Genomic DNA, 55,551 nt, shown 5'->3' on the forward strand with positions numbered 1-55,551 from the left:
TCATCAGACGGCGAAAACCATCGGTTCCGAACGCTCGCAAATCCGGCGCATCTATGAAAAAGGGCGTGCCGAATGTGTGAAGCAGCCGGTCCACAGCGATGGAGCGCCCTGGGGTCAGCGGCACTTTGGCGGCGGCGATGGGACCGAGCGCCGGGTCCTCCACAGGCGCCTCGCGGAAGAAGATATAGGAGTGGTTTTGCCAGAGGATTTCATCGATGCGATACGGATTATCGCGCAGCCAGGCGCGGATCGACTGCATGGTGACTTCGGCTTCCGGGATTTCGCCAAGCCCGATCAGCACCCGGCCGATGCTGGTGAAGGGATGGCCGGATTTCGCCGCATAGGTAATCCGCCGCCATGAACCATCGGGCATGTGCAGCCTTGCCGCGCCCTGGACATGGGCGAAGAAAGCACCGACCCGATCCGCGACATAGGCGATCTCGAGATTGCGGCCTTCCAGTTCGCCCGATTCGATCGCGCGGCGGTCGTGATATTCGGTGAACTCTTCTCCCACCTTGCGCGCGAAGGCGAAGGACGGGTCGATATGCGGGGGGCGGTTCCGGTCGTCGAGTTCGACGAGATCGTCGGGTTTTCGATAAAATGGAACGCGGTATAGGCCGGTTTTCGCCGGGGAAGCCTCAATTTCGGGCTCGTAAAAGCCGGTAATGAAGGCCTTTTCTCGGATTAAACATGGCAAAAAATGGGCTTCGAAGAAGGTGCGGGCTTCGGCGTCGCTCAACGCGGAAAATTCTCTCGCCGCCGCGAAAATCGGCGCCAGCGATTCAAAACTGATACCGAGCCCCCCGCTGCGATAGGGCTTCTCCAATACGCGGAAAGCCGAACGCTGGAACGCGGCGAAGGCAATGGCATGATCGTCATCACCCCAGCCCGGAACGTCGGCAAAGGACATGGGCGTGAAAAGCCGCGACAGCATGGCTGTACCCTCTTTCAACCGCCTATCGCGATTCAGGATCAATCCTCGGCTTCCGTCGCCACCAGCTTCCAGTTGGGATCGCGGGAGCGGGTGTCGCGGGCGAAGGTCCAGACATCCTTGATTTCGACCACGGCGTCCGGATCGCCATCGACGACATTGCCATCCTTGTCCATCGTCGCGGAAATCATCTGGCTGACGATCCGCATCGTGACATTGGCCTCGCCGCCCTTCATCCCCGCGCCCGATATATCGGCCTTGTTGATCCCGACGAAGGAGGATTTGATCGTCTCGCCCTTCTTCTCCCGCTCATCGATGGCCGCAACGAAACCATCATAAACATCCTTGGCGAGAAGCGTCTTCAACGCCTTGCGGTCTCCCTCCGCAAAGGAGGTCACGATCATCTCATAGGCCATCTTTGCGCCCTCGAGGAAGCGCTTCGGTTCGAAGGACGGATCGGCGGCGCGGATGGCGCGCAATCCGTCATTGAGCGGCGTACCGGCGGGTGCGATGGCGTCGATGTCGGTGAAATCCTTTTCCGCCGGCTCCGCCGTCCGGCGGGGCAGGGACACGACATTATCGCCGTTCGCATTGGCCGGCGCGCTCTTTGCCGGGTCATTGGTGCGGGGCGCGTATGGATCATAGGGCGGGCGCTCATTGCCGGTGCGGCGTCCAAGGACATTGCGCAGTTGCAGGAAGATGATCACTGCCGCCACGAAGAAGAAAATCGTCCCGAAATCGAAAAATTCCATACCGCCTGCCGATCCTGGTGATGCCGAGCACGGGAATCAGCGTCTAACGCGATTCACCCATCGGAAATTGCAATGAACTCCCAAAAACATATAGTCTGACACGTTGAATCATTCAAATGCCGATCCCAGTTCTAGAGCATTGAATAAAGAGGTTTCTCCTCGGTATACCAACGAAAGGTCAGCGACCCCGTGCCATTTTCTCTCATCGCGCTCCTCTTCCTGGCGCTGCCCTTCGTGGAAATCGCGGGCTTCGTGATCGTCGGCAGCCATATCGGTGTGCTTCCGACCCTTGCGCTGGTGGTGCTTTCGGGCATGCTGGGCCTTTTCCTTCTGCGCGTCCAGGGCTTCAGCCTGTTGCAGCGGATCCGGACGGAAATCGCGGCGGGCCGTGTTCCCGACCGTGAAGTGGTGCATGGCGCGATGCTGGTCGTGGCGGCGATCCTGCTCATCATACCCGGCTTTTTCACGGACATTCTGGGGCTCCTGCTGTTCATTCCGCCGGTGCGCGATCTCGTCTGGCGTTATTTGATCCGCAGTCGCGTCATCGTGACCATGAGCACGTCAGGCTTCGGTCATGGACCCCAGGCCCCGGGCGAACCGCGCGACAGGGTCATCGATCTCACGCCTGACGATTATGAGCGCAAGCCAGACCGCAACTCGCCATGGCGCGGCGACCGGGAATAGCCACAGCTTGCAAGCCCTGCGCCATTGCCTCAGGGGGACGCGCATGTTAGGGCGAATCTAGAGTTAACAAGGTCATAACGGCCTTACCCCTAAGAAAAAGGTCTTCCGACGATGGCAAAGGCACCGAGCGCTGCGAATTCAAGCGAAGCGAAAAATGGCAACGGTTCCGGCGCCGGCTCCGAGCCGTCGCTGAACATTCTGGCGCAATATGTGAAGGATCTCTCCTTCGAAAGCCCGGGCGCGCCGCTCTCGCTGCGTCCGCGCGAAAAGGCGCCTTCGATCAACATCAATGTCAATGTGAACGCCAATCCGATCGGCGAGAACGAATTCGACGTGGTGCTGACGCTTTCGGCCCGCGCAGGCGAGGGCAAGGACGTGCTCTTCAACGTCGAGCTCGTCTATGGCGGCGCCTTCCATATCGAGGGCTTCCCGCAGGAGCACATGCTGCCGCTGCTCTTCATCGAATGCCCGCGGCTGCTCTTCCCCTTCGCCCGCCAGATCATTGCCGAGGCGACGCGCAATGGCGGCTTCCCGCCGCTGATGATCGACCCGATCGATTTCGCCGGCATGTTCCAGCAGCGCATGGCCGAGGAACAGGCCAAGGCGGCGGTAAAGAGCTGATTGTAGCTTTTTTATTGAGAAACGCCGGCGGAACAGAACCCCCCTCTGTCCTGCCGGACATCTCCCCCTCAAGGGGGGAGATTACGCCTTCATTTGCGCTGGCACCAACCGCAAACGCCGAAGAATAGCGGTGAGCGTTGTGTCAGCCAATCTCCCCCTTGAGGGGAAGATGCCCGGCAGGGTAGAGGGGGGTGCTCTCCGCAATGCCGTTTCCCCGAAAAATTACTCCCCCGCTTCCACCATATATTTCGCCCAGATAGCCTTCGAACCCATCTTGGCCACAAGCGCGACGTGGGCTTCCTCCTCCAGCGAAGAGAGGCGAGAGGGCAGGGGCTGCGGCCGGGCTCCAATGACGATGACGGTTTCGCTCTCGACCGTTCCGGCATTACGGTTCGTATTTTCGATCGTCAGGCCAAGCGCGGCCTGCTTGCCGCCGATCAGCTCGATATAGACTTCCGCCAGAATCTCCGAATCGAGAAGCGCGCCGTGCAGGGTGCGGCGGCTGTTGTCGATGCCATAGCGCCGGCAGAGCGCGTCGAGCGAATTGGGACCCATGGGATGACGGCGGCGCGCGAGCGCCAGCGTGTCGACCACCCGCTCCGTCGGGATGGGTGGCTGGCCGATGCGTTCCAGTTCGGCATTGATGAAGCCCAGATCGAACATCGCATTGTGGGCGACGAGGCGCGCGCCGTCGAAGAATTCGAGAAAATCATTGGCGATTTCCGGAAAGGTCGGCTTGTCGGCAAGCTGCTCGTTGCTGATGCCATGAACCGCCAGCGCTTCCGGATGAACGGCACGGCCTTGCGGGTTGATATAGACGTGAAAGGTGCGGCCCGTTGGAAACCGGTTGACGAGTTCTATGCCGCCGATCTCGATGACCCGGTCTTCAAGCCTTTCAAGGCCCGTGGTTTCCGTGTCGAAGACGATTTCCCGCATTAGATATGTTCCTCTCCGTCATCCTCGGGCTTGTCCCGAGGATCTACTGTCGGCGAAATTTCAAAGTCCTGGCTCATTCGGACTCGACTTTGTAATGGCGATGCCGGCAGATCCTCGGGACAAGCCCGAGGATGACGAATGCGCAGTATCTAAACCTCGCGCAGACTCCAACGCCAGTGCGCCATTTGCAAGACTGACAAGCCCTTATCCAGCATTCTCTTGCCGCAAATGGCGGATGATTTCCGCGACCGCTTCCCGGGCCGTGTCCAGCCCCTGGCCGGTATCGATGATAAAATCCGCACGGGCGCGCTTTTCGGCATCCGATATCTGGCGGGCAAGGATTGCCTCAAATTTTTCCGCCGTCATGCCAGGGCGGGCAAGAACACGCTGGCGCTGGATATCAGGCGCGGCGGAAACGACGAGAATCCTGTCTACGTCCTTTTCGGCGCCGATCTCGAAGAGCAGCGGGATATCCACCAGTGCGATGTCCGCTCCAGAAGCCCGCGCATTTCGCAGGAAAGCTTCTCTTTCCTCGTACACGAGCGGATGGATGATAGCCTCCAGTTTCGCGATTTCCTCCGGTTTTCCGAGGACCGCGGCGGAGAGTTTTTCCCTGTTCACGCCGTTTTCGTCGGTCGTGCCGGGGAAAGCGGCCTCGACCAGCGGCGCGGCGCGGCCTGCGTAGAGGCGATGCACCGCTTCATCGGCGCTATAAATGGGAATGCCGGCATCGGCGAACATTTGCGCCGTGGTGGATTTTCCCATGCCGATGGAACCGGTGAGGCCGAGGATTATCATCTGGATTTTTCCATATCGGCGAGGATGTGGGCGCGCAGGTCCGGCGTCACTTGCGGACGCAGACCGAACCAACGCTCGAAGCCCGGAACCGCCTGATGAAGGAGCATCCCCAAACCATCGACCGTCTTGAGCCCCGCTTCGCGCGCTGCGGAAAGGAAGGGCGTTTCCAGGGGTACATAGACTATGTCGGTGACGATCGTTGCCGGATCGGCCCGGCTCAGGTCCAGTGCCATCTCATGCCCGCCATGGCCTTCCATGCCCGCGGGCGTGGTATTGACGATGAGGCCCGACGCAAAAACCAGATCCTGCGCCTTGTCGAGCGGATGGGCGAAAACACCGGCTCCAAAATGATCCACCAAATCCGCAGCGCGGGATAGCGTGCGGTTGACAACATGGATCTGCCTGAATCCCCGGCTTTTCAGCGCATGGATGATGGCGCGGCTGGCGCCGCCGGCTCCCAGAACCAGCGCGGTGTCCGCATTATCCCAACCCTTGGCATATTCATCGAGATTGGCAGCAAAGCCATAGGCATCCGTATTGCCACCATGGAGCCGGCAATCCTCGAACCAGAGCGTATTGACCGCACCGATGGCTTCCGCCGCCGCATCACGCTTTCCGCACAGCGCAAAGGCGGTTTCCTTATGCGGGATCGTGACATTGCCGCCGGCATAGCCATTCTCCCGCAGCGAGGAGAGAAACGCCGGAAACAGGTCCGGCGGGGTCTCTACGGCCTGATAGGAACCTTCGAGCCCGTGCGCCTCCAACCAAAAACCATGGATGAGGGGGGAGCGGGAATGCTTGATCGGAAAGCCGGTGACGAAGGCTTTGGGCTCAGCCATCGATAGCTCCCAGTTCCCTCAACTGACCGAGGAGCGGCAGCATCGGCAGTCCGACGATGGTGAAATAATCGCCTTCGATCCGCTCAAAAAGCTGCAGGCCTTCGCCTTCGATCTGATAGGCGCCGACGCTCTTCAACGCGATGTCGCCAACCCGGGCCAGATAGCGTCCGATGAAGCCCGGATCGAGCGGGCGCATCGTCATCCGCGCCACACCGACATGCCGCCAGACGATTTCTCCGCCGCGCGCGATGACCACGGCGCTGTTGAGTTCATGGGTCTTTCCCGAGAGATTCAGGAGCTGACGGCGCGCCGCATCCATATCCGCCGGCTTATGGAAAATCTCGTCTTCCAGCGACAGGGTCTGATCGCTGCCGATAACGAGCGCTTCCGGATAACGGCTGCTGGCGTCGAGTGCCTTCGCCTCGGCCAGAACGCCGGCGACATCCTCGGCCGTCGCGCCACTGCCGTCGAGGGTCGCTTCCACGGCGCGCTCGTCGATATTGGCTTCCACGGCCTCGAAGGCGATGCCGGCATTCTTCATAAGCGCGGCGCGAAACGGGCTTTTCGATGCCAGGATGATCCGTTCGGTCATGACATTATCTCCAAGGGTTCTGGTTACCGGCCTCGCGGGCGAAGGGCAAGAATCGCGGCCGCCGTTTCCTCGATGGAGCGGCGCGTGACATCGATCATCGGCCAGCCATGGCGCGCGCAGATGCCGCGGGCATAGGCAAGCTCCTCGGCAATATTGGCGCGATCGGTGTAGATTTCCACATCATATCCGGGTGAAGCGCCCAGCACCCGGTTCTGGCGGATTTGCGAAATACGCTCGGCGGTCGCGACCAGGCCGACAATCAATGGCTTCGTTGCCGATAGCAGCACCTCAGGGATCGGAATGCCCGGGACGATCGGGATATTGGCCGTCTTCACGCCGCGATTGGCGAGGTAAATGCTGGTCGGCGTCTTCGACGTGCGTGAAATGCCGATGAGGATGACATCCGCCTCATTGATATCTGAGGGTAATTGCCCATCATCGTGTTCCATCGTGAAATTGAGCGCGTCGATACGGCGGAAATAATCGGCGTTCAGCACATGCTGCGCGCTGGCGCGGCGATGGGCCGGGGCGCCGAGATAAGACTGGAAAGTGGTGAGCACCGGCTCCAGAACCGAGACCGAGGGCACACCCATGGCGGCACAGCTTTCATCGACGATGCGGGCGAGCTTCTGGTCGACCACCGTATAAAGGACAATGCCCGGCTCCGCGTCGATATCGGCCAAGACCTTGCGCAGCTGCTTCTCCGTGCGGATCAGCGGATAGATGTGCTCGATCGCCCGCGCATTGGCATATTGCGCCGCCGCCGCGCGCCCCGCCGCCAGGAGAGTCTCTCCGGTCGCATCCGAAATCAGATGAAGATGGAAGTAGGAAAGCGGTTTCGTCACCAGTTTTCTGCCACCCCTGTTGAAGACTGTGGGTAAGACGCGGGTTTGCGGACACAGGGATGGCAGCCCTGGGGGAAGTTGGCAAGTCATCCACAGCGAGGAGGCTTGTGGGCAAGTCTCCGGGGCATGTGTGAATCGATCAATGCAAGGCTCGCTTCGCTTTTGTTATCCGCAAGCTGTCCACAGGAAGACGGAAATGAGGGCCTCAGCCAAGCTTCTGACTCCATTCAGGGAATCCCGTTGTCATTGCTTTTTGTGCCGGCATCGGTGATTTAATCCCACGGCTTTCAACTGAATGCGCTTCCTGTGGGGAAAAACCCGGATTCTGCTAATCCACGGAACAAACAGACTCTAAGAATCAGAAGAATCCAAAATTCAGAATTTCTTTTTTGAAAAGGGCTGGGGAAATCAGCCTTGAGGACGGGATGATGGCACGCAAGGTAGTGAAGGTAATCCGCGGAGAGACGATTTTTCCGCCACCGATCTGGATGATGCGGCAGGCGGGCCGTTATCTGCCGGAGTATCGGGAAACGCGGAAACAGACGGGAAGTTTCCTCGACCTCTGTTACTCCCCCGACCTTGCCGTGGAAGTGACCCTGCAGCCCATTCGCCGGTTCGGCTTCGACGCGGCGATCCTGTTCTCCGATATTCTGGTGGTGCCCCATGCGCTCGGCCGCGATTTGCGCTTTGAAGAAGGGCGCGGGCCGTTGATGAGCCCGATAGGGGCAGATGAAATCGCACGGCTTGAAACTGATGGTGTCGCGGAACGGCTGGAGCCGGTCTATGAGACGGTGCGGCGGCTGCGGGCGGAACTCCCACAGGAGACGACCCTGCTCGGCTTCTGCGGCGCGCCCTGGACAGTAGCGACCTATATGATCGCCGGTCATGGCACGCCCGACCAGGCGCCGGCGCGGCTGTTCGCTTACAGGCACCCGGAGGCTTTCCGGAAACTGCTCGACGACCTCGCCGATGTCTCGGCGGATTATCTGATCCGGCAGATCGATGCGGGCGCCGATGCGGTGCAGATTTTCGATTCATGGTCCGGTGTGCTGGACGAGCGCTGCTTCGAGGAATTCTGCGTGAAGCCGGTGGCGCGGATCGTGGGACAAGTCCGCGCCGTGCATCCCGATGCGCTGATCATCGGCTTTCCCAAGGGGGCGGGGGCGCTTTATGCCTCTTATCGCGAAAAGACCGCCGTCAATGCGCTCGGGCTTGACTGGACGGTGCCCCTGTCGTTTGCTGCCGGGCTGCAAGGGCAGGGAGCCGTGCAGGGCAATCTCGATCCCCTACGGCTTGTCGCCGGCGGGGCGGCGCTGGACGAGGGCGTCGACGAGATTCTCGAAAAGCTGGGCAACGGGCCGCTGGTGTTCAATCTCGGGCATGGGATCACGCCGGAAGCGCCGGTCAGCCATGTGGAACGCATGATAGAACGGGTGAGGGCAGGGACATGAGCAAAGCTTCGAGCGGAAATTCGGCAACCTCGGGCGGGCGGGCAGCGGTGCGCGCCATTGTCGCCATCGTCATCGTCGCCCTGGGACTGCTCCTGATGTTTCACGTGAATCCGGGCACGGCCTATCCTTGGATCAAGGCCATTCACGTCATCGCCGTCATCTCGTGGATGGCCGGAATGCTCTATCTGCCGCGCCTGTTCGTCTACCACTCAGCTGCGGAACCGGGCTCGGTGCAGTCGGAAACCTTCAAGATAATGGAGCAGCGGCTCCTGCGCTTCATCATCAATCCCGCCATGATCATCACCTGGATCATGGGGCTATGGATGGCGTGGAAGATTTTCGATTTCACAGGCGGCTGGCTCCACGCCAAGCTGCTGGCGGTGGTGATTCTATCCGGCGTTCACGGTTATTTTTCCAAGGCGGTTCGACTCTTTGCTGCAGACAAAAATACGAAATCGGCCAATTTCTGGCGCCTGATGAACGAAGTACCGACCGTGCTGATGATCATCATCGTGATTCTGGTGATCGTGAAGCCGTTCTGACGTCTTACATCGCAGCGGTTCCCGTCTAACCTACCTTGGGAACCGCTTATTCAAGTTTTGTTTATCTCATTCCATGCAACGAAAAGTGGTTATACTTCGTTGCGAAATCCAATAAGAGCCAAACTTGCCACTTGTCCCCTCTCGCACAAAAGGGTATGGATAGGTCCCTCCCTATGGAAATGCAGACTGTCGATGCCGGCCATGACCTCCATGGCCACTCCTTCCGAACAACTGCCCTTCTCTTTTTTCCCACTTAAATGAGCCTCGCACCTATGCAGGAAATGAAACTACAAGAATTAAAAAGTAAAACGCCGGTCGACCTTCTGGCTTTCGCCGAGACGCTGGAAGTCGAAAATGCCAGTGTCATGCGCAAGCAGGAGTTGATGTTCGCCATCCTGAAGAAGCTGGCTTCGCAGGATGTGGAGATTATAGGCGAAGGTGTCGTCGAAGTGCTGCAGGACGGCTTCGGCTTCCTGCGTTCCGCCAACGCCAATTATTTACCCGGCCCTGACGATATCTATATTTCTCCGTCGCAAATCCGGCGGTTTTCCCTCAAGACCGGCGATACGGTCGAGGGACCGATTCGCGGACCCAAGGAAGGCGAGCGCTATTTCGCGCTTCTCAAGGTCAACACGATCAATTTCGAAGATCCGGAGAAAATCCGTCACAAGATCCATTTTGACAATCTGACGCCGCTTTATCCTGATGAACGGTTCAAGATGGAACTCGAGAACCCGACCGGCAAGGATCTGTCGCCGCGCGTCATCGATCTTGTCGCGCCGCTCGGCAAGGGCCAGCGCGGGCTGATCGTTGCGCCGCCGCGCACCGGTAAGACCGTTCTTCTTCAGAACATAGCGCATTCAATTACCGCCAATCATCCCGAATGCTATCTGATCGTGCTCCTGATCGATGAGCGCCCGGAAGAAGTTACCGACATGCAGCGTTCCGTGAAAGGCGAGGTGGTGTCCTCGACCTTTGATGAGCCGGCCTCGCGCCATGTCCAAGTGGCGGAAATGGTCATCGAAAAGGCGAAGCGTCTGGTCGAGCACGGCCGTGATGTGGTTATCCTGCTCGATTCGATCACGCGTCTTGGCCGCGCCTATAACACGGTGGTTCCGTCCTCGGGCAAGGTGCTGACAGGCGGTGTCGATGCCAACGCGCTGCAGCGACCGAAGCGCTTCTTCGGCGCCGCGCGCAATATCGAAGAAGGCGGCTCGCTCACCATTATCGCGACGGCGCTGATCGATACCGGCAGCCGCATGGACGAAGTGATCTTCGAAGAGTTCAAGGGCACGGGCAATTCGGAAATCGTGCTCGACCGCAAGGTGGCCGACAAGCGCATCTTCCCGGCGATGGACATTCTCAAATCCGGCACGCGTAAGGAAGACCTGCTCGTCCAGCGCCAGGATCTCCAGAAGATTTTCGTGCTGCGCCGCATCCTCGCGCCAATGGGAACGACCGACGCAATCGAGTTCCTCATCGACAAGCTCAAGCAGACGAAGACCAATGGCGAGTTCTTCGACTCGATGAATACCTGAGTCATCAATTGGATTGGATGAAGATGAGGAGCCCGCGGCATGTTCAGCTGCGGGCTTTCTCGTATCTGACAGGAAAATCGAGACCAGCGGCGGATGTCCTAGACCAATTCTTGTTTTGATGGAATCAGCGCCAAGCGCCCTCGCCCTTCGAGGCTTCGTTCCGCCTTCGACAAGCCCAGGGTCCACTACGCACCTCAGGATGAGGGCTCTGCGGCGTTGCAACCTCTTCACCCTCATAGTGAGGTGCGAGCGTGAGCCAAGCCTCGAACCACGGGGGTGAAGGGGCGCACAGTTGGTTCCGTCCAAGTATGAAACGCTCTAAGGTTTCCGTACTCGATTCGCTAACGCAACAAATAATGGCGACAGCTATGCAGCCGATTTTTCGCGATACGATTTTTGCGCTTTCCAGCGGCCGGATGCCATCCGGTGTGGCGGTGATCCGTCTATCGGGTCCGGATGTTCGATTCGTGATCGAAACAATTTCGGGAGCGTTACCGGAAGCAAGGAAAGCCACCTATCGCGCTTTCTATTCGAAACGCGAGTTGCTGGATCGCGGGCTTCTCCTCTTTTTTCCTGGGCCGAATAGCTTTACAGGTGAGGATTGCGTAGAATTCCATCTCCATGGAGGCGCCGCGGTTGTCGATCGCTTCCTGCTGGAACTCTCCAGCTTCAAGAATTGCCGGATGGCCGAGCCGGGCGAATTCACGCGCCGGGCCTTCGCCAATGGCAAAATGGATTTGACTGTCGCCGAAGGACTGGCGGACCTGATTGCGGCGGAAACCGAGGGGCAGCGTCGTCTCGCCCTGCAAGCCGCGTCGGGAGCACAGCGCGACCTCTATATGGAATGGCGACAGGAGCTGCTGCAGGCGAGGGCGCTGATTGAGGCCGAACTCGATTTTGCTGATGAGTCCGACGTTCCCGGCTCGGTATCCCTGCAAGTCTGGCAGGGCATGGAGCTTCTGGCGGACAGGATCGACCGGCACTTCGCCGATGGCAAGAGAGGCGAAATCTTTCGTGACGGTTTGCATGTGGCGATAGTCGGCGCACCGAATGCAGGCAAGTCCAGCCTGCTCAACCAACTCGCCGGCCGCGATGTCGCCATCATATCCGAGGAGGCGGGCACGACACGCGATCTCCTTGAGGTGAAGCTGGACATCGACGGAATTCCGGTGTTCGTAACTGATACTGCAGGAATACGCGAGACCAACGGGGCCGTCGAAAAGATCGGCATCGAACGCGCCCGCGCCCGCGCTGCGTCTGCCGACCTTGTCCTGTTGCTGGAAGATATGAGCCAGCCGGAACCGGTAGCGCTAGCTGAACTAAGTGGCGATCTATGGCGGATCGGCAACAAATTGGATTTGCCGGGTACCAGTAATGAAAGCATCTGGGACTATCGAATTTCGGCCCGGTCTGGTGCGGGGCTGGATTACCTCCTCACCGCGATCAGCCAATTCGCGCAAGCAAAAGCGGGCGATATCGGCGATGTGATTCCATCCAGGCGGAGACATATCGAGTTGCTCAGCATCACCCGCGCCGAGATAGCCGAAGCCGTGCGACGAAACGATCTACCGCTTGAACTGCGCGCTGAGAATCTTAGGCGCGCAACGCAGGCGCTTGGGCGGATTACGGGCGACGTGGATGTAGAGGATATCCTCGACGTGATCTTTTCCCAGTTTTGCATCGGGAAATGATTCACGTGAAACATGGGTAAGCTGTTCTCGCCGAGGATCCATTGGTGATCTAATCCTTGATGGATTCACGTGAAACATATGCGATTGTAGCCCGTTGCCCTGACTTGGCTCCTTTTGCCTTGCTTACCCGCATTCACATGACGACTATCGGGATTATGCGTTGACGACAGAATTGCCTGGATTCGATTTTGGAATCGTTGTTGTCTTGGAAGGGGTGGAGGAATGGATCCCAGTGACAAGCACTGGGATCCATTCCTCCACGGTGAAGTGACCGCAACGATAAAGAATAAGCAAATTGCTTCTATTTAATGGTTGGAAATTGTCTGGAGGCGATTTGATTCCGACCAGCGATCTATGTTTCACGTGAAACATCCTGTGGAATCTTCAAACCAAGCTTGACTCGCAAATATGTCTGTAGGCGAGGAGCCCTTCTCTCTCCCCGATACCCGACGGTTCCACCAGTCAACTCTACGTTCGCCATCAAAAAATCGATTCCGCTTTATGAGGGAATACGGTAGAGATCAGGCATGACACAGATATTCGATGTAATCATTGTCGGAGGCGGGCATGCCGGCTGCGAGGCTGCTGCTGCTTCTGCTCGTCTTGGCGCGCGCACGGCGCTTGTTACCCATCGGTTCGATACGATTGGAGTCATGTCCTGCAATCCTGCTATCGGCGGGTTGGGGAAGGGGCATCTGGTTCGCGAGATCGATGCGCTCGACGGGCTGATGGGCCGGGTCGCCGATGCGTCCGGCATTCAGTTTCGTCTTCTCAATCGCCGGAAGGGACCTGCGGTGCGCGGCCCGCGCACTCAGGCGGACCGCAAGCTTTATCGGCTTGCCATGCAGGAGGCGATTCGGGCGCAGGAGAATCTCACCGTCATCGAAGGCGGTGTAAACGATCTGATCATCGAGGAAGGCGCTGTCGCGGGCGTCAAGCTGATGGACGGTCGGATGCTCCAGGCGGGAGCGGTGGTGCTGACTTCTGGCACGTTCCTGCGTGGATTGATCCATATTGGGGAGAAAAAGATTCCTGCCGGGCGCATGGGTGAAAAGCCGGCACTCGGTCTTTCCGACACGCTGCAGGCATTTGGATTTGCGCTTGGGCGGTTGAAGACAGGCACGCCGCCGCGTCTCGATGGGCGGACCATCGATTGGGCCGGTCTCGATATGCAGAAGCCGGATGACGAGCCGGTACCCTTTTCACTGATGACGGACAGGATCACGACACCGCAGATCGATTGCGGTATTACGCGCACAACCCCCGAGACGCATGCCATTATCCGGGAGAATCTGCATCGCTCGGCGATGTACTCCGGATCGATCGAAGGAGTGGGGCCGCGTTATTGCCCATCGGTCGAAGACAAGATCGTCAAATTCGGCGACCGCGATGGCCACCAGATTTTCCTTGAGCCGGAAGGGCTGGATGAGGATACCGTCTATCCAAACGGCATTTCCACCTCTCTGCCGGAAGAAGTGCAGCTCGCTTTGTTGAAGACCATTCCGGGTCTGGAACGATCGACGATGCTGCAGCCCGGTTATGCCATCGAATATGATTTTATCGATCCGCGGGAGCTTGAACGTAGCCTGGAGACGCGGAAGGTTCGCGGGCTTTTCCTGGCCGGGCAGATCAATGGAACGACGGGCTATGAAGAAGCGGCGGCGCAAGGTTTACTGGCAGGGCTCAATGCGGCACGACGGGCGAGCGGCGCAGAGCCCACGGTTTTGTTGCGCACTGAAGCCTATATTGGCGTGATGGTTGATGATCTCACTTCGAGAGGTGTAAGCGAGCCGTACCGCATGTTTACTTCCCGTGCCGAGTTCCGGCTTTCGCTGCGAGCCGATAATGCGGACCAGCGCTTGACCCTGGTGGCAGATCGGCTAGGCATTCTGGGTGCAGCTCGCCGCGCACGCTTTTCTGAGCGGCAGGCAAAGCTTGATGCGGCGCGCGATCTTACGAAGGCGCTATCGCTTACGCCAAATATGGCGGCAAAGCATGGTTTGAACCTCAATCAGGACGGCATACGTCGCAGTGCTTATGATCTGCTCGCCTATCCCGATATCGGTCTTGGTCGGCTTGGGCATATCTGGCCGGAGCTTCAATCCTTCGACCGAGCGACGACAGAGGCCCTTGAAGTCGAGGCGCAGTATGCGGTCTATCTCGAGCGGCAGCAGGCGGATATTGCCGTCATGGAGCGGGAGGAACAGCTTCTCATTCCGGCGGGGCTCTCGTTCGATGGGGTTCCCGGGCTGTCTAATGAATTGAAGCAGAAGCTTCGTCAGAGGATGCCGAAGTCGATAGCAGAAGCGCAGCGTATCGAGGGTATGACACCAGCCGCCCTTGCGCTGATCATCACGCAAGTACGCCGTCAGGGGAAGCAGTCAGAACTGGCTGCGGAAGAAAGGGGCGTCGCGTGAACGAGGAACGATTCTCAACTCTGCGGAGTCTCGTTCCGGTTGTTTCACGTGAAACAGCGGAATCACTGGAAACATTCGAGGCGCTGTTTCGGAAATGGTCTTCCGCCATCAATCTCGCCGCGCCGTCGACACTGCCGGAACTTTGGGAAAGGCACATTCTCGACAGCGCGCAGCTTTTCTCTTTAGCTCCCAAGGCGAAGAAGTGGCTCGATCTCGGTTCCGGTGGAGGCTTTCCCGGCGTGGTGCTAGCGATCCTGTTGAAGGAGCGGGAAGGGGCCTCTATCGATCTGGTGGAGAGTAATGGCAAGAAGGCGGCGTTTCTGCGCACGGCCATTGCGGAGGCAAAGGCGCCTGGCCGTGTTCATGCCGAGCGCATCGAAGCTGTACCCGGGAAGATTGCCGTTCCAGACATCGTCACGGCGCGAGCGCTCGCTTCGTTGAAGGAACTTCTGGCTTTGGCAGAACCGTGGCTCGTCGCGGGCGCAACCGCACTCTTTCAAAAAGGCCGGGGATACGCCCGGGAAATTGAGGAAAGCCGTGACGCTTGGGATTATGATCTGATAGAACATCCAAGTGCCATCGAAAACGGATCGGTCATTCTTCAGATCAGCAATGTGCGAAGAATTGGCCATACGGACAGCCGGACAGTTAGCCTGTCGGTTCCGAAAGCGTAAGGCAGAAGCCGGGGTGACAGCGATGACGAACGAAACCCGTATCATAACGATTGCCAACCAGAAGGGTGGTGTGGGTAAGACCACGACGGCCATCAATCTGGCGACCGCGCTTGCCGCCATAGGCGAGATGGTGCTGATCGTCGATCTCGATCCGCAGGGCAATGCCAGCACCGGCCTCGGCATCGATCGCCGCAATCGCGATTATTCGTCTTATGACGTACTCACTCAATCCTCGACGGTGGCGGAGGCGGCAATCGCGACGGATGTGCCAAATTTGCACATCGTCCCCTCGACGCTCGATCTGCTCGGCATCGAGATGGAAATAGCGCAGGCGCCGGATCGCACGCGCCGTTTGCGCGACGCGCTGCGTTTCGATTCGCATGTCCGGGAGATGTACAGCTATATCCTCGTGGATTGCCCGCCGTCGCTCAATCTGCTGACGCTCAACGCCATGGCGGCAGCTGACTCCGTGCTGGTGCCGCTGCAATGCGAGTTCTTCGCGCTGGAGGGTTTGAGCCAGCTGCTGGAAACGGTCAACCAGGTGCGCAATTCGCTCAATCCGGAATTGTCGATCCAGGGAATCGTGCTCACCATGTTCGACAGCCGCAATAATCTCGCCGCACAGGTGGTGGATGATGTGCGCTCCTTCATGGGTGAGAAGGTTTATCGCACCGTCATCCCGCGCAATGTGCGTGTCTCCGAAGCGCCCTCGCATGGCAAGCCGGCGATCCTTTACGATCTCAAATGCGCGGGGAGCCAAGCCTATCTCCAGCTCGCATCGGAAGTGATCCAGCGGGAGCGGCAACTGAGGGCTGCCTAGCGTCGGACGCAGCTTGAAACAGATCGATTCGAATACGTAACAAAGTGAGTTGCTTCAGATGAACGAGGATCCTTCAAAGAAACGTCTTGGCCGTGGGCTGGCGGCATTGATCGGCGAAATGGATCGCCCGGTGGAGAGCAAGGTCGTCGCCGCTCCTCAATATGAGCGGCACATTCCGATCGAGTTCATCGTTCGCAATCCGCGCAATCCGCGGCGCACGTTCACCGAAGCGGAACTGGAGGATCTTGCGCAATCGATCCGCGAGCATGGCGTTGTGCAGCCTGTCGTCGTACGACCGTCTCCGACCCAGCCGGACCGTTATTATGAACTGATCGCCGGTGAGCGTCGCTGGCGCGCCGCGCAGAAGGCGGGGCTGACCAAGCTACCGGTTATCCTGCGCGATGTGGATGACCGCACGGCGCTGGAACTTGCCATCATCGAGAACGTGCAGCGCTCCGACCTGAACCCGGTTGAAGAGGCGGCGGGCTACCAGCAGCTGATCGAGAACCATGGTTATACGCAGGCCGATCTGGCGAATGTCATCGGCAAGAGCCGCAGCCATGTGGCAAACACGCTTCGGCTCTTGAAACTGCCGCAGAGCGTGCAGGACATGATCACCGATGGTTCGCTCTCGGCTGGTCATGCCCGTACGCTGATTACCGCTGACAATCCGGCGGAGCTGGCTGAGAAGATTGTCCGCGAGGGGCTCTCGGTTCGTCAGGCGGAAGCCTTGGCGCAGGCGCAAGCCCAGGGGAAAATTGATGGCGTGCAGAAGGTGGAGAGAACGCAGGCCGAAAAGGACGCCGACACCAAGGCCCTCGAAAAGCTTCTCTCCGACGTGATGGGAATGAAGATCGCCATCAATCACAAGGAAAAGGGTGGCGAAGTGCGTATCCGTTATAGCTCGCTGGAACAGCTCGACGAGGTCTGCCGGAGATTGCAGAATTAGTGAGTAGGGAATAGTGAGTAGTGAGGTAGTGGGTGGAGGTTGCCGGCAAGCGCCGGAAATGCTTTTTGCTATCTCACTATCTCACTATCTCACTATCTCACTATCTCACTATCTCACTATCTCACTATCTCACTATCTCACTATCTCACTACGCCCGATCCGATTCGCCCCCGGAACGAACCCTCTTTGCCTTATTGACTACGCCCGGCGCGGGCCGCTTCCACGGCTAGGGCGAGCAGCACCTGGCGGATAATCGGCACGGCGAGCGCTCCATTCTGCCGGCTTTCCAGAACGGTCCTTTGCAGGCGTTCCATCGCTCGTGAAAGCCGGTCGCCAGTCCAGCGGGCAAGCGCGGTTTCGATGAGCTTGCGGCGGTTGAAGAAGACCGGCGGCTTGGCAGATGCAACGGTCGCAGCGGCGTTTTTCCCCTCCGCTTCCATGGCATGGCGTAGCAGCTGGATCTGCTGGAATTGCCGCATGGCGGTGTTGAGGATGAGGAAGGGGGGCGAGCCGGATTTGACGACCCGGTCGAAAGCGGTGCTGAACCGGGAGATATCGCCGATCAGAATGGCGTCGGCGATTTCGTCATTGGATAGGGCGCTGACATCGCCGACCGCCTCGCGTACATCATCGATATTTATCCGCTCCCGGCCGTGGGCATAGAGGCACAGCTTCTCCAGTTCGCCACGCGTGGCTAGGCGGTCGCCGCCGAGGCTGTCGCGCAGCAGCTGGCGGGCCTCGAGCGTGATCTGCATTTTTTCGCGGGAGAGCACGTCATCGATGACGGCATCTACGCCACGCGAATCATCGCTGTAGCAGGGGAGCGCCATGGCTGAGGAGGCGCCTTCGACAATGGTTCGCAGGCCGACGCCTTTCTTGAGGTCGCCGGCTTCGATGAGAATGCGGGTGTCGGTTGGAGGCTCGGTTGCGAGAATCTTGACGGCCTCGGCCAGTCCTTTCTGGCCGGCCGCATTGCGCACCCAGATCAGCCGCTCACCACCGAGCATGGAGATAGTTCGCGCTTCATCCGCCAGCCGGGCAGGATCGGCGTCGATGTCATCGGCCTCAAGCCGAATCACGGCGAATGGGTCGTCGAGAGGCAGGCCTGTCGAACTGGCGAAGACGGCGGCGCGTTCGCTGACGAGCCCTTTGTCTGGGCCGTAAAACAGCAGCACCGCGAACGACGTCCGGCTCGGGCTTTTCAGAAAGCTATCGACTTCATGGGATTTTTTCTGCGCCATGGTTCCGGCTTATACCATCGGCGCTAAAATCGGCATCTCAAAAATCTGCCGATCACCCAATCAGCAATTCGTCGTCGTCCAGATTCTGGCCGCGAACGCGGCGGAACATTTCGATGAGGTCTTCGACGCCCAGGGTTTTGCGGTTGTCGCCGGTGACATCGAGCACGATGTTGCCGCCGTGAAGCATGATGGTGCGGGTGCCGAAGTCGAGCGCCTGGCGCATCGAATGGGTCACCATCAGCGTGGTTAGCTTGTTTTCGTTCACCAGCGACTGGGTGAGTTCCATGACATATTCGGCCATGCCCGGGTCGAGCGCCGCCGTGTGCTCATCGAGAAGCAATACTTCCGAGCCGGAAAGCGTCGCCATGACGAGCGACAGGGCTTGGCGCTGGCCCCCGGAGAGCAGTTCCATGCGGTCCTGCATCCGGTTTTCGAGCCCGAGATTGAGTGCGGCGACCCGCTCGCGAAAATGGTCGCGGCGGTGTTTGCCGAGGGCAGGGGAGAGGCCCCGCGTCTTGCCACGGACAGCGGCGAGCGCGAGGTTTTCCTCAATGGTGAGCGCGCCGCAGCTGCCCGCCAGCGGGTCCTGGAAGACGCGTGCGACGAGGGCGGCACGGTCCGCCGTAGGCTTGCGCGTCACATCCTTGCCGCCAATGAGGACCTTGCCTTCGGTCGGCAGTACGTCGCCGGCCAGCACGCCGAGCAGGGTGGATTTGCCGGCGCCATTCGAGCCGATGACGGTGACGAATGCGCCTTCGTCGATGGTGAGGTTGATGCCTGACAGAGCCTGCTTCTGCAGCGGCGTGCCGCGTGCGAAGGTGACGCCAAGTTTGGAGAGTTCGATCATTTTGCGGCTCCTCCACGGCGCAGGCGCGGCAAGACAAGAGCGATGGTGACGAGGACGGCAGTGACGAGATTGAGGTCGGATGCCTGGAGGCCGAGGGAATCGCTCGACAGCGCGAACTGGATGGCGATGCGGTAGATGATCGAGCCGCCGACGCAGCCGAGGATCGCGATGAGCAGCAGGCGGCTGCGGAACAGCGTCTCGCCGATGATGACGGCGGCAAGGCCGACGACAATGGTGCCGACGCCGGCGGTAACATCGGCGAAGCCGTTGGTCTGGGCGAAGAGCGAGCCGCCGAGTGCGACAAGCGCATTGGAAAGCGCCATGCCGAGATAGATCTGGCGATCAGTCTTCACGCCTTGCGCACGGGCCATACGCGGGTTGGCGCCGGTGGCACGCATGGCGAGGCCAATGTCGCTTTCGAGGAAGCGCCAGACCAGCAGAACCATGATGGCGACAAGCACGGCAAGAAAGAGTGGACGCACGTAATAATCGGGCAGTCCCAGCCCATAGAAGGGCGAAATCATCGTATCCTGATTGATCAGCGCCACATTCGGCCGGCCCATCACGCGAATGTTGACCGAGAACAGCGCGGTCATGGTGAGGATCGAGGCCAGCAGATTGAGAATATGGAAGCGGAGGTTCAAAGCGGCGGTGACAAGCCCGCCAGCAGCACCCGCCAGCATAGCCGCGCCCGCGGCGAGCCAAGGATTGACCCCAGCGATGATGAGAACGGCAGTCACTGCCGCACCGAGCGGGAACGTGCCATCGACGGTCAAATCGGGAAAATCGAGCACGCGAAAGGCGAGGTATACGCCCACCGCGACAAAGGAAAAGACGAGGCCCAGCTCGACCGCACCCCAAAAGGCGATCTGGCTCACTGTGAACGATCCTTCAAAACATGTTCCATCGGAGCGGTTTCTTATGAAAACAGGGAGCCGGACCCGCGCCCGAAGCTACCCTTTATTATCAAGAACCGGCGGCGGAAGGTCCGCCGCCGGTTCATTGGTCAATTATCGTGGAAAAGTCCAGAACTTACTTAATGACCTTGGTCGCGCGGTCGATCACGGCTTGCGGAACCTCCACGCCCATCTTCTTGGCGGCGACGAGGTTGATGACCAGATCCGTGCCCTTGGCAATTGTGACCGGGATATCGCCCGGCTTCTCGCCGTTCAGGACCTTGACCACGATCGCACCGGTCTGTTTGCCGACATCGTGATAGTTGAAGCCCAGCGCGGCGAACGAACCACGATTGACGGAGTCCGTATCGGCAGTGAAGAGCGGGAGCTTGTTTTCCTCGGCGACCGCAACCGCGCTTTCCAGCGCTGAAACGATGGTGTTGTCGGTCGGCACATAGATGATGTCGGCGCGGCCGACGAGCGCGCGCGCCGCGCCCTGCACATCGGCGGACTTGGTGGCGGCGGATTCAACCACGGTGATGCCGGCCTTTTCGGCTGCTTCCTTCAGCGCGGCGAGCAGCGAGACGGAGTTGGTTTCGCCGGGATTGTAGAGGAAACCGATGGTCTTGACCTTGGGCAGGATTTCCTTGATCAGGCCCACATGGTCGGCGACCGGCGACATGTCGGAGAGGCCGGTGACGTTGCCGCCGGGCTTTTCCATGTTCTTGACGAGTTGCGCGCCGAGCGGATCGGAAACGGCGGTGAAGACCACGGGGATGTCGCGCGTCGCGGAAACCACGGCCTGCGCCGAAGGCGTCGAGATCGGCACGATCACATCCGGATTGTCGCCGACGAACTGGCGGGCGATCTGCGCGGCGGTGCCGGCATTTCCCTGCGCGGACTGATAGACGAATTTAAGGTTCTCGCCTTCCTTGAAGCCGGCCTCGGCCAACGCTTCCTTCACGCCGTCGCGCGTGGCGTCGAGCGCCGGATGCTCGACGATAGCCGTGACGGCAACGGTCACGTCCTTGGCCAGGGCTGGGGTTGCAAGAGCGGTGGCGGCGAGAAGCGCCATGATAATCGAACGCATGAAAATCTCCCTGTTTTAGCGTCCTATAAAGTGTTGTTCCGGCAGGCTGAAATCAACGCGTCCCTTGGAAGACGCAGCCGTTCATTGTTCCCCGGTTCTTGAACAATATCCTTACGCGAGGAGGTTTCGTCATGCAAATGATACGAAGGGAGGGAGGCCTCAGAAGACAATAATGCAATGATATTGATATGAATTCATTATCGCAGCAAGGCGACGCCTTTCGGGCCGGCTCTCACTCACCCAGCAGAAAGACAGCGAACTGGGTGCGCTGTGCGGAACTGAAGTTATTGTCCGAGGCGATGAGTATGATTTTGCGGTTTCCAATGACCGGGCCCCACGTAACCGCTTCGATATTGTCGATGTCGAGACCGAAGTCGCCTTCGCCTAGATGAAGAACGGGTTCCTTTTTAACGGGAACAAGCGAAACCGACTTTAGGAAGCCGGTATTCATAATGTTAGTAGCGTTGTCAAAACGCACCCGGTACAAGTTGATCGCATTCCCGACACCGTGCGCATAGGATCGCTCGACCGTCAAAAGGTCATCGCCCCAGGCAGCGAATTCCGACAAGCCGTTATCATTCCAGAAAGGCACCTGCGTCGCCTGGGCAAATACTGGACCGGTATCGTAAGCATATTCTGCCTTTACCTCTCCGGATGAAATGTCAAAGGCAATGATGCGTGCGCGGGAACCTTCGCTCAGCGTCGCCATACCGCCGTCCTGAACCAGCGCATTCTCCGTTCCAACCAGCAAGGTCTTTCCATCCGATGAGATGGTCAGGCTCTCGAATGACAGATTGTTCCGAATGCCGCGCGTCTTATCCTCGTTGGGAAGGTAAGTGTCCGGGAGCTTGAATTCGCGCAACAGAGTTCCGTCGAGGCGCGATTCACGGATTGCGGGAGTGCCCTTCTGGTCGCCTTCGCTGGTCCAGTAGATGGTGTTTGTCGCGGAATTGAAGCGGATCGATTCCGGATCAACATCCTTGGCGGCGAAAGGGTGCCCCGCCGCATTCAGAAGCGTGGTGGCGGTGACAATATCTATGCCATGAATGCCTTCGCTATTCAGCGCGACTTTCAGCGTGTAGAAGCGCGCCGGCGCTTTCTCCGAACGGTCATCGGAAATCGCATAGTAGAGATTATTGGTTCTGTCGTAATCGAGCCCGGAAATCCCGCCGAACTCGACACCGGCTATTTTCAGGCCCGTGGGCAATATAAGTTCACCAAGGAGCTCCGCCTTCGTGAAATCCTGAGCAAGCGCACCTGTCGATACAGACACAAGAGTCAGAACCGCTGCGCAAAGGAACGAGACCTTCATAGGTAATACCCGTTTGAATATCAGATAGGCACCAAGCTTAATCGCGTTCCTTAAACGGGCTATGACGCCGGCGCGTAAAGCTGGCCGAGACTAGCCGGACCCGTTCAGCGGATGGCGGAGCGGTCGGTCGGGCCGGTGAATTGTCACAATAGAGGAGCGAAGTGGTGATCCCGACAGGATTCGAACCTGTGACCCTCAGATTAGGAATCTGATGCTCTATCCTACTGAGCTACGGGACCACTCTTTTCGTTTTTGCATTCATGCGCCGCGAAAACACGGTCGCACAAACGCATAAGCGACACATACTGTTTTTTGCGCCCCAAGCCAAGCCCGGAAGGCACCTGCATTCAGCGCGCCGCTTCCGCCAGCGCTACCCAGTAGCTGATGCCATAGGGGAGGGCGTCGTCGTTGAAATCATAGGCGGGATGATGAAGGCCGGAGGTATCGCCATTGCCGATGAAGATGTACGCGCCGGGGCGGGCTTCCAGCATATAGGCGAAATCCTCCGCCGCCATCATGGGCGCGACCGAGGCGTTGACCTGGGCTTCGCCTGCGACGTTTCGTGCGATATCTGCTGCGATGTCGGTCTCGTCGTCATGGTTGAAGGTGACGGGATAGTTGCGGTGATAGTCCACCGCGATCTCAGCGCCCGTCGCCGAGGCGATGGCGGAAGCGTAGGCTTTGATGCGGCTTTCCGCGAAGTCGCGCGTTTCGGGCTTCAAGGTGCGCACCGTACCGGCGAGTTCCGCCGTCTCGGGAATGACGTTATAGGCCTCGCCGGCGTGAAACTTCGTCACGGTCAATACCAGCGAATCGAGCGGGTCGGCGCCGCGCGAGACGATGCCTTGCAGGAAGGTGACGAGCTGCGATCCCGCGACGATGGGATCTATGGTGCGGTGGGGCTGGGCCGCATGGCCGCCGCGGCCCTTGATGCGGATGGTGAACTCATCGGTCGCCGCCATGATCGGGCCCTTGCGGATCGCGAAGGAGCCGACGGGCAGGCCCGGCATATTGTGCATGCCATAAACCGATTCGATGCCGAAACGGTCCATCATGCCGTCCTTCACCATGGCGAGGCCGCCCGCGCCGCCTTCTTCCGCCGGCTGGAAGATCACCGCGACGGAGCCTTTGAAATTGCGCGTTTCGCAAAGATACTGCGCCGCGCCGAGCAACATCGCCATATGCCCGTCATGGCCGCAGGAATGGGCGCGGCCTTGATTTTTCGAGGTCCAGGGCCTGCCCGAGGTCTCTGTGATCGGCAGGGCATCCATGTCGGATCGCAGGCCGATGGTGGGGCCATCGCCATGCCGTCCGCGGATGAGGCCGACAACGCCGGTGCGACCTATGCCTGACGCCACTTCGTCGCAGCCGAATGCCCCAAGCTTTTCGGCGACGAACCGGGCCGTTTCGTACACATCGTAGAGCAGTTCGGGGTTCTGGTGCAGATGGCGACGCCAGCCCGACACTTCCTCCTGCATTTCGACGGCGCGGTTCAACAATGGCATTTACTGGCACTCCGGCTGGAACAAGATCATGAGGTTTCGGTGAAGAGGAACAATGGTTCTTTGCCTTTTCTCCGCCACATGGAATAAATAGGCCCATTGTTTCCTGACGTGAAGCCCTCAATGGCTCATGACATCCCCCACCCGCAGGCGAGGAGCAGGCTTGAATGGTTCGGACTTTTAAAGGCGCGCGCGAAATATCGAGATTTCTGGCCGTCTCCGTGATGGCCGTCACGCTTGCAGCGGGAACTTCGGCTGCTTCCGCGCAGCCCGCCACTCCGGCCAGCCCTGTCGCGCCCGTGATTGCCACGCCATCCATCCTCGTCGATATCAACAACGGCAAGGTGCTGGCGCATGAAAACGCTTTTGCGCGCTGGTATCCGGCCTCGCTGACGAAGCTGATGACCGCCTATGTGACCTTCCGGGCGCTGGCTCAAGGGCAGGTGACGCTGAATTCCCCCGTCCGCATGACGGTCAACGCCTCCAAGGAGCCGCCGAGCAAGATGGGGTATAAGCCCGGCTCGGTGATGACGCTCGATACGGCGCTGACGATCATGCTGGTCAAATCGGCCAATGACGTGGCCGTCGCGGTGGGCGAGGCCATCGGCGGTACGGAGGCTGGATTTGTACAGAGGATGAATGCCGAAGCGCAGCGGCTTGGCATGTTCGGCACGCATTTCACCAATCCGAACGGGTTGCAGGACCCCAACAATTATTCGACGGCGCGCGATCTAGCGGTGCTCGTGGCCCATATCCGGCATGAATTTCCGCAATATGCCCATTATTTCGCTACCGAAGCGATCGATCCGGGTGCGGGCAAGAAGGTGCAGGCGAACTACAACATCCTGCTTGGCCGGTTCGATGGTGCGGATGGCATGAAGACGGGCTTCGTCTGCGCCTCGGGCTTCAACCTCGCCGCTACCGCCACCCGCAATGGACGCACGTTGCTGGCCGTGGTGCTCGGCTCGCCCAGCCAGGAGGCGCGGGCGATCAAGGCGGCGCAGCTTCTGGCGCAGGGCTTCCAGTCGGACGAGGGGGGCGCGGAAACGCTGGCGACGCTGCGGCCTTATGGCGCTGACGTGGCGCAGGCGACCGACATGCGCGCGGCGCTTTGCAACCAACAGGCCCTTGCCGATCGCTGGGACGGACGCGATATCGAGGGCAAGCTCAAGCTGGACTCACCCTATCTTCATGCCATGGCCGGCGAGCCCAAGGCGGTTTCGGTCGGTCTCGTCTCGTCTCCGCCCAAGGCCAAGCCCGGCGTGATCGACATTTCGCAGGTTCCGGTGCCGCAGCCGAGGCCGAATTATATTCCGCGCGCGGCGCAGGCCGCGACGAACCAGGGCGGCTGATTGATGAACCATCCCATTAACCCCATTCCCGTGTCGGTGCTCACAGGCTTTCTCGGCTCGGGCAAGACGACGCTGCTGAACCGGCTCCTGAAGGATTCGGCCTTGAGCGATACGGCTGTCATCATCAATGAATTCGGCGATGTCGGCATCGACCATCTGCTGGTGGAACAGGCGAGCGAAGGCATTATCGAACTTTCCGATGGCTGCCTGTGCTGCACCGTGCGCGGCGAACTGGTCGATACGCTTGCGGGCCTGATCGACAGGCTTCAAACCGGGCGAATCAAGCGGCTGAAGCGCGTGATCATCGAAACGACCGGTCTCGCCGATCCGGCCCCTGTGCTCCATGCGGTGATGGGGCACCCGGTGCTGATGCAGGCTTTCCGGGTGGATGGCGTCATCACGACAGTCGATGCGGTCAACGGCATGGCGACACTCGATGCGCATGAGGAGGCGGTGAAGCAGGCCGCGGTCGCGGACCGGATCGTCGTCACCAAGACCGATCTTGCCGAGGCGAGGGCAGGGCTGGGCGACCTGCGGCTCCGCCTCTCCTGTCTCAACCCAGCGGCGGACGTAATCGAGGCGAGCGACCAGCGCGCCGGTTACGCGGCGCTGTTCGAATGCGGGCTCTATAATCCGGAGACGAAAAGCGCGGATGTGCAACGCTGGCTGCGGCCCGAAGCCTTCGAACATGTGCATCACCATCACCATGATGGGCACGATCATCACGACCACCACGAGCACGATCATCATCACCATCATCACGACGTGAACCGGCATGATGCGTCGATCCGCTCCTTCTCGCTGAAGCATGACAAGCCGGTGCCGTTCTCAGCGTTCGAGATGTTTATCGATCTTCTGCGCTCCGCCCATGGCGAAAAGCTGCTGCGGGTCAAGGGCATCATCGAGATTGCGGAAGATCCGGAGCGTCCGCTCGTTATCCACGGCGTGCAGCAGATATTCCATCCGCCAGCGCGGCTTGCCGCATGGCCGGACGGAAAGCATGAGACGCGGCTGGTGATGATCACCAAGGATTTGCCGGAAACTTATGTCCGGCAATTGTTCGATGCGTTCTTGAGTCGCCCGCAGGTCGATATGCCTGACCGTGCCGCGCTGACAGACAATCCGCTGGCAATTCCGGGCTATTCGGCGAAGGGCTGATCGGCTCGCTTGCGAATAAGGAAGCGGTGGCCGTTTTCGAGGGAAACGGTCTCGATCAGTTCGTGGCCGTTTTCAGCGCAGAAATGCGGTATATCGATTGCCGCCAGGGGATCACTGGTTTCGACCCAGAGTCTTGCCCCTGACGGGATATCGCGTAATTTGCGTTGCGTTTTCAGGACGGGGAGGGGACAGTTCAGCCCCCTCAGATCGTAAATCTCGACGAAATCGTCTTCTCCGGCCATCAGGATATCAACGGCCGAATTTCCACCAGGACTTCTTCTCCGGCGCAGCTTCAGCCGATTGCACGGCCTCCGGTGCCGGAGCGGTGGCGGTGCCGGCAGGGAGGCCAGCGGGCGTAACGACATTCACCGTGCGCTCCGCCGGAACGGGCTGAGGAACCGGAGGCGTTGCGACGGGAGCAGCCTCAGCCGTGACCGTCGCCGCCGGCGAAGGGGTGGCGGGCTGCGGTGTCGTGGCGGCGATTGCAGTCGCCGGCGCGGCGGCAGGGACCGGCGTCTTGGCGAGCATTACCGGTTGCGCGGCGGTATCGGGCGCACCCGGCTTTTCCTTGGAGGCTGGGGTCAGCGAAGGCGGCTCGCGGGAGACCTTTTCGCCCCGCGCCCGAGCGGCGCTCCAGGCGGAAACGAGCTTCGCTTCTTCCGGCCCGGCAATCGACGGGGCCGGATCCTTCTTGTTGGAACTGCTCTGCGCCGCCGAAAAGGCGGTCTCGAAAGTCTTCTGGTAGCTTATATAGGACATGCGCGCCGCGTCGGGCTGACCGACCGGGGGGCAGGCCGCATCTGGCGCGATGCCTTCGGGGCCGATGGCGGTGTTGTTGAAGACATAGCGCTTCTCGCAGACATCGACCTTCGGCGGCACCTTGTTGACCTCAAACAGATCGTAGCCTTCCTTCAGCATCTTCCAGAAGGGATAGTTCGGGTCATTGCGGTAGCGCGCCATATTGGCCGCCGTCATGCGGAAGGGAAAAGCCTGGATCTGGAACGCTGTCTGGCCGCCCCGGAAAGCGTCGCGCGCGAAGGCGTAAATCTCGGACACCTGCTCGTCCGTCATGGAATAGCAGCCCGACGAGGAGCATGCGCCATGCACCATCAAATGCTGGCCGGTGCGACCATTAACGCGGTCATAGGTGTTGGGAAAGCCGATATTGAAGGCGAGATAATAGCTTGATCTCGGGTTCATCTGCGCCGGGCGCACATAATAGAACCCCTCGGGCGCCTGACGGTCGCCCTCGATGAACTTGGGCCCGAGCTTGCCCGACCATTTGCAGATGTCGTAGGAGGCAATGAGATCGTAGCGCCCGTTGTCCTTGCGCTTCCAGACCTCGAGCTGGCCTTCTTCCTTGAAGATTCGCAGCATGATCGGCGAGGTGGTGGTCATCCCCTTCGCCTTCATCTTCATTACGATCTTCTGCGGCAGAGGCTTTTCCGCTTTGGGCGAGATATCTTCAAGGGATTTTCCCTGGCAGCCGACAAGCACCACCGACGCCATGAGTGAAGCAATAATCGTATATTTGAGCTTCATGTCCCTCTTTTCGCCCCTCAAGCGGTCTTTCTGCCCCTTGTTCAGCCGCACTCAGCAAGCCAAGCGTCCGCCTGGCTGCCGAAATGCTTTAGGACGTACTAACAGGAAAACCTTTCGGTACCGTTGACGAATCCTTACCAAGCAAGGGCAACCCACCGATCACAGTGATGTCATCGGTCGCAGGATTTTGTCAACTCAGCGAAACGGCGCTTTTATGGCGAACGCAGCCCGGCCTTAAATATTGCGCCCCATGGCCAGATATTTCGCGCGCCGCTCCTTCTTCAGCGTTTCGCCATCCACATCAGCCATGGATGTCAGCGCTGCCGCGATTGTATCGCCGGTGGCGTCGATGGCCGCTTCCTTGCCGCGATGGGCGCCGCCCACCGGCTCGGGGATGATGCCGTCGATGATTTTCAGTTCATAAAGATCCTGCGCGGTGATCCGCATGGAGGTCGCAGCATCCTTGGCGCGCGTCGAGTCGTGCCACAGGATCGAGGCCGCGCCTTCCGGAGAAATCACCGAATAGATAGAGTGCTCGAGCATGTAGACCTTGTTCGCGGCGGCAATGGCGATGGCGCCGCCGGAGCCGCCTTCGCCGATGATGACGGAAACCATGGGAACGGTGAGGTTGAGGCAAGCGGCGGTGGAGCGGGCAATCGCCTCCGCCTGGCCGCGCTCCTCGGCGCTGACGCCGGGGTAGGCGCCCGCCGTATCCACCAGCGTCACCACGGGCAGGCCAAAGCGGTCGGCCAGTTCCATGATGCGGACGGCCTTGCGATAACCTTCCGGGCGGGCCGAGCCGAAATTGTGTTTTAGGCGCGATTTGGTGTCAGCGCCTTTTTCGAGGCCGATAATGGCCACCGCTTCGCCCCGAAAGCGGGCAAAGCCGGCCTGAATCGCCTCATCCTCGGCGAATTTGCGGTCGCCGGCGAGGGGCGTGAATTCGGTGAACAGCCTTTTGACATAGTCGAGGCAGTGTGGACGGTCCGGGTGGCGTGCGATCTGCGCCTTCTGCCAGGGCGTCAGCTTGCGATAGAGATCCCTCAGCGCGTCGGCGGAGCGCTTTTCCAGGCGGGCGATTTCGTCGCCCATCTCGACGCTGCCGCTTTCCTGCGAAAGCTTCTTCAGCTCGAGGATCTGACCTTCGAGGTCGGCGACGGGTTTTTCGAAATCGAGGTAATTGTGCATATGGCCTGACTATTTGTACGCGCAAACATGCTGGGTCTATGAGGATATTTCCTCGACGGCTATCCTTTTTATGCGTGCAATAACGCCTCGGAAGGCGATCGGAGCCCGCAAACCGCGTTTCTCATAGCGGCACGAGGCTCAATCGGCAAGCGGGTGATGCGAACTCACCAGCTGATGCAGCCTTTCCTCCAGTACATGAGTATAGATTTGCGTGGTGGAAATATCGGAATGGCCGAGCAATTGCTGGACAGCGCGCAAATCCGCTCCGTTCTGTAGAAGATGGCTGGCAAAAGCATGGCGCAGCACATGGGGCGAAATTGCGGCGGCCGAGATACCGGCGCGCGCGGCGAGCGATTTCAGTTCCCGCGCAAAGACCTGTCGCGCCAGATGGCCGCTCTCGGAGAAGGCCGGAAATAGCCATGGGTTCTCATCGCTGCCAGGCATCGCGTCGCGCAGGGTAAGGTAGCGCGTCATCGCTTCACGCGCTTTCAGGGATAGCGGCACCATGCGCTCCTTGGCACCTTTTCCGCGCACCAGCAGAAAACGATGATCCGAGCGGGCGACGCTGACAGGCAGACCGACGAGTTCGGAAACACGCATTCCCGTGGCATAGAGCGTCTCGATCAGAGCATGGAGTCGGGTGGCGCGCAGGATATCCCCGCCCGGGGCGGCTACTGGATCGTCCGCCTCCAGCTTCGCCCGGTCGAGCAGGCGGCCCACGGCATCCTCGCTCATGATCTTCGGCAACGGACGCTCTTTCTTCGGCGCGTCGAGCACGCCGGTCGGGTCGTCCTGCCGCAAGCCTTCCGAATAGAGGAAGCGGAAGAATTGCTTCAACGCGGAAAGCCGCCGCGCCTGCGACGACGCGGCAAAGCCTAGCGTCGCCATTTCATTCAGATAGGCGCGGATGTCATCAGGCGTGGCGTGAGGTAGCTGCACGCCCCGCGCGGCCGTGAATTCGGCGACGGTTTCGAGATCGCGGGCATAGGAAAGAAGCGTGTTTTCCGCCGCTCCGCGCTCCGCACTCATCATTTCCAGAAAATTTTCGATTGCCGCGGCTGATTTCATGACGATCCAGCCGGTTTTTCCAGCGTACCGGTTTTTGGAGCGAGTTTTTCAGGCGGAATGCGGATGGACATCTCGCCGGTGGCGGGTTCGACGAAAGTGACGAGCGCCAGCATCCCGCCATAGATGAGCAGGGCGACGAGAGCCAGCGAGAGAAGAAGACGCGTCAGGGTCGGCATGGCCAGTCTTTATGCTGCGCTAAGGACATGAATGCAAGAAGCGCGGTTTCTAGCTGCTCATGATCTTGTCCGAAAAGTCTGCAACTTTTCGAGACCATGCGGATATTGACACCATATGCTTTACAAACCGCGCATTTTCATGTGGAAACGCTCCCCATGAGCATGAATGACGATCACGAGCCGAACCAGATCGAGGCCGCCGCTATCCGGGAGCGGCTCGGCACGCGTCCGGTCGTGCTCGTCGGGCTGATGGGCGCGGGGAAATCCACCGTCGGCAAGAAGCTGGCGAGCCTGCTGGCGCTGCCCTTTCACGATGCGGACAATGAGATCGAAGCCGTGTCGCGGATGACGGTTCCGGAGCTGTTCGAAGCCTATGGCGAGCCGGAGTTCCGCAATCTGGAGCGGCGGGTAATCCAGCGCCTGCTCGAAGCCGGACCGATGGTGTTGGCGACGGGCGGCGGCGCCTATATGAATGCGCTGACGCGCGAGGCCATTGCCGCCTATGGCATTTCCGTCTGGCTCAAAGCCGATCTTGATATCCTGATGGAGCGCGTGTCGCGGCGGCAGAACCGGCCATTGCTTAAAAACGCGAATCCGCGCGGCGTCATGGAAAGGCTGATGGCCGAGCGCTATCCGGTCTATGCCCTGGCCGATCTTACGGTCATCTCCCGCGAGGAAAAAAAGGAAGTGATTGCGCAGGAAGTGATCGACGCGCTGTCACGTTATCTGGGCCTCTCCGGAGAGGCCGCAACCGAAAGTACCGCGTCATGAACGCTGAAATCACCACCGTGCCGGTTTCCCTTGGCGACCGTTCCTATGACATCCTGATCGGGTCAGGTCTCATTGCGCGGGCGGCCGAGGAAATTTCCCGGCGCATGAAGGGTGTGCGGGCGGCTATCGTTACCGATGAAAATGTCGCAGGTCATTATCTCGACGCGCTTACGAAGAGCCTCGAGGGCGCGGGCATTACGGCAACGCCGGTGGTTGTCGCGCCGGGCGAAAAATCGAAGGGCTTCGCCACTTTAGAGGCGGTGACGAATGCGGTTCTGGCGGCAAGGCTGGAGCGCGGCGACGTGGTGATCGCGCTCGGCGGCGGGGTCATCGGCGATCTCGCGGGATTCGTCGCCGGTATCGTGCGGCGCGGCATGGGTTTCATCCAGATGCCGACATCGCTGCTGGCGCAGGTGGATTCTTCGGTCGGCGGCAAGACCGGCATCAATACCGTCCATGGCAAGAATCTCGTCGGCGTCTTCTATCAGCCGCAATTGGTGCTCGCCGATACGGACACGCTCGACACGCTGAGCCCGCGCGAATTCCGCGCCGGTTATGCGGAGGTCGTCAAATACGGGCTGATCGACCGGCCGGATTTCTTCGCCTGGCTGGAGAAAAACCGGGAAAAAATATTCGCGGGCGGCCCCGAGCGCGCCGAGGCCATCGCCATCTCCTGCCGCGCCAAGGCGGATGTGGTCGCACGCGACGAGCGGGAAACCGGCGACCGGGCACTGCTCAATCTTGGCCACACCTTCGGCCACGCGCTCGAGACCGCCACGGGCTATGATTCCAGCCGCCTAGTCCATGGCGAGGCCGTGTCTATCGGCATGGTGCTGGCGCATCGCTTCTCGGCGCATATGAATCTGGCAAGCCCAGATAACGCTGTCCGTGTAGAAGCGCATCTGAGGGAAGCCGGCTTGCCGGTGGCGATTTCGCAAATACCCGGCGCGCTGCCGCCTGCCGAAAAGCTGATGGAATATATCGTCCAGGACAAGAAAGTCTCGCGCGGCGCGCTGACCTTCATCCTGACCCGGGGCATCGGGCAGTCCTTTATCGCCAGGGATGTGCCGTATTCGGCGGTGCTAGGCTTTCTGCAGGGAAACTGACAGCTTAACGCCGCGTCTTCTCGCCCGGCGCCGATGGCTCCAATGCCAGCGCGTGGACGCCGCTTTCGAGTTCTTCCTTCAAAGCCAGGTTGATGGCGCGGTGGCGGGCGACGCGGTCCATGCCGGTGAAGGCGTCCGCGACGATGCGCACGCGGAAATGGGTTTCCCCTTGGCCGTCGAACGCGCCGTGGTGATCGCTGCCGTGATGGTGGTGGCCGGCGTGGAGGTGGCTTTCATTGATCACTTCGAGGAACTCAGGGGCGAAAGCGCTTCTCAGTTTTGCCTCAATGATCGTTTGTCTGGTTTCGTGAATGGACATTTCGTTCTCCTCGTCCCATATAGCGGGCTCACTTCCCCTTTTGTGAGGCCAAGGCGTTCAAGTCAAATTCGCGCGACAAACGCGATTATTTTGCGACTCAGGCGCTATGGTGAGCATGAGTGGAATGTCAATTCTTGTATAGCAAACCGATCTTCTCATAATCCTGATTCGATGAAACCGAACTCGAAATATTTCGACCGCATCCGTATCCGCCCCCAGAAGGAGGCGGAGAAGAAGCCGAGCGCGCCGAAGTGCCAGTGGGATGGCTGCGATGCCGCCGGCACTCACCGTGCGCCGGTCGGGCGCATGCGCGAAGGCGAATATTTTCACTTCTGCATCGATCATGTTCGCCAATACAACAAGAGCTTCAATTATTTCTCCGGCCTTTCGGACAGCGATATCTCCCGTTTCCAGAAGGACGCCGTCACGGGCCATCGGCCGACATGGTCGGCGGGGGTGAATGCCTCGGCGCGCGCAACGCCGGAATTTGCCCAGATGCGCTCCGGCCGCGCTGCCTATCACAATAAGATGGGCGACCCCTTCAACCTGTTCGGCGATGCCAAGGCGCGCGCCGAAGCCCCGAAGGTGCGCAAGCCCAAGGCGCTGGAGGCGAAGGCGCTTCAAACCCTCGGACTTGACGCAAATTCGACTGGCGATCAGATCAAGTCGCGCTATAAGGAACTGGTAAAGCTCCATCATCCGGATGCGAATGGTGGGGACCGGGGTTCCGAAGACCGGTTCCGCGATGTGATCCAGGCTTATCAATTGCTTAGACAAGCCGGGTTTTGCTGAAGCGCCGATCTTGGCCAATAGAAGGGCTCGCCTCGCGAGTGTCCCCGGATTGCATTTGGGCATGATCCCGGAAGGCGGCAAACCTTTCGGACAAGATCATGCGGCTGGGATAAGCGTAATGCGGCGGATATTTCCGCTCTGGAGGCATGATGAACAAGGTTGAACGGGATATCGCCAATCTGCCGGACAAGACGGTTAGGGTAGCGGAAGTCTTTGGAATCGACACTGAAATGACCGCTCCGGCCTATAGCGCCGGCGATGCCTATGTGCCGGAAACCGATCCGGACTATCTGTTCGACCGACAGACGACGCTCGCCATCCTGGCGGGCTTCGCCTTCAACCGGCGGGTCATGGTGTCCGGCTATCACGGCACCGGTAAATCGACGCATATCGAGCAGGTCGCCGCGCGGCTCAACTGGCCCTGCGTGCGCGTCAATCTCGACAGCCATGTCAGCCGTATCGATCTCGTCGGCAAGGATGCCATCGTCGTCAAGGACGGGATGCAGATCACCGAGTTCAAGGACGGCATCCTGCCCTGGGCCTATCAGCACAATGTGGCGCTGGTTTTCGACGAATATGACGCCGGACGGCCCGATGTGATGTTCGTTATTCAGCGTGTGCTGGAATCCGCCGGCCGCCTGACGCTTCTCGACCAGAGCCGCGTCATCCGCCCGCACCCCGCCTTCCGCCTGTTCTCCACCGCCAATACGGTGGGCCTCGGCGACACGACGGGCCTCTACCACGGCACGCAGCAAATCAACCAGGCGCAGATGGACCGCTGGTCGATCGTCACCACGCTCAACTATCTGCCGCATGACAATGAAGTGGCGATCATTCTCGCCAAGGCCAAGCATTATCAGAATGCCGAAGGCCGCGACATCGTCGGCAAGATGGTGCGGATCGCCGATATGACGCGCGCCGCTTTCATCAATGGCGATCTTTCCACTGTCATGAGTCCGCGCACGGTCATCACCTGGGCCGAGAATGCCGATATTTTCAAGGATGTCGGCCTCGCCTTCCGCCTGACCTTCCTCAACAAATGCGACGAACTGGAGCGCCCGACCGTGGCGGAGTTCTACCAGCGCGTTTTTGGCAAGGAACTGCCGGAGTCGGCGGCGAACGTTGTCCTCGGGTAATTAGCCATTTTCCATAAGGGAAAGACGATGCAATATCACGGCAGCTGCCATTGCGGCGAAGTGCGCTACAAGGTCGATATCGATCTGTCGCAACCGATCGTCTGCAACTGTTCCTATTGCTCGCGCCGGGGCAGCATCCTCGCCTTCACACCAGCCGAAAATTTCGAGATGGAAAAGGGCGAGAAGAAGCTGACCGAGTACCGCTTCAACACGAAGAAAATAGAGCATCTGTTCTGCGAGGATTGCGGCGTGGAGTCGTTTTCGCGCGGGACGATGCCTGACGGCACGAAGATGGTGGCGATCAATCTGCGCTGCCTCGAAGGCGTCGATGTGGCTGATCTGAAACCCACCCCCTTCAACGGGCGTTCGCATTAAGGACTAGAAGGCGCAAACATGGCGAGCCAGTCGAACCGCAAGCCCGGACAAATCCAGGAAGCCTCGCTCGATTCTTTCAAGCGGGCGCTCACGGGCTGTGTGCGGGCGCTGGCAGGCACGAACGAAATGGAAGTCGCCTTCAGCAATGATCGCCCGGCTTTGATGGGCAACCGCGCGCGACTGCCCGATCTGCCGAAGCGTGCGACAGCCCATGATGTGGCGGTGACGCGGGGCCTCGGCGATTCCATGGCGCTGCGGCGCGCTTGTCACAATGCGCGCATCCACGCGACGCTTGCGCCCGATGGCAAGCAGGCGCGCGCCATCTTCGACGCGGTGGAACAAGCGCGCGTCGAGGCCATCGGCGCGCGGACGATGGAAGGCGTCGGACAGAACCTTGCCTCGATGCTTGCCGACAAATATGCCCGCGCCAATTTTCCCGCTATAACGGACCGCTCCGAAGCGCCGCTGGAAGAAGCGGTGGCGCTGATGGTGCGCGAAAAGCTCACCGGCCGCGCCGCGCCGGCGGAGGCGGGAAACGTGCTGGAGCTATGGCGCGACTGGATCGAGCAGAAGGCCGGCGCCAAACTGGCATATTTGGGCGACAAGCTGGAGGATCAGCAGGCCTTCGCCCGCGCGGTGCGCGACATGCTCGCCGCCATGGATATGGCGGAGGACCTTGGCAAGCCCGAGGACGCGTCCGACGAGGACAATGAAAACGAGGAAACGCCCAAGCCCGAGGACAATGAGGAAGGCGGGTCCGAGGAGCAGGACGGTTCCGACGCCGCAGACAGTGAGGACGCCGAGAGTTCGACAGAAGAGGGCGAGCAGGGCGAAGCTGAAGCGGCGGATAGTTTTGCTGACGAAATGGATGGCGACGACGATGTGGACGCCGAGACGCCCGGCGAGGCGCGCCGCCCGAGCCAGCCTTTCGCCAATTTCGCCGCCGAGATCGACTATCAGGTCTTCACACAGGAATTCGACGAGACGGTCGAGGCAAGCGAGCTTTGCGACGAGGCAGAGCTGGACCGGCTGCGCGCCTTCCTCGACAAGCAGCTTTCCAATCTGCAGGGCGTCGTAGGGCGGCTCGCCAACCGGCTGCAGCGGCGGCTGATGGCACAGCAGAACCGCTCGTGGGATTTCGACCTGGAAGAAGGCTATCTCGATCCGGGTCGTCTGGTGCGCGTTGTCATCGATCCGACGCAGCCGCTTTCCTACAAGCAGGAGCGCGACACGGATTTCCGCGACACGGTGGTGACGCTGCTCATCGACAATTCCGGCTCGATGCGCGGCCGGCCGATAACGGTCGCCGCGACCTGCGCCGATATCCTCGCCCGTACGTTGGAGCGTTGCGGGGTGAAGGTTGAGATTCTCGGCTTCACCACACGGGCATGGAAGGGCGGTCAGGCGCGTGAGGCCTGGCTCAGCCGCGGCAAGCCCGCCAATCCAGGCCGGCTCAACGATCTGCGCCACATCATCTACAAAGGGGCCGACGCGCCTTGGCGCCGTGCCCGCCGGAATCTCGGTCTGATGATGCGCGAAGGGCTGCTAAAGGAGAATATCGACGGCGAGGCATTGATCTGGGCGCATCAGCGGCTGATCGGCAGGCCCGAGCAGCGCAAGATCCTGATGATGATTTCCGACGGCGCGCCGGTCGATGATTCGACGCTTTCGGTCAATCCGGGCAATTATCTGGAGCGCCATTTGCGCGCGGTGATCGAGGAAATCGAAACGCGCTCACCTGTAGAACTCATCGCCATCGGCATCGGCCATGACGTGACGCGCTATTATCGCCGGGCGGTCACCATCGTCGATGCGGAGGAACTGGCCGGCGCTATGACCGAGCAGCTTGCCTCGCTGTTCGATGAGTCAGGGCGGCGGGTTACGCGGGGGCGGTAGAGCGGTTCTTGCCTTGATGGATTTAGCGCCAAGCGCTATTTCTTATTCTGCGGCAGCCTTAACCGCTCGTCCCGACGAATAGAGCGTCGGGTGGAAGATCGCGAGGATCGTGCCGTAAGGCACCAGCATCACGGTGCCCATCACCAGCTTGACCACGAAGTCACCGCAGGCGAGCGAGAGCCACAGCGGAAGCTCAAACCCGAAGAACGACACCGGATTGGCCAGCGATGAATCGGGCATGCCGGTGAGTCGGTCGATCCAGGCGAAATGCGCGGCGAAGGCGATAGAGAAGAAAAGAAGCGTATCGAACACGGAGCCGAAAATGGCACCAGCCCAAGGCGCTTTCCACCATTGCTGCTGGCGCAACTGGTTGAAGACCGTGATATCCATCAATTGCGCGAACAGGAATGCGCTGGCTGAGGCGATGGCGATGCGGGGCGTCGCCAGCCAAGCCGATATGACAAGCCCGATCACGAACCCGGCATAGACCACCTTGCGCGCGGCTTCAGGACCGTAGCGGCGGTTCGTGAGGTCATTGACCAGAAAGGCAATGGGATAAATGAACGCGCCCCAGGTCAGTATCTCGTGCAGCCCGAAATGATTGAACGGATATTGCACGAGAATATTCGATGCGACGACGACGGCGCACATCGACAGGACGGGCGGAACAAGCGAGCGGAGATTTGGCATTTTTTTATCCTGGGTGATGGAACCAGCGAACAAAACAAAGAGCCGGCAAAAGCCGGCCCTCAATGGTCAGGAATGCGATAGATCAGGCAGCAGCGACAGCAGCTTCGGCCAGCTTCTTGGCGATCTGGCGCTTCAGCAGGCGGGCGCGCTGCGAGAGTTCCTTGTCGTCCGCCTTCGTCAGGAAGGCGTCGAGGCCGCCGCGATGCTCGACCGAGCGCAGCGCATGGGCCGAAACGCGCAGACGGTAGCTATGGCCGAGGGCTTCAGACATCAACGTGACATCGCAGAGATTCGGCAGGAAGCGGCGACGCGTCTTGTTGTTGGCGTGGCTGACATTGTTGCCGTACTGGACCGCTTTACCGGTCAATTCGCAAGCGCGGGACATGGGTCTCACCTTCAAATTCTGTTTTCAGGCTCCCATGTCCAAAAAATCTCTCGCATGAACGCATATGGTGATGCGTGGCTTGCGGGCGCGCATTTCGGACAGGCGGCCTTCTGGGAAAGTCGCGTTTCTATAGTGTGAGGTGCCGTCCGCGTCAAGCTCAATCGAAAGGTAAGCATTGCAAGCCGCGCAGCGGTGCTTATTTTACTGAAACAACGATGCGAGTTGAGGAAAAATGGCGGCTTTTAACAGGATTTTGCGCCGATTGAGCGCGGGGGCGGCGGTTTGCGGCCTTTGTTTCGGGTTTGTCGCAGGGCCGGCCTTCGCGGCGGAGACCTACCGGACGGACTATGAAATCTCGATTTTCGGCCTGAACATCGCGCGTTCCGGCTTTGAAACGAAGGTCAATAACGGCGCCTATGATCTTTCGGGGACGCTTGCGAGTTCGGGGATCGCGCGCGTTTTCGATCAGGTCGATGGGACGATCCATGTCACGGGTAGCGCTTCGGCGGGGGGTATCGTGCCTTCCTCCTATGAAGTGAAATACCGGATGTCCAAGAAGAACAAGCGCACGGCGATTGTTTTTTCGGGCGGTTCGGTCACTTCGGTCGAGAACACGCCGCCGGTGAAGAAGCGCAAGCCTTGGGTCGAGACCGGGCCGAACGATTTGAAATCGGTGGACGACCCCTTGAGCGGGTTGATGATACAGGCGGCAAGCCCGCAGCAGGTTTGCGGGCGCACATTGCATATTTTCGACGGGCAGACCCGGGCCGATCTGCAATTGACCCATAGCGGGACGAAGCCCTTTTCCACCAAAGGGTTCAAGGGCGAGGCGGTGACCTGCTCGGTCCGATTCATCCCCATCTCGGGCTATCAGAAGGGCAAGAAGGCCATCGATTATCTCAAGGACAAAAGCCGGATCAGCATCGCCTTTGCTTCGCTCGGCAATTCCGGTATTTATGCGCCGGTCGCGGCAAGCGTGGGGACGCAGATCGGGACGGTTTCGGTTTATGCAACGCGGTTTGAGAAAATAAACTAGGGTGTGTTGAGTTTCAGGTGAGGACGGTCTGCAAATGGCGGTTTTCTGCGCTTCCGGTGCTCATGTACGAAAAGTGCACTCCGCTCCGGTTCTCGAAAACCACCATTTTCGCTGCGCCCTGACCTGAATCTCAACACACCCTAAGCCGGGGCTTTCGTTGGGAGGGGACAAATGGTCAGGCTGGCAACGCTTATCGGTTTTTCGGCCGTCGTCATGTGGGCGCTTCTTGCGCTGCTTACCGCCGCCTCCGGCACGGTGCCGCCATTCCAGTTGACGGCGATGACTTTTGCCATCGGAGCGAGCCTGGGCCTTGTTTCCTGGATCTGGCGACCCGGCGCGATGCAGCATCTGAGACAGCCGGTAGCGGTCTGGCTTCTCGGGATTGTCGGCCTTTTCGGCTACCATTTCCTTTATTTCACGGCGCTGCGCCATGCTCCGGCGGTTGAGGCAAGCCTGATTGCCTATCTCTGGCCGCTGCTGATCGTGGTCGGCTCGGCGCTGATGCCGGGCGAGAAGCTGAGATGGTATCATGTGGCGGGGACGCTGCTCGGCCTTGCCGGAACGGCGCTGATCGTCACGAAGGGCGGTGGTGTCGGCTTCGAGGCGAAATATCTGTTCGGCTATGCCATGGCCGGCCTATGCGCGCTCACCTGGTCCGCCTATTCGCTGCTGTCGCGCCGCTTCGCCGCCGTGCCGACCGATGCGGTGACAGGATTCTGCATCGTCACGGCCATCCTTTCGCTGCTCTGCCATCTCGCATTGGAACAGACCGTCTGGCCGGAAACGGCGGGGCAATGGCTCGCCATTCTCGGGCTGGGGCTTCTGCCGGTCGGTGCGGCCTTCTATGCCTGGGATTTCGGCGTCAAGCGCGGCAATATCCAGGTACTGGGCGCGGCGAGCTACGCGGCGCCGCTGCTTTCGACGCTGGTGCTGATCCTCGCCGGTTCGGCAGAGCCGAGCTTGCGCATCTTCGCCGCCTGCCTGCTGATCACCTGCGGCGCGGCATTGGCGGCAAAGGATATGATCCTGTCGCGCCGCAAGGAGCCGGTTCCGGCGGAGTAAACTACCTGCTTAGTGAGTCGCGTGCAGGCACTCGTCGTGATGGCCGAGCACTTCGATCACCCGGCATTGATCGATCCGGCCATGGGCGGTGCATTCCAGCATTCGCAGCAACTCAGTCTTTAGCGACAGGAGCTTGCCGATGCGCATTTCCACATCCTCGAGCCGGGCGCGCGCGATAGCGTCGGCGGTCTCGCAGGATTGATCGGGACTGTCCTGCAGGTCGAGCAGGGTGCGGATGGCGTCGATCTCGAAGCCCAGATCCCGCGCGTGGCGGATGAAAACCAGTCGCTCAATCTCACGCTTGCCGTAAAGGCGGCGGTTGCCTTCGGTGCGCGGCGGGGCGGGCAGGAGGCCGATCTGCTCATAATAGCGAATGGTTGGCACCTTCACGCCGCTTGCTTTCGACGCCTCGCCAATAGGAACTTCAGCCAGCATTTTTCCTCTTGCTCCTCTAGTTGCTAGAGGATGTAGGCATTGTTGCAGACGATGCCAAGAGGGCCAAAATGATGAACCAGATTCGCATTCAGCCGCATGATCATAGAGAAAGTGGCACCTGTTGCGGGCCGGACGGTCATGGCCGTGCCAAACCGCAGCATCAGCATGTGAGCGAAAGCGCCTGCGGTAGTCCGAAGGAAAATGACTCGTGCTGCAGCGGTTCCCACGATCATAATGACGACGACCATGGCCACGACGATCACAACAGGGAAATCGCCGCGACGGCCCACAGCTTCCGTTTCACGGTCGAGGGAATGGATTGTGCCTCCTGTGCTGCGAAGATCGACACAGCGGTGCGCCGGCTGCCCGGTGTGCGCGATGTCTCGGTTTCAGTCACCAAAGGCAGGATGACGGTCAATCACGATGGCACTGCGACGGCCGAAGAAATCGCCGCCAAGGTCACCGGGCTGGGCTACAAGACATCCCTCTTCGCCCATGAAAGGGGGGAAAAGCCGGCGGAAAGGGGGGGAACATCTCCGTGGTGGGGGACCCCAAAAGCGGCAATGCTGTTCGTTTCGGGTGGTTCTCTCCTTGCCGCCTATGGTCTCAGCCATTTTTATCCTTCCCTCGAACCTTGGGCCTTCACGGCCGCAATGCTGGTCAGCCTCGTGCCGATTGCCCGCCGCGCCCTCATGGCGGTGGTCAACGGCACGCCCTTTTCCATTGAGATGCTGATGACCATCGCGGCTCTCGGCGCGCTCGTCATCGGTGCGACCGAGGAAGCGGCGATGGTGGTTTTCCTGTTCCTCATGGGCGAATTGCTGGAAGGCGTGGCGGCAGGACGAGCGCGGGCGAGCATCCAATCGCTGACCGCGCTGGTACCGAAGACGGCTTTTCTCGAGCGCGATGGATCGACGAGGGAAGTCCCGGCGGAGGATTTGCAGGTCGGTGACGTGATCGCCGTGCGCCCCGGAGACCGTGTGCCCGCCGATGGCGATATCCTCTCCGGGAGAAGCGCCGTCGATGAAGCCCCTGTGACGGGTGAAAGCACGCCTGTTGCCAAGGAAGTGGGTGACAAGGTCTTCGCCGGCACGATCAATGGCGATGGCGTGCTGCGCGTAAAAGTGACGGCAGCGGCGAGCGACAACACCATCGCCCGCGTTGTGCGTCTGGTGGAGGAGGCGCAGGAGGCCAAGGCTCCGACCGAGCGCTTCATCAACCGCTTCTCCACTTATTATACGCCGCTCGTCGTGGTGGTGGCGGCGCTGGTCGCGGTTCTGCCACCGCTCGTCATGGGCGCGAGCTGGAACGAATGGATTTACAAGGGCCTTGCGATCCTGCTGATCGGCTGCCCCTGCGCGCTTGTTATCTCCACCCCGGCAGCCATTGCGGCGGCGCTTTCCTCTGGGGCGCGGCGCGGCCTCTTGATGAAGGGCGGCGCAGTGCTGGAAACTATCGGCAAGATCAATGCCGCCTGCTTCGACAAGACCGGTACGCTCAGCGAGGGCAAGCCGCGGGTGACGGATGTATTCCCCGCCGCCAATAACGAGAAGGAGCTGCTGCGCTATGCAGCCTCGCTCGGCGCGGGTTCCAGCCATCCGCTCTCTGTGGCGATCGTCACGGCGGCGGCGGCGCGTGGATTGGAACGCTTGCCTATCACGGAAAGCAGGGCGCATGGCGGCAAGGGCGTCTCGGGCCGGGCTGGTGCGGTGGAGCTGTTCCTTGGCTCGCCGCAGGCGGCGGCGGAGTTGGCGGCGCTGCCTGACGATCTGGCTGCCCGGATTGCGACCTGCAACGATGAGGGCAAGACCGTGTCGGTGCTCGTTGCCGACAAGAAAATCGCCGGAGCTATCGCCATGCGGGACGAGCCGCGCGCCGATGCGGTGGCGGGCTTGAAGCGGCTGAAAGAGGCAGGCATCCGCACGGTAATGCTGACCGGCGACAACCGGCGCACGGCGGCGGCCATCGGGCGTGAGCTAGACATCGAGGCACGGGCCGAGCTTTTGCCCGAGGACAAGCAGAGGATCGTCGGCGAGTTGCGCCGCGAGGGTCTTGTTGTCGCCAAGGTTGGCGACGGCATCAACGATGCGCCAGCGCTCGCCGCCGCAGATGTCGGCATCGCCATGGGAGGCGGCACGGATGTGGCGCTTGAGACGGCGGACGCGGCTGTCTTGCACGGACGGGTGAGCGACGTGGCGGAGATGATCGACCTCTCCAAGCGCACCATGCGCAATATTCGCCAGAACATCACCATCGCGCTCGGGCTAAAGGTCGTCTTCTTCGGCACGACGATCATCGGCATCACCGGGCTTTGGCCAGCGATCCTTGCCGATACCGGGGCGACGGTGCTGGTGACGATGAATGCGCTTCGGCTACTGCGTAAGTAAATGAATCGAAAATAGGAGCGCTCGGTCCCCTCTTCACGATTCGCTATTTCCCGATAAGCTGCTGTATCCGCGCCTTATATTGCTTTGCAAAGGCGAGGTGCTGGGGGTTGACGTCGCGCAGTTCGTCGACCAGTTGCGGCTCGTTTTCCGCTTCGGCGGCGGCGAGGCTACCCATCAGGGCGAAATAGCCGACGATGTAGTCGCGCGCCTTTATCCCATGCTTCGAGAGGACCGCCATCACATCGGGCCGTTTTTCGACTCCGGCGGTGAGCGAGTCGAGCGTTACCGGTCCGGTGGGCGCTTCCTCGTCCTGCGCCGCCAGATTGAGCGTTTGCAGTTCCGTCTGCACCGCTTCCATCCGGGTAAGGAAATCATCGGTGAGATGAAAGGCGTTGACTTCCTTCTGCGTCGCCAGCGAGGCTTGCGCGGCGGAGGCGGGTGCCATCAGGGGAGCGAGGATGAAGCTTAGGAGCAGCAGGCGCAGCACGCTCATCGATTGCTTCCGATCTTTGCCAGGTCATATTCGGTGGTCTGGTAGACCCGGTTGATCCAATTGCCGAAGAGCAGATGCGCATGGGAGCGCCAGCGGTTGAGCGGCGGATGCAGGGGATTGTCGCCGGGAAAATACTCATGCGGCAACTCGACCGGCACACCTGCGGAGACATCGCGATCATACTCCTCCTTGAGCGAGGTGGAATCATATTCGATGTGGTTGAACATATAGAGCCGGTTGCCGGTGGGCTCCGTCATCAGGCACGGGCCGGTCTCGTCCGATTCGATCAGTACATCGAGGCCCGATCCGGGCGGGATGTCGCCGGCGCGCACCTCGGTCCAGCGCGAGACGGGGATGGAGAAATCGTCGGAGAACCCGGCAAGATAGGGCGAAGCGGGCGCGTTGTTGCTGTGCCGGAACACGCCGAAAGCCTTCTTTTCCAGCGTGTATTTCGGCAGGCGATGGAAATGCCAGGCCGCGGCCATCGCGCCCCAGCAGATGAAGAAGGAGGAATGGACATTGGTAGTCGTCCATTCGAAAATGCGCGTGAGCTCGTCCCAATAGGTGACGTCCTCGAAGGGCAGCAGCTCAACCGGCGCGCCGGTGACGATGAAGCCGTCGAATTTGCGGTCCGCGATCTCCTCCCAGGTCTGGTAGAAGGTGATGAGATGCTCTTCGGGCGTGTTCTTGGCCTTGTGGTTGCCGATGCGCACCAGCGTCAGTTCCACCTGCAGCGGCGAAGCTCCAATCAGCCGGGCGAACTGTGTTTCCGTGCGGATCTTGTTCGGCATGAGGTTCAAGAGCCCGATCTGCAGGGGGCGGATGTCCTGGCGCAGCGCGGTGCGCTCGTCCATCACGGAGACGCCCTCACGCACCAGCACTTCGCGGGCGGGAAGCTCATCGGGTATCTTGATCGGCATCACATTACTCCAAACAAAAAGACCGGCGGGCGATATGCGCCGGCCGGTCCCCAATGGATTCATGTATCCATCGGCCACTTTAGCAAGTTGTTTAACGTGGCTGCAAGCCGGCCGGCCAAATCACCACACATTCCAGAAACCTTTTAGGCCTCCTGCCCCTTTGCGTCAATGGAAGCGATGGGCTAAAGCATGATCCCGAAAAGTTGCAGACTTTTCGGATAAGATTATACGCCGAACAAATTGTGGCGCTCTATTTTTCAGGATCGTTCCCATGACTTCGCTCGACCGTCCCACTCCGAAAGCCGGTGTCCTCGATATCGCGGCTTATGTTCCCGGCAAGGCAGGCGCACCCGGCGCGGCGAAGGTCTATAAGCTCTCGGCGAATGAGTCGCCGCTGGGACCGAGCCCCCATGCCGTAGAGGCCTACCGGTCGGTTGAGCCGGGCCTCGGCATCTATCCGGACGGGCAATCGAAAGTCCTGAAGACGGCAATCGCCGAAGCGAACGGACTTAACCCAGCCAATATTCTTTGCGGCAACGGATCGGGCGAGCTTCTGAGCTATCTCGCGGAAGCCTATCTCGCGCCCGGCGATGAGGCTGTTATCACCGAACACGGCTTCCTGCTCTATAAGGTGCAGACGCTGGCTGCGGGCGCAACGCCTGTCACGGTGAAGGAGAAGGACGCGCGGGTCGATGTCGATGCGGTTCTTGCTGCCGTCACACCCCGGACCAAGGCCGTCTTCATCGCCAATCCGAACAATCCGACCGGAACATATCTGCCGTTCGAGGAGGTGCGGCGACTCCATGCCGGGCTGCCGACACATGTGCTGCTCGTCCTCGACGCGGCTTACTGCGAATATGTCCGCCGCAACGATTATGAAGCGGGGGTGGAACTGGTGTCGTCCAGCGAGAATGTCGTGATGATCCGCACCTTCTCGAAGGTCTATGGCCTGCCGGGCCTGCGCATCGGCTGGATGTATGCGCCTGTTCATATCATCGATGCAATCGACCGGCTGCGCGCGCCGTTCAATCTGAACAGCGCCGCCATCGCGGCTGGCGTCGCCGCGATCAGGGACAAGGCGCATGTGGAGAAATCGGTCGCCTATAATGAGAAATGGCTCACCTGGCTTCACGAGGAATTGACCGCGCTGGGCCTCAAGGTCACGCCCTCGGTCGCCAATTTCCTGCTCATCCATTTTCCTGACGAGAATCCGGAGAAATCGGCGGAGAAGGCAGACGCTTATCTGACTGAGCGGGGCTATATCCTGCGCCGGGTCACCTCCTATGGGTTCCCCAACGCGCTGCGCTTGACCGTCGGCCCGGAAGAGGCCAATCGCGGCGTCGTTGCCGCTCTCGCCGAATTTTTGAAGTAAAGCCATGCTGGACATTCATTTTGAGAAGATCGCGCTTGTTGGTATCGGCCTCATCGGTTCCTCGCTGGCGCGGGTGATCCGCCGCGAGGGGCTGGCAGGCCACATCGCTATCGCCACCCGCAGCGCGGAAACGCTTGACCGGGCGGAGGAGCTGGGTCTTGGCGACAGCTACACGACGGATAATGCAGAAGCCGTGAAAAACGCCGATCTGGTGGTCGTGTCGGTTCCGGTAGGATCTTCAGGGCTGGTGGCTAAGCAGATTGCCGGTAGCCTCAAAGAGGGCGCCATCGTCAGTGATGTCGGCTCCACCAAGGGGTCGGTCATCGCGCAGATGCAGCCGGAACTGCCTGACAATGTCCACTTCATTCCCGGCCATCCGATTGCCGGCACCGAATATTCCGGACCGGACGCGGGCTTTGCCGAGCTTTTCACCGGGCGCTGGTGCATCCTCACCCCTCTGCCGGACGCCGACGAAGAGGCCATCGCCAGGCTCTCCGCCTTCTGGGAGGCGTGTGGCTCGCGAGTGGACCGGATGGACCCGCAGCATCACGACCAGGTGCTCGCCATCGTCTCGCATCTGCCGCATCTCATCGCCTACAACATTGTCGGCACGGCAAGCGATGTGGAGAAAGTCACGAAGTCGGAAGTGATTAAGTATTCCGCTTCCGGTTTTCGCGATTTCACCCGCCTTGCCTCGTCCGATCCGACGATGTGGCGCGATATCTGCCTTCACAACAAGGATGCGATCCTCGAAATGCTGGGTCGCTTCTCGGAAGATCTCGCCTCATTGCAGCGCATGATCCGCTGGGGCGATGCGGATGGCCTGTTCGATCTTTTCACGCGCACGCGTGCCGTGCGCCGCGGCATTATCGAGGCGGGGCAGGAAGTGGACGCACCGGATTTCGGCCGTCAGGCCGCTGCGTCAAAGGGCCGGGATCGTACCTAGTGGGATGAAGCCTGCCGTCGCCTTGCCGTCCTTGACATTGACGGTGAGGGTCGGCGCGCCGTTTTCGTCCTTGGGCATGGCCGAGAGCGCGAAAAGCAGAGTCGAGATGTTGCGCCGCTGATCGGGGAAAAGGGCCTGCGCCGTCTCACCCAGCGCCTGCGGATTGACGAGGCTGAGGCGGAACGTGCCGTTGATGAGGCCTTCATCGTCAACCGAGAACGGGCCGGAAAGAGTCAGCGATCCACCCGAGGGAAGCGAAATCACGGCTTTCCTGATTTCGCCGGATTGCCCGCGCAGCCGTTCCTCGACCGGCCCCGGCCGTGAGGCGAGGATGCTTGCTGCATCGGCAAAGACCACATCTGCGGAGCCTGAAAGCGGCGGCAGGGCCGTGTCGCCGATGGCAGCCTCGGAAAGCGTCAGCCCATTGAAGGTAGCATTCGTCTGCAGCGGGCCTTTAAAGCCGCTTGCCTCGAAATGCATGTTGGCGACTCGCGCGAGCGGTGTCGTACTCGTGGTCTCGTTGCGAATGCTGATGCTCAAATCCTTGGCATCGGTGGCCACGCGCGACGGGATGGGGCGGATGAGCTCGGCGCTCGACGTCAGCTTGTTCCAGCGAAGTTCCAGCGGCATCAGGCCGGGGACGCTTACAAAAGCGGGGCTGGTGATTTCGCTCGTCAGGCTGCGGGGCGCATAGATCGGCGAGCCGGATTGGATGCGCCCGGCGAGGAAGGAAATGCCGGCTGTGGGGCGCTGCCAGGAAATGCTGTCGCAGACGACATCGAGGCGCAGCGGATAGCCTGACGTGTGGAGATTCTCACAATTGGCGGAAATGCCCCTGGCGGAAAGCCTGGCGAGATCGGCCTCGGCGCGGGCCTCGATCTGTCCGGCGGCATAGAACCAGCCTGCCGTATAGCCGGCGGCGCCGATGAACAGCGCGCCCGCCAGCAACAGCCAGCCTTTGCTTTTTCTTGTCTGCGAAACGCTTGACGGCATAAAGAAAGCCTCATTATTCACTTAGCGTTGTCTTCAGCACTCGCCGGATGCCGAGCATAAGAATGGATATGAGCGATTTTTGGGTGTTTGGCTATGGCTCCCTGATGTGGAGGCCGGGTTTTGCCCATGTTGAGACGGCGCGCGCCCATCTTCGGGGCTATCGAAGGGCGCTCTGCATTCGTTCCCATACCCATCGCGGTACGCCGGAGCGTCCGGGCCTCGTGCTGGGGCTTGACCGGGGCGGCTCCTGCCTTGGCCTTGCCTTCCGTGTGCCCGGCGAACTTGCCGATGAGGTGCTTCCTTATTTGCGCGCCCGCGAGCTTATCAGCCATGTCTACTTTGAAAAGCGCCTTCCCGTGCGCCTAAATGACGGGCGTTTGGTGGAGGCGCTGACCTATGTGGCCGACCGGCGCCACCGGCAATATGCCGGTGCGCTTCTCGCGGCGGAGGCGGCGGAGATCGTCGCGGGGGCCTGGGGCCAGTCAGGGGCCAATGTCGATTATGTGGTGAGCACGGTCGATCATTTGCGCAAGATGGGCATCCGAGATCACGGGCTGGAAAACGTGGCGGCGCTGCTTCCCAGCCCGGTTTCCTAGTGATTTTCCGGCAGCTCGACGCCTAATTCCTTTAACCGCTGGATGGTCGTCGGCGGCATGGGCGGCGGGTTCTCATCCTTCGCCGCCTCGATCAGAAGTTCGTCGCAGGCGGCTTCCGTCACTTCAATCAGGCGCTTCAGGAAGGTTTCCTTGTCGAGTCCGGGCTCGATGGGAGGCAGCACGCGGCAGCGAATTGTGCCGGGATAACGCAGGAACTTGCGGCGCGGCCAGTAGAGGCCGGCATTGTGTGCGATGGGCACCACGGGCAGGCCGAGATCGGCATAAAGATGGGTGATGCCGCTCTTATATTGGGGCGGCGCGCCGGGGGCGCGGCGGGTGCCTTCGGGGTAAATCAGGATCTGCCGGCCGTCGGCAACGGCCTTGCGCGTGCCAAGCGTGATCGAACGCAGCGCGGCGGCGCGGCTGCCTCTGTCGATGGGGATCATCCGCATCTTGGCGACATACCAGCCGAAAAGCGGAATCCACATCAGCTCCCGCTTGAGGATCAGCACCGGGTCGTCAAGCTTGGGCAGGAAGGCATAGGTGTCCCAAAAGGACTGGTGCTTGGGCGCGCAGATATAGGCGCCCTCGGGAATGTTCTCCAATCCATCTATGACATAATCGGTTCCGGCAATCGTTTTCTGGAGCCAGAGATTGGATCGGGCCCAGTTTTTCGGGACGATCCATGCCTTCTTGCGCGGCATGAAAAAATAAACCGGTGCCAGCACGATCATCTGGATGATGGTGTTGAGATAAAGCGCTGCATTGAACAGCAATGAACGGATAATGATAATCACGAGCGCCCGCCCCGACAAAGAAATACGCGGCGCAATCGATATCGCAGGACACCTCAGCCGTAAAGCGCGCGATCAACCGGCGGTGTGGGGTTCGACGAATATCCCCCGGACCATGGAGCGCAGATATTTCACATATTCGATCAAGAGCAAGCGGAGCGCATCGCCCTGCTTTATCCAGCTATCCTCATTAAGATCGTTCTTGATGACCGGATAAGGGATGAAATCGACGTGGGGCATGGCGCGCGTCAGTTCGGCCAGGCTGCGCGGCATATGGTAATTGCTGGTGACGACGATGACGTGGCGATAGTCATGGGCCTTGATCCATTTGGCGCTTTCGGTCGCGTTGCCTACCGTATCGAGCGCCGAACGGTCGAGATCGATGCAGCAATTGAACAGGCTGTCATCGGCATGGGTAACACGCTTCAGCGCATCCTTCTTCGTTGCCGGATGAACGCCGCTGATCAGAAGCCGCTTGCCCTTGCCGTTTTTCAGAAGATCGACCGCCGTTTCGATGCGCGCCTGCCCGCCGGTAAGCACGATAATGCCTTCCGCGGCCGCCAGCGTCTCCGGCTCGCGCATATTGGTGACCATTTCGCTGAAGGCAAAGAATCCTACCGCGAAGGCGAGCACGATCAGCGACAGCAGGATCGTCACGGGCTGGAAGAATTTGCGCAAGCGGGTGAAAAGGCGGTTCATGAGACGGATCAGCAGGCGGCGTTCGCCATCGGAAGCCCGCGTTGTGGTGGCGCGGCCTTCAGCTTGATGCGCGCGGTGGGTTTCTTCCACCGGAGCGACCGAGGCGAATTGCGTTTCCATTGCCACAGCATACAAGGCAAATGAGTCCGGGAACAGCGGTGTGTGGCCATGCGGGGCAAATTTTCTCCTTATCCATGGAAAAACGCGCGATTCAGGGCATCAAACAGCTTCCGAGCCGCGGTTGTCCATTTCCTTCAACTGCGTGATAACGGTGAGGCGCGTGGTGATCATGGTGAGGAAGCTCACGAGCAGGATGATGACGCCGACGCCCAGATAGCCGCCGGTCCCGATGGCGAAGTTGCCGAACAGCGCCGCTGCCTGGTCCGCTTCCGGCGTCGCCAGATTGCGCGACGACCACCATGAAATGACGAGAAACACCAATATCGCCACGCCGCCGCCGCAGAGCGCGCCCTTGAGCGCGGTGCGGAAGAAATGACGCTCGAACTCGCGGGCGACAAATTTTCCCTCTGCCCCGATGAAATGCAGCACTTCGATGATGTGATCATTGCCGGCCATGGCGCCCCGCGTGGCGAAGATGACGGTCAGCACCGTTGCGGCGATGACGAGGGCGAGCACGCTCATGCCGATCAGCACCGTGGTTCGCGCCATGGCGACGAGGCGGTCCACCCAGGTGCGGTGATCATCGAAGCTCGCGCCCGGCACGCTACGCACCAACTCGGCGCGCAAGGTGGGGAAGTCGGGCGGCGATTCTTCATCGATGGAGACTACGACCAGCCGAGGGACGGGCAATTCGTCGATGTTGAGACCGGTGCCTAGCCATGGCTCCAGCAGGCGGGCGGTGGCGGCGCGGTCGACAATGCGGGCCGATGTCACGCCGGCGAAGCCCTCGGCAATTTTGGCCGCCTGCACCAGCAGCGCCTCCATATCCTCGCCTTCAATCGGCTTGATCTGGATGGTCGCTTCCTTGGAAATCTGGCTCTGCCAGGCTGCCGCCGAATCACGCACGAGGCTGACGCCGCCCAGCGTCAGGCAGGCGAGGAAGGTCATGATGGCGATGACGATGATGAGCGCGGTGCCCGCGACATTGCCCTGCGGCACGATGGGCGTCTGGGCCGGCCCTGCGCCCAGTCGGCCGATCAGACGGAAAACAGCCTCACGGGCGAGGTCGAGGCGCTCGAGCACTTCATGCATAGATATCGAGCCTCCCCTGATCGAGAATCATGCGACGGGCATTGACCTGATCCATCAGTGTCAGATCGTGGGTGGCGATGATGACGGCAGTGCCGGAACGGTTGAGTTCGGCAAAAAGCCGGAGAAGGCGACGGGCGAGCGGCGGGTCGACATTGCCGGTCGGCTCGTCGGCGAGCAACACTTCCGGCTGGTCGATCAGCGCCCGGGCAATCGCTGCACGCTGCTTCTCGCCGCCCGAGAGCACCGGCGGCAGCACATGCATGCGGTCGCCAAGCCCGACCCAATGCAGGAGTTCCTGGACCTCGGCGCGGTAGGTCGCCTCCTCCTTGCCGCGCACGCGCAGAGGGAGGGCGACATTCTCATAGGTCGTCATATGGTCAAGCAGGCGGAAATCCTGAAACACCACGCCGATGCGGCGGCGCAGCAGCGGCAATTCGCTGCGGTCGAGCGTGGCGATGTCCTTGCCGAAGACATTGATGAGGCCGCGCGTCGGCTTCAGCGCCATGAAAAGCAGGCGCAGGAGAGACGTCTTGCCCGCGCCGGAAGGGCCGGTCAGGAACTGGAAGGAGCGCGCGGGGATATGAAAGCTGACGTCGCGCAGCACTTCGGGCCCCATGCCATAGCGCAGTCCGACATTCTCGAAGCGAATCACGTTAGCCTTGTCCCGGACTTCATTTGAATTCCCCATCTGCTCATAAGCCGGAATGACCATTGAATGCCATGGTTAATGGACGGTTAAAATGCCATAACGAAAGGCTCAGATTGTAGTGATCATCTTGTTTTCCGTGCGGCAGTCCGCATAAAGACGGGACGAAAAACGGAAAAGCGAGATCATCCGATGCCAGAGGTTGGCGGCAAATCGATAGAAGTCCTGTTCAGCGTCGAGGAAATCGCGGCGCGCAACCGCGAACTGGCGCGCCAGATTGCAGAGCGGAATTTTTCCGACCTGCTGGTGATCTCGATCCTGAAGGGCTCCTTCATCTTCGCGGCGGACCTGATCCGCGCCATGCATGACGAGGGCGTCGAGCCGCATGTGGAGTTCATCACCGTGTCGAGCTACGGCACGGGAACGACCGGCGGCGAGGTTCGGCTGCTGCGCGATATCGAGAGCGATGTGACGGGGCGCGACGTGCTCTTGATCGACGACATTCTCGAATCGGGCCGGACGCTGGAATTCGTGCGCGACCTGATGCTGAAGCGCGGCGCGCGTAGCGTCTCGATCGCGGTGCTGCTGGACAAGTCGATGCGGCGCAAGACCGCCATCGAGGCGGATTTCACGGGGTTCGATTGCCCTGACCATTTCGTGGTGGGATACGGCATGGACGCCGCCCACGCCTTCCGGCAATTGCCGTTCGTGGGATGGGTGAAGGAATAAACCTGCCGCTGAGAGGCATTTTCTTTGTTTTACTCCTATGCCCTTGCGGGGCGGGTTCGCTCCTTCCCTCCCCCTTGCGGGGAAGGTGGCCGAAGGGTCGGGTGGGGGTGGTGACGTTTGCGTCTCTGCTGAAGACCACAGCTTAAACGTCGCCAGCCCCATCCGCCCGCTATGCGGGCACCTTCCCCGCAAGGGGGGAAGGTGGGCGCCTCGCGGAGGCGCACCTAATAGCTCAATCGAACTTCAGCAGCCGCTCCAGATATTCCTTCTCCATCTGCGGGCTCAGCGAATCGCCGAGGCGGCGGCGAATCTCTTCCAGAATCTGGCGCGCGCGCTGGATGTCGCTTTCCTCGGGGATTTTAACATTGCTGTCGTCGATCGGGCTGGGGCCGGTCGGGCGTCCAAGCGGATCGCGGCCACCGGGCGATTGCTGACCGCCGGGGCCGCCTTCGCCCATCGCTTGCTGCATCTGCTGCATCATGTCGCGCGCGCCGCGACGCAGGGCGTCGAGCGCGTTGGCCTGCTCGTCGGTGGCCGTTTCGCCTTGCGCGCGGCCAAGCGCCTCACCCGCGCGGCCCATCGATTCGCCCGCCTCGCCCATTTCCTTGCCCGGCTCGAGGCCCATGCCCTTCAGGCCCTTCATCATCTCATTGAGCTCGGATTGCAGCTGCGCCTGGCCCTGCTGCAATTTGCGCATGGCTTCCTCCAACTCCTGAGATTTCCCGGCATCGGGAACCTCGGCATTATCCTGCTCCTGCATCTGCCGGTTCAGGCGGGAGGTCTCGTCCATCATCTGCTGCTGGCGGCGCATCAGTTCGCCTAGCTTGTTCATTTGCTGTCGCATCGGATCCTGCTGGGCCTGCCCGCGCTGCGGTTGCCTGCCCATTTGCAGATTGTTCATCATGTTTTCGAGCTGCGACAGAAGTTGCTGCGCGGAATCGCGCGAGCCCTGCTTCGCCAGATTCTCGATCTGGTTCATCATCCGGTCGAGGTCTTTCTGCGTCAGCACCCGTGCGTTCGGGTTCATCTCGCCGGAATAGGGACTCTGCTGCTGGCGCTCGGCATATTCCCTAAGGAATTGCTGCATGGCTTGGCGCAGTTCGGCCATCAGTTTTTCGATTTCCTGAGGGCTTGCGCCGTTCTCGATCGCCCGTTTCAACGCTTCCTGCGCCTGCCGCAGACGCTTTTCCGCGTCGGATAGCTGTCCATCCTCGATGCCGCGCGCCACCTGCCACATATAGGCGACGACATCGCGCAACTGATCGTCATTACGGGCAAGGCGCAGCCGTGACTGGACGCTACGCAGCGCCAGATAATGGGTCGTGTTCTTGATGGTATCTTCCGGGCGCAGCGTGACGGCGCTCAACATGTCGAGCACACGGTCGCGCTTGTTGGCGTCGAGAGCGAGGATGCGGCGCTGTTCGGCCATGGCGCGGGCGAGCGGATTGGCGAAGGGGCGCTCCGGCAGAGTGAGAACCTTCGTTTCGCTGCGTCCCAGATGTCCGGCATCGTCCTCCGCCACCAGCGTCAGGCGCACCTGCGACCCGGCCCAGGGATGCTCGGTAATGTCCTTGGACGTAGTCGCGTCCTTGCTGCCACGGCGCGGCAGGACGAGCGGCACGTCGGGCGCCGGGAAAAGCGGGCGCGCATTGGCGGACGGCTTTTCAGCCTCGACGATCTCCGCATGGCCCTTGGTCGCGCCATAGTCGTCATCGATGGAATAGGAAAGCTCGAGCGTGCCGTTCATTGCATGGTCCGGCTCCTTGGTGAAGCGGATGAGCGGCGCGCGGTCAGGGATGATATTGAACGTCCACTCGGTATTCGCGCCACCGGAAAGGCTGACTTCGGTTTCCCCCTGCAAGGGAAGCTGGAAATTCCTGCTGTCATCGGGAGCCGAATCATCCTTGGCTGCGGGGGCGACCTCCTGGGGTTTCCCATCCGGGCCGGTCGCAGTCAGGCTTTCCTGCCCGCTGCCGCCTGTAACGCGGATAGCGAGGATGCTGCCTTGCGGGACGGTGAAGCCGGCTTCACCGTTATCGTCCTGCGCGGTAAGGAAGATCGGCGCGCGGCCGGTATAGCGGGGCGGCGTCACCCAGGCGTCGATTCGCGCTGCAGGACCGCTTGCGCCAAACCGCACGCGGAAGGCGTCGGAAAGCGCGCCGCCATCCGGACCGCTGGCATAGGCGAAGGCCGTGACGAACAGAAGCGCGACGGCGGCGCGGACGCCTAGCGGGTCCCATTCGGGAACGCGCGGACGCGGCGTGCCGCCTTGCAGGTTTTTGAGCTTTTCCGCCATGCGGCGGCGATGCTCCTCCCAGAGCGCGCGGGCGAAGGGGTCCTCCGTTCCCGAAGCAATCGCATCGGACTGGATGGAAATCGGCCCATGTTCCAGCAGATTGGCCGCTTCCAGCCGACGGTCCACCTCCGTTTGATAAGGCAGGCGCAGGCGCGTGGGGAGGTAGAGGGCGACCGCTCCCGCCAAGGCGAAAAGAGCAAGCAGCACCATATGCAGCCAGCCGGGAAACCATTGGAACAGGCCAAACCAGGCAATGGCGACGAAAAGCGCGGCGAGGGTGATGAGCGGCAGGATGAGCGGCCAAAGGCGCTCGAAAGTGATTGTGGCAAAGGCAAAACGGCGCGCGGCGGCAAGGTTTGCCACCGTGGTTTTCTTCATCACCGGGCTGTCATCGAGCCGATCTGCCATGCGCGCCTCTCCAAAGTAAGCCCCAAGAATAGATGCTTATCGTGGCAAAGACGAGACTTTGTGTGAAAATAAGCGCCAAGCGCTCGTGCTTCGCTGCGGAGAGGGGAATTGCTGAGGCACTACATCCTCCACCCTCATCCTGAGGTGCTCCCCTGAGCCTGTCGAAAGGGGAGTTTCGAAGGGCGTAGGGATCAGAGCCAATCCGGCACCGAATCGAGGCCGATCAGCGCCTCATAGCTGTCGCGCGGCCGCACCACATGATAACGGTCGCCATCGACAAGCACTTCGGGCACGAGGAGGCGCGTGTTGTAGGTACCGGCCTGCACCGCGCCGTAGGCCCCGGCGGTCATTATGGCGAGGAGATCACCGGGCGCGGGGTAGGGGAGATCGCGGTCCTGGCCGAGATAATCGCCGGTTTCGCAGACCGGACCGACGATATCTGCGCGGATGCGGCGCTGGCCGTCCTTCGGCGCGAGCACCGGACGGATATCGTGGAAAGCGTCGTAGAGCGTCGGGCGGATCAAATCGTTCATCGCGGCATCGACGATGATGAAATTCCGCGCATTGCCCTCCTTCACGAAGATGACCTCGGTGACAAGAATGCC

56 protein-coding genes, 1 tRNA gene and 1 riboswitch (2 of these 58 cut by a window edge) are annotated in these 55,551 nt (G+C 60.4%); of the genes, 25 read left to right on the forward strand and 32 right to left on the reverse strand.

What is annotated here, in order from left to right; genetic code table 11:
- Both mltA and IEX53_RS09080 read right to left on the reverse strand, forming a co-directional pair.
- Nucleotides 1-934: the 5' portion of a murein transglycosylase A gene (gene mltA, locus IEX53_RS09075; protein ID WP_188823637.1), read on the reverse strand. The gene continues 143 nt to the left of window position 1, outside the view; the window shows 934 of its 1,077 coding nt (coding positions 1-934); it begins with the start codon at nt 932-934; its stop codon lies off the left edge, out of view.
- 38 nt (nt 935-972) lie between these two features.
- Nucleotides 973-1,683, reverse strand: a complete 711-nt coding sequence (locus tag IEX53_RS09080) for a Tim44/TimA family putative adaptor protein (RefSeq protein WP_188823639.1) — start codon at nt 1,681-1,683, stop codon at nt 973-975.
- Between the two features lie 189 nt (nt 1,684-1,872).
- Here IEX53_RS09080 and IEX53_RS09085 point away from each other — a divergent pair, with 189 nt between their 5' ends.
- On the forward strand, nt 1,873-2,367 hold the full coding sequence (locus tag IEX53_RS09085) for an FxsA family protein (RefSeq protein WP_188823641.1): 495 nt from the start codon (nt 1,873-1,875) through the stop codon (nt 2,365-2,367).
- A gap of 111 nt (nt 2,368-2,478) precedes the next feature.
- The gene (gene secB / locus IEX53_RS09090; protein ID WP_188823642.1) at nt 2,479-2,988 is read left to right on the forward strand and encodes a protein-export chaperone SecB; all 510 of its coding nucleotides are present in this window, start codon (nt 2,479-2,481) and stop codon (nt 2,986-2,988) included.
- Nucleotides 2,989-3,210: 222 nt separating this feature from the next.
- Here secB and dnaQ read toward each other — a convergent pair whose 3' ends face one another.
- The 5 genes from dnaQ to IEX53_RS09115 form a co-directional block, all read right to left on the reverse strand.
- A complete protein-coding gene (gene dnaQ, locus IEX53_RS09095; protein ID WP_188823644.1) occupies nt 3,211-3,924 on the reverse strand; it encodes a DNA polymerase III subunit epsilon in 714 nt (237 codons plus the stop codon).
- Between the two features lie 204 nt (nt 3,925-4,128).
- Nucleotides 4,129-4,722 (reverse strand): dephospho-CoA kinase, encoded by a 594-nt coding sequence (gene coaE, locus IEX53_RS09100; protein ID WP_188823646.1) that lies wholly within the window; start codon nt 4,720-4,722, stop codon nt 4,129-4,131.
- Nucleotides 4,719-5,561 (reverse strand): shikimate dehydrogenase, encoded by an 843-nt coding sequence (locus IEX53_RS09105; protein WP_188823648.1) that lies wholly within the window; start codon nt 5,559-5,561, stop codon nt 4,719-4,721. Before IEX53_RS09105 ends, coaE begins: the two co-directional genes overlap by 4 nt.
- Nucleotides 5,554-6,153 (reverse strand): Maf-like protein, encoded by a 600-nt coding sequence (locus IEX53_RS09110; protein WP_188823650.1) that lies wholly within the window; start codon nt 6,151-6,153, stop codon nt 5,554-5,556. Before IEX53_RS09110 ends, IEX53_RS09105 begins: the two co-directional genes overlap by 8 nt.
- Nucleotides 6,154-6,176: 23 nt before the next feature.
- Entirely contained in the window at nt 6,177-6,998 is an 822-nt protein-coding gene (locus IEX53_RS09115) for a pyruvate, water dikinase regulatory protein (RefSeq protein WP_188823652.1), read from the reverse strand.
- Between the two features lie 428 nt (nt 6,999-7,426).
- On the opposite strand from IEX53_RS09115, the gene hemE reads away from it, so the two are divergent.
- The 8 genes from hemE to IEX53_RS09155 all read left to right on the forward strand — a co-directional run bounded on the left by hemE (nt 7,427) and on the right by IEX53_RS09155 (nt 17,080).
- Nucleotides 7,427-8,449 (forward strand): uroporphyrinogen decarboxylase, encoded by a 1,023-nt coding sequence (hemE, locus tag IEX53_RS09120; protein WP_188823993.1) that lies wholly within the window; start codon nt 7,427-7,429, stop codon nt 8,447-8,449.
- A gap of 95 nt (nt 8,450-8,544) precedes the next feature.
- Nucleotides 8,545-8,991 (forward strand): protoporphyrinogen oxidase HemJ, encoded by a 447-nt coding sequence (gene hemJ, locus IEX53_RS09125; RefSeq protein ID WP_373288617.1) that lies wholly within the window; start codon nt 8,545-8,547, stop codon nt 8,989-8,991.
- Nucleotides 8,992-9,263: 272 nt separating this feature from the next.
- A complete protein-coding gene (gene rho / locus IEX53_RS09130; RefSeq protein ID WP_188823656.1) occupies nt 9,264-10,529 on the forward strand; it encodes a transcription termination factor Rho in 1,266 nt (421 codons plus the stop codon).
- A gap of 368 nt (nt 10,530-10,897) precedes the next feature.
- Entirely contained in the window at nt 10,898-12,220 is a 1,323-nt protein-coding gene (gene mnmE / locus IEX53_RS09135) for a tRNA uridine-5-carboxymethylaminomethyl(34) synthesis GTPase MnmE (RefSeq protein WP_188823658.1), read from the forward strand.
- A gap of 527 nt (nt 12,221-12,747) precedes the next feature.
- Nucleotides 12,748-14,637, forward strand: coding sequence for a tRNA uridine-5-carboxymethylaminomethyl(34) synthesis enzyme MnmG (gene mnmG, locus IEX53_RS09140; RefSeq protein WP_188823660.1), 1,890 nt, complete (start codon nt 12,748-12,750; stop codon nt 14,635-14,637).
- Entirely contained in the window at nt 14,634-15,311 is a 678-nt protein-coding gene (gene rsmG, locus IEX53_RS09145; protein WP_188823662.1) for a 16S rRNA (guanine(527)-N(7))-methyltransferase RsmG, read from the forward strand. Before mnmG ends, rsmG begins: the two co-directional genes overlap by 4 nt.
- Before the next feature lie 22 nt (nt 15,312-15,333).
- Nucleotides 15,334-16,131, forward strand: coding sequence for a ParA family protein (locus tag IEX53_RS09150; RefSeq protein ID WP_188823664.1), 798 nt, complete (start codon nt 15,334-15,336; stop codon nt 16,129-16,131).
- Nucleotides 16,132-16,189: 58 nt separating this feature from the next.
- Nucleotides 16,190-17,080, forward strand: coding sequence for a ParB/RepB/Spo0J family partition protein (locus IEX53_RS09155; protein WP_188823666.1), 891 nt, complete (start codon nt 16,190-16,192; stop codon nt 17,078-17,080).
- Nucleotides 17,081-17,271: 191 nt separating this feature from the next.
- Here the strand turns inward: IEX53_RS09155 and holA are convergent, their stop codons facing one another.
- From holA to IEX53_RS09190, 7 genes are all read right to left on the reverse strand, one after another.
- Nucleotides 17,272-18,321, reverse strand: coding sequence for a DNA polymerase III subunit delta (gene holA / locus IEX53_RS09160; protein WP_188823668.1), 1,050 nt, complete (start codon nt 18,319-18,321; stop codon nt 17,272-17,274).
- 52 nt (nt 18,322-18,373) lie between these two features.
- Complete coding sequence (locus IEX53_RS09165) at nt 18,374-19,168, reverse strand: ABC transporter ATP-binding protein (protein ID WP_188823670.1); 795 nt, start codon at nt 19,166-19,168, stop codon at nt 18,374-18,376.
- The gene (locus tag IEX53_RS09170; protein WP_188823672.1) at nt 19,165-20,046 is read right to left on the reverse strand and encodes an ABC transporter permease; all 882 of its coding nucleotides are present in this window, start codon (nt 20,044-20,046) and stop codon (nt 19,165-19,167) included. The genes IEX53_RS09165 and IEX53_RS09170 overlap by 4 nt, the downstream gene beginning before the upstream one ends.
- A gap of 154 nt (nt 20,047-20,200) precedes the next feature.
- Nucleotides 20,201-21,154, reverse strand: coding sequence for an ABC transporter substrate-binding protein (locus tag IEX53_RS09175; RefSeq protein ID WP_188823674.1), 954 nt, complete (start codon nt 21,152-21,154; stop codon nt 20,201-20,203).
- Between the two features lie 232 nt (nt 21,155-21,386).
- A complete protein-coding gene (locus IEX53_RS09180) occupies nt 21,387-22,466 on the reverse strand; it encodes an esterase-like activity of phytase family protein (protein WP_188823676.1) in 1,080 nt (359 codons plus the stop codon).
- Between the two features lie 162 nt (nt 22,467-22,628).
- Nucleotides 22,629-22,705 (reverse strand) — tRNA-Arg (locus IEX53_RS09185).
- A gap of 108 nt (nt 22,706-22,813) precedes the next feature.
- A complete protein-coding gene (locus IEX53_RS09190) occupies nt 22,814-23,971 on the reverse strand; it encodes a M20 aminoacylase family protein (protein WP_188823678.1) in 1,158 nt (385 codons plus the stop codon).
- A gap of 221 nt (nt 23,972-24,192) precedes the next feature.
- Between IEX53_RS09190 and IEX53_RS09195 the strand changes: the two genes are divergently transcribed.
- Complete coding sequence (locus tag IEX53_RS09195) at nt 24,193-25,320, forward strand: D-alanyl-D-alanine carboxypeptidase family protein (protein ID WP_373288618.1); 1,128 nt, start codon at nt 24,193-24,195, stop codon at nt 25,318-25,320.
- 3 nt (nt 25,321-25,323) lie between these two features.
- Complete coding sequence (locus IEX53_RS09200; RefSeq protein WP_188823682.1) at nt 25,324-26,478, forward strand: CobW family GTP-binding protein; 1,155 nt, start codon at nt 25,324-25,326, stop codon at nt 26,476-26,478.
- Here IEX53_RS09200 and IEX53_RS09205 read toward each other — a convergent pair.
- From IEX53_RS09205 to IEX53_RS09225, 5 genes are all read right to left on the reverse strand, one after another.
- The gene (locus IEX53_RS09205) at nt 26,460-26,720 is read right to left on the reverse strand and encodes a sulfurtransferase TusA family protein (RefSeq protein WP_188823684.1); all 261 of its coding nucleotides are present in this window, start codon (nt 26,718-26,720) and stop codon (nt 26,460-26,462) included. The genes IEX53_RS09200 and IEX53_RS09205 overlap by 19 nt on opposite strands.
- A gap of 7 nt (nt 26,721-26,727) precedes the next feature.
- Complete coding sequence (locus tag IEX53_RS09210; RefSeq protein ID WP_188823686.1) at nt 26,728-28,020, reverse strand: L,D-transpeptidase family protein; 1,293 nt, start codon at nt 28,018-28,020, stop codon at nt 26,728-26,730.
- Nucleotides 28,021-28,254: 234 nt separating this feature from the next.
- Nucleotides 28,255-29,208 carry an acetyl-CoA carboxylase carboxyltransferase subunit alpha gene (locus tag IEX53_RS09215; protein WP_188823688.1) on the reverse strand — a complete coding sequence of 318 codons (954 nt, stop codon included), beginning with the start codon at nt 29,206-29,208 and terminating at the stop codon, nt 28,255-28,257.
- A 138-nt stretch (nt 29,209-29,346) separates the two neighbouring features.
- Complete coding sequence (gene xerD, locus IEX53_RS09220) at nt 29,347-30,276, reverse strand: site-specific tyrosine recombinase XerD (protein WP_188823690.1); 930 nt, start codon at nt 30,274-30,276, stop codon at nt 29,347-29,349.
- Complete coding sequence (locus tag IEX53_RS09225; RefSeq protein WP_188823692.1) at nt 30,273-30,452, reverse strand: histidine kinase; 180 nt, start codon at nt 30,450-30,452, stop codon at nt 30,273-30,275. Before IEX53_RS09225 ends, xerD begins: the two co-directional genes overlap by 4 nt.
- A gap of 162 nt (nt 30,453-30,614) precedes the next feature.
- Between IEX53_RS09225 and IEX53_RS09230 the strand changes: the two genes are divergently transcribed.
- Both IEX53_RS09230 and aroB read left to right on the forward strand, forming a co-directional pair.
- On the forward strand, nt 30,615-31,223 hold the full coding sequence (locus IEX53_RS09230; RefSeq protein WP_373288619.1) for a shikimate kinase: 609 nt from the start codon (nt 30,615-30,617) through the stop codon (nt 31,221-31,223).
- On the forward strand, nt 31,220-32,329 hold the full coding sequence (gene aroB, locus IEX53_RS09235; RefSeq protein WP_188823696.1) for a 3-dehydroquinate synthase: 1,110 nt from the start codon (nt 31,220-31,222) through the stop codon (nt 32,327-32,329). The genes IEX53_RS09230 and aroB overlap by 4 nt, the downstream gene beginning before the upstream one ends.
- A gap of 4 nt (nt 32,330-32,333) precedes the next feature.
- Here the strand turns inward: aroB and IEX53_RS09240 are convergent, their stop codons facing one another.
- Complete coding sequence (locus IEX53_RS09240) at nt 32,334-32,648, reverse strand: BolA family protein (RefSeq protein WP_188823698.1); 315 nt, start codon at nt 32,646-32,648, stop codon at nt 32,334-32,336.
- Nucleotides 32,649-32,819: 171 nt separating this feature from the next.
- Here IEX53_RS09240 and IEX53_RS09245 point away from each other — a divergent pair, with 171 nt between their 5' ends.
- From IEX53_RS09245 to cobT, 4 genes are all read left to right on the forward strand, one after another.
- A complete protein-coding gene (locus tag IEX53_RS09245; protein ID WP_188823701.1) occupies nt 32,820-33,440 on the forward strand; it encodes a J domain-containing protein in 621 nt (206 codons plus the stop codon).
- Nucleotides 33,441-33,589: 149 nt separating this feature from the next.
- Nucleotides 33,590-34,576 (forward strand): cobaltochelatase subunit CobS, encoded by a 987-nt coding sequence (gene cobS / locus IEX53_RS09250; protein ID WP_188823995.1) that lies wholly within the window; start codon nt 33,590-33,592, stop codon nt 34,574-34,576.
- A gap of 27 nt (nt 34,577-34,603) precedes the next feature.
- Nucleotides 34,604-34,951, forward strand: coding sequence for a GFA family protein (locus IEX53_RS09255; RefSeq protein WP_188823703.1), 348 nt, complete (start codon nt 34,604-34,606; stop codon nt 34,949-34,951).
- Nucleotides 34,952-34,969: 18 nt separating this feature from the next.
- Nucleotides 34,970-36,847 carry a cobaltochelatase subunit CobT gene (cobT, locus tag IEX53_RS09260; RefSeq protein ID WP_188823705.1) on the forward strand — a complete coding sequence of 626 codons (1,878 nt, stop codon included), beginning with the start codon at nt 34,970-34,972 and terminating at the stop codon, nt 36,845-36,847.
- A gap of 42 nt (nt 36,848-36,889) precedes the next feature.
- Here cobT and IEX53_RS09265 read toward each other — a convergent pair whose 3' ends face one another.
- Together IEX53_RS09265 and rpmB are read right to left on the reverse strand one after the other, a co-directional pair.
- Complete coding sequence (locus IEX53_RS09265) at nt 36,890-37,537, reverse strand: queuosine precursor transporter (protein WP_236016112.1); 648 nt, start codon at nt 37,535-37,537, stop codon at nt 36,890-36,892.
- 82 nt (nt 37,538-37,619) lie between these two features.
- The gene (gene rpmB, locus IEX53_RS09270) at nt 37,620-37,922 is read right to left on the reverse strand and encodes a 50S ribosomal protein L28 (RefSeq protein WP_188823707.1); all 303 of its coding nucleotides are present in this window, start codon (nt 37,920-37,922) and stop codon (nt 37,620-37,622) included.
- 232 nt (nt 37,923-38,154) lie between these two features.
- On the opposite strand from rpmB, the gene IEX53_RS09275 reads away from it, so the two are divergent.
- Complete coding sequence (locus IEX53_RS09275) at nt 38,155-38,958, forward strand: DUF3108 domain-containing protein (protein ID WP_188823709.1); 804 nt, start codon at nt 38,155-38,157, stop codon at nt 38,956-38,958.
- Nucleotides 38,959-39,129: 171 nt separating this feature from the next.
- Nucleotides 39,130-40,020, forward strand: coding sequence for an aromatic amino acid exporter YddG (yddG, locus tag IEX53_RS09280; protein ID WP_188823711.1), 891 nt, complete (start codon nt 39,130-39,132; stop codon nt 40,018-40,020).
- A gap of 9 nt (nt 40,021-40,029) precedes the next feature.
- Here the strand turns inward: yddG and IEX53_RS09285 are convergent, their stop codons facing one another.
- Nucleotides 40,030-40,452, reverse strand: coding sequence for a MerR family transcriptional regulator (locus IEX53_RS09285; protein WP_188823999.1), 423 nt, complete (start codon nt 40,450-40,452; stop codon nt 40,030-40,032).
- A gap of 71 nt (nt 40,453-40,523) precedes the next feature.
- Here IEX53_RS09285 and IEX53_RS09290 point away from each other — a divergent pair, with 71 nt between their 5' ends.
- Entirely contained in the window at nt 40,524-42,842 is a 2,319-nt protein-coding gene (locus tag IEX53_RS09290) for a heavy metal translocating P-type ATPase (RefSeq protein ID WP_188823713.1), read from the forward strand.
- A gap of 43 nt (nt 42,843-42,885) precedes the next feature.
- Here IEX53_RS09290 and IEX53_RS23855 read toward each other — a convergent pair whose 3' ends face one another.
- Entirely contained in the window at nt 42,886-43,335 is a 450-nt protein-coding gene (locus tag IEX53_RS23855; RefSeq protein ID WP_236016113.1) for a hypothetical protein, read from the reverse strand.
- Complete coding sequence (locus IEX53_RS09300) at nt 43,332-44,255, reverse strand: homoserine O-succinyltransferase (RefSeq protein ID WP_188823714.1); 924 nt, start codon at nt 44,253-44,255, stop codon at nt 43,332-43,334. The genes IEX53_RS23855 and IEX53_RS09300 overlap by 4 nt, the downstream gene beginning before the upstream one ends.
- Nucleotides 44,256-44,313: 58 nt before the next feature.
- A riboswitch (SAM riboswitch) is annotated at nt 44,314-44,392 on the reverse strand.
- Nucleotides 44,393-44,526: 134 nt separating this feature from the next.
- Here IEX53_RS09300 and hisC point away from each other — a divergent pair.
- Both hisC and IEX53_RS09310 read left to right on the forward strand, forming a co-directional pair.
- Entirely contained in the window at nt 44,527-45,627 is a 1,101-nt protein-coding gene (hisC, locus tag IEX53_RS09305; protein WP_188823716.1) for a histidinol-phosphate transaminase, read from the forward strand.
- Nucleotides 45,628-45,631: 4 nt separating this feature from the next.
- The gene (locus IEX53_RS09310; RefSeq protein ID WP_188823718.1) at nt 45,632-46,573 is read left to right on the forward strand and encodes a prephenate/arogenate dehydrogenase family protein; all 942 of its coding nucleotides are present in this window, start codon (nt 45,632-45,634) and stop codon (nt 46,571-46,573) included.
- On the opposite strand, the gene IEX53_RS09315 is transcribed toward IEX53_RS09310, so the two are convergent.
- Nucleotides 46,550-47,566 (reverse strand): DUF2125 domain-containing protein, encoded by a 1,017-nt coding sequence (locus tag IEX53_RS09315; RefSeq protein ID WP_188823720.1) that lies wholly within the window; start codon nt 47,564-47,566, stop codon nt 46,550-46,552. The two genes, IEX53_RS09310 and IEX53_RS09315, sit on opposite strands and share 24 nt — an antisense overlap.
- A gap of 68 nt (nt 47,567-47,634) precedes the next feature.
- Between IEX53_RS09315 and IEX53_RS09320 the strand changes: the two genes are divergently transcribed.
- Nucleotides 47,635-48,162 carry a gamma-glutamylcyclotransferase gene (locus IEX53_RS09320; RefSeq protein WP_236016114.1) on the forward strand — a complete coding sequence of 176 codons (528 nt, stop codon included), beginning with the start codon at nt 47,635-47,637 and terminating at the stop codon, nt 48,160-48,162.
- Here the strand turns inward: IEX53_RS09320 and IEX53_RS09325 are convergent.
- The 4 genes from IEX53_RS09325 to ftsE form a co-directional block, all read right to left on the reverse strand.
- A complete protein-coding gene (locus IEX53_RS09325; RefSeq protein WP_373288620.1) occupies nt 48,159-48,896 on the reverse strand; it encodes a lysophospholipid acyltransferase family protein in 738 nt (245 codons plus the stop codon). The genes IEX53_RS09320 and IEX53_RS09325 overlap by 4 nt on opposite strands.
- 135 nt (nt 48,897-49,031) lie before the next feature.
- The gene (locus IEX53_RS09330; RefSeq protein ID WP_236016115.1) at nt 49,032-49,775 is read right to left on the reverse strand and encodes a YdcF family protein; all 744 of its coding nucleotides are present in this window, start codon (nt 49,773-49,775) and stop codon (nt 49,032-49,034) included.
- A gap of 99 nt (nt 49,776-49,874) precedes the next feature.
- On the reverse strand, nt 49,875-50,867 hold the full coding sequence (locus IEX53_RS09335; protein WP_188823726.1) for a cell division protein FtsX: 993 nt from the start codon (nt 50,865-50,867) through the stop codon (nt 49,875-49,877).
- Nucleotides 50,860-51,519, reverse strand: a complete 660-nt coding sequence (gene ftsE / locus IEX53_RS09340; protein ID WP_188823728.1) for a cell division ATP-binding protein FtsE — start codon at nt 51,517-51,519, stop codon at nt 50,860-50,862. Before ftsE ends, IEX53_RS09335 begins: the two co-directional genes overlap by 8 nt.
- Before the next feature lie 186 nt (nt 51,520-51,705).
- On the opposite strand from ftsE, the gene hpt reads away from it, so the two are divergent.
- Nucleotides 51,706-52,242, forward strand: a complete 537-nt coding sequence (hpt, locus tag IEX53_RS09345; protein WP_188823730.1) for a hypoxanthine phosphoribosyltransferase — start codon at nt 51,706-51,708, stop codon at nt 52,240-52,242.
- A gap of 232 nt (nt 52,243-52,474) precedes the next feature.
- On the opposite strand, the gene IEX53_RS09350 is transcribed toward hpt, so the two are convergent.
- Nucleotides 52,475-54,946, reverse strand: a complete 2,472-nt coding sequence (locus IEX53_RS09350) for a TIGR02302 family protein (protein WP_188823731.1) — start codon at nt 54,944-54,946, stop codon at nt 52,475-52,477.
- Between the two features lie 191 nt (nt 54,947-55,137).
- Nucleotides 55,138-55,551, reverse strand: partial view of a diaminopimelate decarboxylase gene (lysA, locus tag IEX53_RS09355; RefSeq protein ID WP_188823733.1) — the 3' end only. Its footprint extends 852 nt past the window's final position; only the last 414 of its 1,266 coding nucleotides appear in the window; its start codon lies off the right edge, out of view; it ends in the stop codon at nt 55,138-55,140.

Origin of the sequence: Paramesorhizobium endophyticum (genome assembly GCF_014640615.1) — a bacterium.
Lineage (GTDB): Bacteria > Pseudomonadota > Alphaproteobacteria > Rhizobiales > Rhizobiaceae > Paramesorhizobium > Paramesorhizobium endophyticum.

Excerpts from the sequence above, each read along its gene's own strand:
- mnmE (WP_188823658.1), top strand. The coding sequence starts at position 10,898 with ATGCAGCCGATTTTTCGCGATACGATTTTTGCGCTTTCCAGCGGCCGG.
- IEX53_RS09190 (WP_188823678.1), bottom strand. The coding sequence starts at position 23,971 with ATGCCATTGTTGAACCGCGCCGTCGAAATGCAGGAGGAAGTGTCGGGC.
- coaE (WP_188823646.1), bottom strand. The coding sequence starts at position 4,722 with ATGATAATCCTCGGCCTCACCGGTTCCATCGGCATGGGAAAATCCACC.
- dnaQ (WP_188823644.1), bottom strand. The coding sequence starts at position 3,924 with ATGCGGGAAATCGTCTTCGACACGGAAACCACGGGCCTTGAAAGGCTT.
- IEX53_RS09180 (WP_188823676.1), bottom strand. The coding sequence starts at position 22,466 with ATGAAGGTCTCGTTCCTTTGCGCAGCGGTTCTGACTCTTGTGTCTGTA.
- rho (WP_188823656.1), top strand. The coding sequence starts at position 9,264 with ATGCAGGAAATGAAACTACAAGAATTAAAAAGTAAAACGCCGGTCGAC.
- secB (WP_188823642.1), top strand. The coding sequence starts at position 2,479 with ATGGCAAAGGCACCGAGCGCTGCGAATTCAAGCGAAGCGAAAAATGGC.
- IEX53_RS09195 (WP_373288618.1), top strand. The coding sequence starts at position 24,193 with ATGGCCGTCACGCTTGCAGCGGGAACTTCGGCTGCTTCCGCGCAGCCC.
- hisC (WP_188823716.1), top strand. The coding sequence starts at position 44,527 with ATGACTTCGCTCGACCGTCCCACTCCGAAAGCCGGTGTCCTCGATATC.
- hemJ (WP_373288617.1), top strand. The coding sequence starts at position 8,545 with ATGTTTCACGTGAATCCGGGCACGGCCTATCCTTGGATCAAGGCCATT.
- IEX53_RS09225 (WP_188823692.1), bottom strand. The coding sequence starts at position 30,452 with ATGCCGACCCTGACGCGTCTTCTTCTCTCGCTGGCTCTCGTCGCCCTG.
- hemE (WP_188823993.1), top strand. The coding sequence starts at position 7,427 with ATGGCACGCAAGGTAGTGAAGGTAATCCGCGGAGAGACGATTTTTCCG.
- IEX53_RS09335 (WP_188823726.1), bottom strand. The coding sequence starts at position 50,867 with ATGCATGAAGTGCTCGAGCGCCTCGACCTCGCCCGTGAGGCTGTTTTC.
- mnmG (WP_188823660.1), top strand. The coding sequence starts at position 12,748 with ATGACACAGATATTCGATGTAATCATTGTCGGAGGCGGGCATGCCGGC.
- IEX53_RS23855 (WP_236016113.1), bottom strand. The coding sequence starts at position 43,335 with ATGAGCGTGCTGCGCCTGCTGCTCCTAAGCTTCATCCTCGCTCCCCTG.
- IEX53_RS09150 (WP_188823664.1), top strand. The coding sequence starts at position 15,334 with ATGACGAACGAAACCCGTATCATAACGATTGCCAACCAGAAGGGTGGT.
- IEX53_RS09210 (WP_188823686.1), bottom strand. The coding sequence starts at position 28,020 with ATGAAGCTCAAATATACGATTATTGCTTCACTCATGGCGTCGGTGGTG.
- IEX53_RS09255 (WP_188823703.1), top strand. The coding sequence starts at position 34,604 with ATGCAATATCACGGCAGCTGCCATTGCGGCGAAGTGCGCTACAAGGTC.
- IEX53_RS09325 (WP_373288620.1), bottom strand. The coding sequence starts at position 48,896 with ATGATCGTGCTGGCACCGGTTTATTTTTTCATGCCGCGCAAGAAGGCA.
- IEX53_RS09215 (WP_188823688.1), bottom strand. The coding sequence starts at position 29,208 with ATGCACAATTACCTCGATTTCGAAAAACCCGTCGCCGACCTCGAAGGT.
- IEX53_RS09275 (WP_188823709.1), top strand. The coding sequence starts at position 38,155 with ATGGCGGCTTTTAACAGGATTTTGCGCCGATTGAGCGCGGGGGCGGCG.
- yddG (WP_188823711.1), top strand. The coding sequence starts at position 39,130 with ATGGTCAGGCTGGCAACGCTTATCGGTTTTTCGGCCGTCGTCATGTGG.
- hpt (WP_188823730.1), top strand. The coding sequence starts at position 51,706 with ATGCCAGAGGTTGGCGGCAAATCGATAGAAGTCCTGTTCAGCGTCGAG.
- IEX53_RS09175 (WP_188823674.1), bottom strand. The coding sequence starts at position 21,154 with ATGCGTTCGATTATCATGGCGCTTCTCGCCGCCACCGCTCTTGCAACC.
- xerD (WP_188823690.1), bottom strand. The coding sequence starts at position 30,276 with ATGAAATCAGCCGCGGCAATCGAAAATTTTCTGGAAATGATGAGTGCG.
- IEX53_RS09265 (WP_236016112.1), bottom strand. The coding sequence starts at position 37,537 with ATGCCAAATCTCCGCTCGCTTGTTCCGCCCGTCCTGTCGATGTGCGCC.
- IEX53_RS09315 (WP_188823720.1), bottom strand. The coding sequence starts at position 47,566 with ATGCCGTCAAGCGTTTCGCAGACAAGAAAAAGCAAAGGCTGGCTGTTG.
- IEX53_RS09350 (WP_188823731.1), bottom strand. The coding sequence starts at position 54,946 with ATGGCAGATCGGCTCGATGACAGCCCGGTGATGAAGAAAACCACGGTG.
- IEX53_RS09300 (WP_188823714.1), bottom strand. The coding sequence starts at position 44,255 with ATGCCGATCAAGATACCCGATGAGCTTCCCGCCCGCGAAGTGCTGGTG.
- IEX53_RS09320 (WP_236016114.1), top strand. The coding sequence starts at position 47,635 with ATGAGCGATTTTTGGGTGTTTGGCTATGGCTCCCTGATGTGGAGGCCG.
- cobS (WP_188823995.1), top strand. The coding sequence starts at position 33,590 with ATGAACAAGGTTGAACGGGATATCGCCAATCTGCCGGACAAGACGGTT.
- IEX53_RS09205 (WP_188823684.1), bottom strand. The coding sequence starts at position 26,720 with ATGGCCGGAGAAGACGATTTCGTCGAGATTTACGATCTGAGGGGGCTG.
- aroB (WP_188823696.1), top strand. The coding sequence starts at position 31,220 with ATGAACGCTGAAATCACCACCGTGCCGGTTTCCCTTGGCGACCGTTCC.
- IEX53_RS09110 (WP_188823650.1), bottom strand. The coding sequence starts at position 6,153 with ATGACCGAACGGATCATCCTGGCATCGAAAAGCCCGTTTCGCGCCGCG.
- IEX53_RS09230 (WP_373288619.1), top strand. The coding sequence starts at position 30,615 with ATGAATGACGATCACGAGCCGAACCAGATCGAGGCCGCCGCTATCCGG.
- IEX53_RS09105 (WP_188823648.1), bottom strand. The coding sequence starts at position 5,561 with ATGGCTGAGCCCAAAGCCTTCGTCACCGGCTTTCCGATCAAGCATTCC.
- IEX53_RS09310 (WP_188823718.1), top strand. The coding sequence starts at position 45,632 with ATGCTGGACATTCATTTTGAGAAGATCGCGCTTGTTGGTATCGGCCTC.
- IEX53_RS09200 (WP_188823682.1), top strand. The coding sequence starts at position 25,324 with ATGAACCATCCCATTAACCCCATTCCCGTGTCGGTGCTCACAGGCTTT.
- cobT (WP_188823705.1), top strand. The coding sequence starts at position 34,970 with ATGGCGAGCCAGTCGAACCGCAAGCCCGGACAAATCCAGGAAGCCTCG.
- IEX53_RS09155 (WP_188823666.1), top strand. The coding sequence starts at position 16,190 with ATGAACGAGGATCCTTCAAAGAAACGTCTTGGCCGTGGGCTGGCGGCA.
- IEX53_RS09245 (WP_188823701.1), top strand. The coding sequence starts at position 32,820 with ATGAAACCGAACTCGAAATATTTCGACCGCATCCGTATCCGCCCCCAG.
- IEX53_RS09240 (WP_188823698.1), bottom strand. The coding sequence starts at position 32,648 with ATGTCCATTCACGAAACCAGACAAACGATCATTGAGGCAAAACTGAGA.
- IEX53_RS09080 (WP_188823639.1), bottom strand. The coding sequence starts at position 1,683 with ATGGAATTTTTCGATTTCGGGACGATTTTCTTCTTCGTGGCGGCAGTG.
- IEX53_RS09290 (WP_188823713.1), top strand. The coding sequence starts at position 40,524 with ATGATGAACCAGATTCGCATTCAGCCGCATGATCATAGAGAAAGTGGC.
- holA (WP_188823668.1), bottom strand. The coding sequence starts at position 18,321 with ATGGCGCAGAAAAAATCCCATGAAGTCGATAGCTTTCTGAAAAGCCCG.
- IEX53_RS09330 (WP_236016115.1), bottom strand. The coding sequence starts at position 49,775 with ATGGAAACGCAATTCGCCTCGGTCGCTCCGGTGGAAGAAACCCACCGC.
- IEX53_RS09165 (WP_188823670.1), bottom strand. The coding sequence starts at position 19,168 with ATGATCGAACTCTCCAAACTTGGCGTCACCTTCGCACGCGGCACGCCG.
- rpmB (WP_188823707.1), bottom strand. The coding sequence starts at position 37,922 with ATGTCCCGCGCTTGCGAATTGACCGGTAAAGCGGTCCAGTACGGCAAC.